The sequence below is a fragment of the Lawsonibacter hominis genome (assembly GCF_014287895.1).
GTDB classification, from domain to species: domain Bacteria; phylum Bacillota; class Clostridia; order Oscillospirales; family Oscillospiraceae; genus Lawsonibacter_A; species Lawsonibacter_A hominis.
Genome location: NZ_JACOPP010000009.1, coordinates 56108 through 112218 on the forward strand (window position 1 = coordinate 56108; position 56111 = coordinate 112218).

General features: G+C 61.8%; 53 protein-coding genes and 1 pseudogene (2 of these 54 running past the window's edge). 23 read left to right on the forward strand and 31 right to left on the reverse strand.

Annotation, left to right across the window (positions count from 1 at the left end):
- The 6 genes from H8S57_RS08360 to H8S57_RS08385 form a co-directional block, all read right to left on the reverse strand.
- Positions 1–505, reverse strand: partial view of an NADH-quinone oxidoreductase subunit NuoF gene (locus tag H8S57_RS08360; RefSeq protein ID WP_186907629.1) — the beginning only. The gene continues 1298 nt to the left of window position 1, outside the view; 505 of the gene's 1803 nt are visible here — the first part of the coding sequence; it begins with the start codon at positions 503–505; the stop codon falls past the left edge of the window.
- Between the two features lie 12 nt (positions 506–517).
- Positions 518–886 (reverse strand): (2Fe-2S) ferredoxin domain-containing protein, encoded by a 369-nt coding sequence (locus tag H8S57_RS08365; RefSeq protein WP_186907630.1) that lies wholly within the window; start codon positions 884–886, stop codon positions 518–520.
- Between the two features lie 27 nt (positions 887–913).
- Complete coding sequence (locus tag H8S57_RS08370) at positions 914–1486, reverse strand: ATP-binding protein (protein ID WP_186907631.1); 573 nt, start codon at positions 1484–1486, stop codon at positions 914–916.
- A complete protein-coding gene (nuoE, locus tag H8S57_RS08375; RefSeq protein WP_186907632.1) occupies positions 1483–1977 on the reverse strand; it encodes an NADH-quinone oxidoreductase subunit NuoE in 495 nt (164 codons plus the stop codon). The genes H8S57_RS08370 and nuoE overlap by 4 nt, the downstream gene beginning before the upstream one ends.
- 115 nt (positions 1978–2092) lie before the next feature.
- The gene (locus H8S57_RS08380) at positions 2093–2809 is read right to left on the reverse strand and encodes a PHP domain-containing protein (RefSeq protein ID WP_186907633.1); all 717 of its coding nucleotides are present in this window, start codon (positions 2807–2809) and stop codon (positions 2093–2095) included.
- Positions 2810–2847: 38 nt separating this feature from the next.
- Positions 2848–3180 (reverse strand): DRTGG domain-containing protein, encoded by a 333-nt coding sequence (locus H8S57_RS08385; protein WP_186907634.1) that lies wholly within the window; start codon positions 3178–3180, stop codon positions 2848–2850.
- A 107-nt stretch (positions 3181–3287) separates the two neighbouring features.
- Between H8S57_RS08385 and H8S57_RS18035 the strand changes: the two genes are divergently transcribed.
- A complete protein-coding gene (locus H8S57_RS18035; protein ID WP_186907635.1) occupies positions 3288–3755 on the forward strand; it encodes a helix-turn-helix domain-containing protein in 468 nt (155 codons plus the stop codon).
- Positions 3752–4825: an acyltransferase family protein gene (locus tag H8S57_RS08395; protein WP_186907636.1), complete on the forward strand. Its 1074-nt coding sequence runs from the start codon at positions 3752–3754 to the stop codon at positions 4823–4825. The genes H8S57_RS18035 and H8S57_RS08395 overlap by 4 nt, the downstream gene beginning before the upstream one ends.
- A 103-nt stretch (positions 4826–4928) precedes the next feature.
- Here H8S57_RS08395 and H8S57_RS08400 read toward each other — a convergent pair whose 3' ends face one another.
- Genes H8S57_RS08400 through H8S57_RS08410 form a run of 3 tightly spaced genes read right to left on the reverse strand, consistent with a single transcriptional unit; the run spans position 4929 to position 7057 of the window.
- Complete coding sequence (locus H8S57_RS08400; RefSeq protein ID WP_186907637.1) at positions 4929–6254, reverse strand: [Fe-Fe] hydrogenase large subunit C-terminal domain-containing protein; 1326 nt, start codon at positions 6252–6254, stop codon at positions 4929–4931.
- A 34-nt stretch (positions 6255–6288) separates the two neighbouring features.
- Positions 6289–6714 (reverse strand): ATP-binding protein, encoded by a 426-nt coding sequence (locus H8S57_RS08405; RefSeq protein WP_186907638.1) that lies wholly within the window; start codon positions 6712–6714, stop codon positions 6289–6291.
- Positions 6701–7057 carry a hypothetical protein gene (locus H8S57_RS08410; protein ID WP_186907639.1) on the reverse strand — a complete coding sequence of 119 codons (357 nt, stop codon included), beginning with the start codon at positions 7055–7057 and terminating at the stop codon, positions 6701–6703. The genes H8S57_RS08405 and H8S57_RS08410 overlap by 14 nt, the downstream gene beginning before the upstream one ends.
- A 247-nt stretch (positions 7058–7304) precedes the next feature.
- Between H8S57_RS08410 and serC the strand changes: the two genes are divergently transcribed.
- Together serC and H8S57_RS08420 are read left to right on the forward strand one after the other, a co-directional pair.
- Positions 7305–8390 carry a 3-phosphoserine/phosphohydroxythreonine transaminase gene (serC, locus tag H8S57_RS08415; RefSeq protein WP_186907640.1) on the forward strand — a complete coding sequence of 362 codons (1086 nt, stop codon included), beginning with the start codon at positions 7305–7307 and terminating at the stop codon, positions 8388–8390.
- A gap of 16 nt (positions 8391–8406) precedes the next feature.
- A complete protein-coding gene (locus H8S57_RS08420) occupies positions 8407–9576 on the forward strand; it encodes a phosphoglycerate dehydrogenase (protein WP_186907641.1) in 1170 nt (389 codons plus the stop codon).
- 145 nt (positions 9577–9721) lie between these two features.
- On the opposite strand, the gene H8S57_RS08425 is transcribed toward H8S57_RS08420, so the two are convergent.
- Positions 9722–10423, reverse strand: coding sequence for a hypothetical protein (locus H8S57_RS08425; RefSeq protein WP_186907642.1), 702 nt, complete (start codon positions 10421–10423; stop codon positions 9722–9724).
- Between the two features lie 318 nt (positions 10424–10741).
- Between H8S57_RS08425 and H8S57_RS08430 the strand changes: the two genes are divergently transcribed.
- From H8S57_RS08430 to H8S57_RS08450, 5 genes are all read left to right on the forward strand, one after another.
- Positions 10742–12088 carry a sigma-54 interaction domain-containing protein gene (locus H8S57_RS08430; protein ID WP_186907643.1) on the forward strand — a complete coding sequence of 449 codons (1347 nt, stop codon included), beginning with the start codon at positions 10742–10744 and terminating at the stop codon, positions 12086–12088.
- A gap of 360 nt (positions 12089–12448) precedes the next feature.
- A complete protein-coding gene (locus tag H8S57_RS08435; protein WP_186907644.1) occupies positions 12449–13834 on the forward strand; it encodes a sodium:solute symporter family protein in 1386 nt (461 codons plus the stop codon).
- A gap of 57 nt (positions 13835–13891) precedes the next feature.
- Positions 13892–15334 (forward strand): M20/M25/M40 family metallo-hydrolase, encoded by a 1443-nt coding sequence (locus tag H8S57_RS08440; protein ID WP_186907645.1) that lies wholly within the window; start codon positions 13892–13894, stop codon positions 15332–15334.
- An 87-nt stretch (positions 15335–15421) separates the two neighbouring features.
- Complete coding sequence (locus tag H8S57_RS08445) at positions 15422–16768, forward strand: acyclic terpene utilization AtuA family protein (RefSeq protein WP_186907646.1); 1347 nt, start codon at positions 15422–15424, stop codon at positions 16766–16768.
- A gap of 25 nt (positions 16769–16793) precedes the next feature.
- The gene (locus H8S57_RS08450) at positions 16794–17093 is read left to right on the forward strand and encodes an AtuA-related protein (RefSeq protein WP_186907647.1); all 300 of its coding nucleotides are present in this window, start codon (positions 16794–16796) and stop codon (positions 17091–17093) included.
- 135 nt (positions 17094–17228) lie between these two features.
- On the opposite strand, the gene clpB is transcribed toward H8S57_RS08450, so the two are convergent.
- Both clpB and H8S57_RS08460 read right to left on the reverse strand, forming a co-directional pair.
- Positions 17229–19859 (reverse strand): ATP-dependent chaperone ClpB, encoded by a 2631-nt coding sequence (gene clpB, locus H8S57_RS08455; protein WP_186907648.1) that lies wholly within the window; start codon positions 19857–19859, stop codon positions 17229–17231.
- 112 nt (positions 19860–19971) lie between these two features.
- Complete coding sequence (locus tag H8S57_RS08460) at positions 19972–20400, reverse strand: Hsp20/alpha crystallin family protein (RefSeq protein ID WP_186907649.1); 429 nt, start codon at positions 20398–20400, stop codon at positions 19972–19974.
- 303 nt (positions 20401–20703) lie between these two features.
- Here H8S57_RS08460 and H8S57_RS08465 point away from each other — a divergent pair, with 303 nt between their 5' ends.
- Positions 20704–22089 carry an MATE family efflux transporter gene (locus H8S57_RS08465; protein WP_186907650.1) on the forward strand — a complete coding sequence of 462 codons (1386 nt, stop codon included), beginning with the start codon at positions 20704–20706 and terminating at the stop codon, positions 22087–22089.
- A 60-nt stretch (positions 22090–22149) separates the two neighbouring features.
- Here the strand turns inward: H8S57_RS08465 and kal are convergent, their stop codons facing one another.
- The gene (gene kal / locus H8S57_RS08470) at positions 22150–22551 is read right to left on the reverse strand and encodes a 3-aminobutyryl-CoA ammonia lyase (protein ID WP_186907651.1); all 402 of its coding nucleotides are present in this window, start codon (positions 22549–22551) and stop codon (positions 22150–22152) included.
- A gap of 164 nt (positions 22552–22715) precedes the next feature.
- Between kal and H8S57_RS08475 the strand changes: the two genes are divergently transcribed.
- Positions 22716–23909, forward strand: coding sequence for a pyridoxal phosphate-dependent aminotransferase (locus H8S57_RS08475; protein WP_186907652.1), 1194 nt, complete (start codon positions 22716–22718; stop codon positions 23907–23909).
- Between the two features lie 52 nt (positions 23910–23961).
- On the opposite strand, the gene H8S57_RS08480 is transcribed toward H8S57_RS08475, so the two are convergent.
- Together H8S57_RS08480 and H8S57_RS08485 are read right to left on the reverse strand one after the other, a co-directional pair.
- Positions 23962–24531 carry an ECF transporter S component gene (locus H8S57_RS08480; protein ID WP_186907653.1) on the reverse strand — a complete coding sequence of 190 codons (570 nt, stop codon included), beginning with the start codon at positions 24529–24531 and terminating at the stop codon, positions 23962–23964.
- A 218-nt stretch (positions 24532–24749) separates the two neighbouring features.
- Positions 24750–26150 carry a uracil-xanthine permease family protein gene (locus H8S57_RS08485; RefSeq protein ID WP_186907654.1) on the reverse strand — a complete coding sequence of 467 codons (1401 nt, stop codon included), beginning with the start codon at positions 26148–26150 and terminating at the stop codon, positions 24750–24752.
- A 356-nt stretch (positions 26151–26506) separates the two neighbouring features.
- Here H8S57_RS08485 and H8S57_RS08490 point away from each other — a divergent pair, with 356 nt between their 5' ends.
- Positions 26507–27766, forward strand: coding sequence for a diaminopimelate decarboxylase (locus H8S57_RS08490; RefSeq protein WP_186907655.1), 1260 nt, complete (start codon positions 26507–26509; stop codon positions 27764–27766).
- A gap of 170 nt (positions 27767–27936) precedes the next feature.
- Here H8S57_RS08490 and ppk1 read toward each other — a convergent pair whose 3' ends face one another.
- From ppk1 to H8S57_RS08505, 3 genes are all read right to left on the reverse strand, one after another.
- Positions 27937–30078 (reverse strand): polyphosphate kinase 1, encoded by a 2142-nt coding sequence (gene ppk1 / locus H8S57_RS08495; protein ID WP_186907656.1) that lies wholly within the window; start codon positions 30076–30078, stop codon positions 27937–27939.
- Positions 30071–30979, reverse strand: coding sequence for a Ppx/GppA phosphatase family protein (locus H8S57_RS08500; protein WP_186907657.1), 909 nt, complete (start codon positions 30977–30979; stop codon positions 30071–30073). Before H8S57_RS08500 ends, ppk1 begins: the two co-directional genes overlap by 8 nt.
- Before the next feature lie 88 nt (positions 30980–31067).
- Positions 31068–31292, reverse strand: a complete 225-nt coding sequence (locus tag H8S57_RS08505; protein WP_186907658.1) for a DUF6774 domain-containing protein — start codon at positions 31290–31292, stop codon at positions 31068–31070.
- Positions 31293–31603: 311 nt separating this feature from the next.
- Here H8S57_RS08505 and H8S57_RS08510 point away from each other — a divergent pair, with 311 nt between their 5' ends.
- The gene (locus H8S57_RS08510) at positions 31604–32737 is read left to right on the forward strand and encodes an aldo/keto reductase (protein WP_186907659.1); all 1134 of its coding nucleotides are present in this window, start codon (positions 31604–31606) and stop codon (positions 32735–32737) included.
- Between the two features lie 183 nt (positions 32738–32920).
- On the opposite strand, the gene H8S57_RS08515 is transcribed toward H8S57_RS08510, so the two are convergent.
- The 3 genes from H8S57_RS08515 to H8S57_RS08525 all read right to left on the reverse strand — a co-directional run bounded on the left by H8S57_RS08515 (position 32921) and on the right by H8S57_RS08525 (position 36289).
- Positions 32921–33334, reverse strand: coding sequence for a VOC family protein (locus H8S57_RS08515; protein WP_186907660.1), 414 nt, complete (start codon positions 33332–33334; stop codon positions 32921–32923).
- Positions 33335–33629: 295 nt separating this feature from the next.
- Positions 33630–33836: a YdeI/OmpD-associated family protein gene (locus H8S57_RS08520; protein WP_186907692.1), complete on the reverse strand. Its 207-nt coding sequence runs from the start codon at positions 33834–33836 to the stop codon at positions 33630–33632.
- A gap of 74 nt (positions 33837–33910) precedes the next feature.
- Positions 33911–36289 (reverse strand): phosphoketolase family protein, encoded by a 2379-nt coding sequence (locus H8S57_RS08525; protein ID WP_186907690.1) that lies wholly within the window; start codon positions 36287–36289, stop codon positions 33911–33913.
- Positions 36290–36491: 202 nt separating this feature from the next.
- On the opposite strand from H8S57_RS08525, the gene H8S57_RS17090 reads away from it, so the two are divergent.
- Positions 36492–36716, forward strand: a complete 225-nt coding sequence (locus H8S57_RS17090) for a cupin domain-containing protein (RefSeq protein ID WP_207723739.1) — start codon at positions 36492–36494, stop codon at positions 36714–36716.
- Between the two features lie 271 nt (positions 36717–36987).
- Here H8S57_RS17090 and H8S57_RS08535 read toward each other — a convergent pair whose 3' ends face one another.
- From H8S57_RS08535 to H8S57_RS08565, 7 genes are all read right to left on the reverse strand, one after another.
- Positions 36988–37854: a hypothetical protein gene (locus H8S57_RS08535; RefSeq protein WP_186907661.1), complete on the reverse strand. Its 867-nt coding sequence runs from the start codon at positions 37852–37854 to the stop codon at positions 36988–36990.
- A 3-nt stretch (positions 37855–37857) separates the two neighbouring features.
- Positions 37858–39201 (reverse strand): MATE family efflux transporter, encoded by a 1344-nt coding sequence (locus H8S57_RS08540; protein WP_186907662.1) that lies wholly within the window; start codon positions 39199–39201, stop codon positions 37858–37860.
- A 107-nt stretch (positions 39202–39308) separates the two neighbouring features.
- Positions 39309–39869, reverse strand: a complete 561-nt coding sequence (locus H8S57_RS08545) for a GNAT family N-acetyltransferase (protein WP_186907663.1) — start codon at positions 39867–39869, stop codon at positions 39309–39311.
- A gap of 81 nt (positions 39870–39950) precedes the next feature.
- A complete protein-coding gene (locus H8S57_RS08550) occupies positions 39951–41255 on the reverse strand; it encodes a 2-hydroxyacyl-CoA dehydratase (protein WP_186907664.1) in 1305 nt (434 codons plus the stop codon).
- Between the two features lie 132 nt (positions 41256–41387).
- The gene (locus H8S57_RS08555) at positions 41388–41675 is read right to left on the reverse strand and encodes a hypothetical protein (RefSeq protein ID WP_186907665.1); all 288 of its coding nucleotides are present in this window, start codon (positions 41673–41675) and stop codon (positions 41388–41390) included.
- A gap of 112 nt (positions 41676–41787) precedes the next feature.
- On the reverse strand, positions 41788–44727 hold the full coding sequence (locus tag H8S57_RS08560; protein WP_186907666.1) for an acyl-CoA dehydratase activase: 2940 nt from the start codon (positions 44725–44727) through the stop codon (positions 41788–41790).
- 337 nt (positions 44728–45064) lie between these two features.
- Complete coding sequence (locus H8S57_RS08565) at positions 45065–45217, reverse strand: LacI family DNA-binding transcriptional regulator (protein WP_186907667.1); 153 nt, start codon at positions 45215–45217, stop codon at positions 45065–45067.
- Between the two features lie 496 nt (positions 45218–45713).
- Here H8S57_RS08565 and H8S57_RS08570 point away from each other — a divergent pair, with 496 nt between their 5' ends.
- Together H8S57_RS08570 and H8S57_RS08575 are read left to right on the forward strand one after the other, a co-directional pair.
- Positions 45714–46286: a DUF1700 domain-containing protein gene (locus H8S57_RS08570; protein WP_186907668.1), complete on the forward strand. Its 573-nt coding sequence runs from the start codon at positions 45714–45716 to the stop codon at positions 46284–46286.
- Entirely contained in the window at positions 46283–47164 is an 882-nt protein-coding gene (locus H8S57_RS08575) for a DUF4097 family beta strand repeat-containing protein (RefSeq protein WP_186907669.1), read from the forward strand. The genes H8S57_RS08570 and H8S57_RS08575 overlap by 4 nt, the downstream gene beginning before the upstream one ends.
- Positions 47165–47213: 49 nt before the next feature.
- Here the strand turns inward: H8S57_RS08575 and H8S57_RS08580 are convergent, their stop codons facing one another.
- Positions 47214–48242 carry a threonine aldolase family protein gene (locus tag H8S57_RS08580; protein ID WP_186907670.1) on the reverse strand — a complete coding sequence of 343 codons (1029 nt, stop codon included), beginning with the start codon at positions 48240–48242 and terminating at the stop codon, positions 47214–47216.
- A gap of 57 nt (positions 48243–48299) precedes the next feature.
- Positions 48300–49988: a glutamine--tRNA ligase/YqeY domain fusion protein gene (locus H8S57_RS08585; RefSeq protein WP_186907671.1), complete on the reverse strand. Its 1689-nt coding sequence runs from the start codon at positions 49986–49988 to the stop codon at positions 48300–48302.
- A gap of 438 nt (positions 49989–50426) precedes the next feature.
- Between H8S57_RS08585 and H8S57_RS08590 the strand changes: the two genes are divergently transcribed.
- The 7 genes and pseudogenes from H8S57_RS08590 to trxA all read left to right on the forward strand — a co-directional run bounded on the left by H8S57_RS08590 (position 50427) and on the right by trxA (position 55488).
- Positions 50427–51380: a LysR family transcriptional regulator gene (locus H8S57_RS08590; protein ID WP_186907672.1), complete on the forward strand. Its 954-nt coding sequence runs from the start codon at positions 50427–50429 to the stop codon at positions 51378–51380.
- A 38-nt stretch (positions 51381–51418) separates the two neighbouring features.
- A complete protein-coding gene (locus H8S57_RS08595; RefSeq protein WP_186907673.1) occupies positions 51419–52393 on the forward strand; it encodes a uroporphyrinogen decarboxylase family protein in 975 nt (324 codons plus the stop codon).
- Between the two features lie 300 nt (positions 52394–52693).
- Positions 52694–53167 (forward strand): annotated as a pseudogene (locus tag H8S57_RS08600) (YjdF family protein).
- Between the two features lie 36 nt (positions 53168–53203).
- The gene (locus H8S57_RS08605) at positions 53204–53710 is read left to right on the forward strand and encodes a GNAT family N-acetyltransferase (RefSeq protein ID WP_186907674.1); all 507 of its coding nucleotides are present in this window, start codon (positions 53204–53206) and stop codon (positions 53708–53710) included.
- 175 nt (positions 53711–53885) lie between these two features.
- Positions 53886–54179: an ArsR/SmtB family transcription factor gene (locus H8S57_RS08610; RefSeq protein WP_186907675.1), complete on the forward strand. Its 294-nt coding sequence runs from the start codon at positions 53886–53888 to the stop codon at positions 54177–54179.
- Positions 54176–55024 carry an NAD(P)/FAD-dependent oxidoreductase gene (locus tag H8S57_RS08615; RefSeq protein WP_256176605.1) on the forward strand — a complete coding sequence of 283 codons (849 nt, stop codon included), beginning with the start codon at positions 54176–54178 and terminating at the stop codon, positions 55022–55024. Before H8S57_RS08610 ends, H8S57_RS08615 begins: the two co-directional genes overlap by 4 nt.
- Positions 55025–55173: 149 nt before the next feature.
- Positions 55174–55488 (forward strand): thioredoxin, encoded by a 315-nt coding sequence (gene trxA, locus H8S57_RS08620; protein WP_186907676.1) that lies wholly within the window; start codon positions 55174–55176, stop codon positions 55486–55488.
- Positions 55489–55781: 293 nt separating this feature from the next.
- On the opposite strand, the gene H8S57_RS08625 is transcribed toward trxA, so the two are convergent.
- Positions 55782–56111, reverse strand: the 3' portion of a protein-coding gene (locus H8S57_RS08625) for an AlbA family DNA-binding domain-containing protein (RefSeq protein WP_186907677.1). 126 nt of this gene lie beyond the right edge of the window; 330 of the gene's 456 nt are visible here — the last part of the coding sequence; its start codon lies off the right edge, out of view; the stop codon is at positions 55782–55784.

Here is a 56111-nt window from a genome sequence, read left to right on the forward strand (position 1 = left end):
CCCGGCCCCGGAGGCCGGAGGCCTTCACCGTGTCGATGACCTGCTGGGGCGGGATGCGCTCGGTGAGGATCCTGCCCAAGGCGGAATAGCCGTCCGCGCCGATGTACTCGTCAATATTCTCCGGGTCGATGACGCCGCAGTTGCGCAGGGCGATACGCTGCTGGTGCTTGTAGAAGCGGGTCTCGGTCAGAGAGGTGGCGGGGCCCTCGCCCTCGCCGCCGCGGTTGAGCAGGCGCTTGACGATGCGGCCCTTGACGATGTGCTCGGAGACGATCTCCTCCACGTCCTCCACGCTTACGTGGGTGTAACAAGCACCCTCGGGATAGATGGTGACGATGGGGCCCAGCGCGCACAGGCCGAAACAGCCGGTGCGTACCACCTTGGCCTCCCGGTCCATGCCCTGGGCGGCCAGCTGTTTTTCAAATTCCGCAATGATCTTGGGGCTCTGGGAGGAGGAGCAGCCGGTGCCGGTGCACACCAGGATGTGGGAACGGATCAGACTCATATGACTGCCCCCCTATTCCGCCGCGCCGATGGTGTAGTCCGTCACCACGCGGCCGTTGACCAGGTGCTCGCTGACGACGGCGGGCACCTTGTCCGGGGACATCTTCACATAGGTGACCTTCTCCTGCCCCGGAACGTATACCTCCACGATGGGCTCCAGCCGGCACACGCCGATGCAGCCGGTCTGAGCCACGGTGATGTTTTTCAGGTCGCGTTTTTCGATCTCTTCCAAAAAGGCGGTCAAAACGGGCCGCGCGCCCGCCGCGATGCCGCAGGTGGCCATGCCTACCACCACGCGGATCTGGTCGCCGTCCGCGTCCCGCAGGTCCATCTGACGCTGCATCTTCTCGCGGATGGCCTGCAAATCTGCAAGGCTCTTCATACAGTTCTCTCCTTATTTCATTTCCTTCTACGGTCGATCGCCGCTTGCGGTTCGCGGCTCGGGGGAGTGCAGCGCGGCCTCCTGCTCCCGGATATAATCCCGAACCCAGAGGGCCACCTCCGGCTGTGCCAGGGAGACCTGGGGCCCCAGCTGCTCCCGCAGCTCGGCGGTGTCCAGGCGAAAGCGGCGGCCGTGCGCTGCGCGGGTGTAGACGATCTCCAGCACGGGCGCGCCCTGGATAAGCAGGGAGAGGGTATCTCCCATGTCGCCCGGTGGAGGGCAGTCGATATGCGCCGCGTTGAACACGGCCCGCAGCGTGGTGCCGGCCCCTTCCGTACTCGTGATTTCCACGCTGCCGCCGGTCTGCTCCGCCGCCATGCGCAGCAGGGGGATGCCCAGGCCCATCTTCCGGGTCGTACGGGTGGTGGTGAAGGGGTCGCTGACCTGCTCCAGCAGTGCGCGCGACATGCCGCAGCCGTCATCCGTCACCGTGAAGGCGATCTGTCCCGCCTCCTCCGTGAGCGTAAGGTCCAGATGTCTGGCCCCGGCGGTAATGGAGTTCTGGGCGATATCCAGGATGTGGAGGGAAAGGTCTTTCATTTGTACATATCGAGGATCGGCCCCACCTGGTCCGGGGTAAGGCGGCCGTAGACGTCGTTGTTGATCATCATGACGGGGGCCAGGCCGCAGGCGCCCACACAGCGGCAGGAATCCAGCGAAAACTTGCCGTCGGCGGTGATCGCGCCGGGGGCGATGCCCAGCTTCTGCTCCACGGCGCTGAGAATGGCGGCGGCGCCCTTGACATAGCAGGCGGTGCCCAGACAGATGGAGATCTGATACTTTCCCTTGGGGTTCAGCGTGAACTGCGCGTAAAACGAGGCCACGCCGTATACCTCCGACAGGGGAATATCCAGCCCCTCCGCCACCATGACCTGGACCTCCTCCGGCAGGTATCCGAAGATCTCCTGCGCGGCCTGGAGGACTGGCATGGTCGCTCCGGGCTGCCCCTTGTGCGACGCGATGACCTGCCGCAGCCGTTCCTCCTGCTCGGGCGTGCCCCGATAGGGGACCACGGTTTTGCAGTTTGGCATGAATGTGTCCCTTCCCTTCTGAAATGATGAGTTTAAAATGTGGTCTGCAATTCTGTTATTGTTAAACGATTAACGATTATTAGAAGCTTACCATAAAGTAAGTAGCTTGTAAAGACTAAAATGGCAGATCGCCCCGAAGATATTCCAAAACGGCGTGGGTCGTCGCCTCAGGCAGGTCCATGGCATGCTCCGCCGTCCATACCTGGTCCAGACTGTGCGCGTCGGAGGAAGTGATGAGGCGGACGCCGGTCAAGTCGCTCCGCTGCCGGAATTCCGGGGAGCAGCGGGGGGATACCTCCGCCAGAGAAAAACCGAGGGACGGCTCCCACAGACCCAGCACCGAAAGAAGCGAGAAGCTGGCGCGGTCAATGTGGGCGGGATAAGCCACGCCGCCGAAGCGGGCCGCCAGCGCCCCCGCCTCGCCCACGCCGATGTCGGCGGCGGCGAGGAGCATGGCGCGCTCCTCCCCCAATACCAGGTCCCATTCATCCATATAGTACTGATGGCCGAAGAGCTCCGGCCTGTTTTTCAGCGGGGGCAGGCGGCGGGCCACCTGCCGGGAGAATCCCTCGGCCGCTTGGACCGTGGGGAAGAGGCAGATCATATGGATCTCTTCCCGGGTACACAGCTCCATGCCCGCCAGTGCCAGCAGGCCGTTGCGCTGCGCCGCCCGGCAGAAGGCGGCGCAGTTACCGGCGGTGTTGTGGTCGGTGAGGGCGACCACGTCCAGGCCGGCCAGGGCGCACATGGCGGCCAGGTCGGCGGGGGTCATGTCGTCGCTCCCGCAGGGCGAAAGGCAGGAGTGCAGATGCAGGTCATAGTAGAGTTTCAAGGGCGGACACCTCCCGAATCACAGACGGGCGTGGCCCGCTAAAGTCCAAGCGACCGGCCCAGGGCGCAGGCGGCGGCATAGGTGGGCAGGGCGGTGCCCAGCAGGTTGACGCCCTTTTCCCGGGCGCGGCGGAGCAGGTCCGGATCGGGTTGGACGCCTTCGGTGAGCACCACACAGGCCGCGTCGGCCATCAGGGCTACGGCGGCCACGTTTTGATTGGACATGATGGTCAGCCAGGCCGAACCCGCCTCTGCCCGGCCCATGACCCAGGAGAGCAGGTCGCCGGCGTAGCCGCCGGACACCTCCCGCTCCGGCTCGGCCAGATGGAATTCCGTCAGGGAAAGCATTTCTTTCAATGTCTGTACCGTCATGGGGACGCCTCCTTGTTTGTCAACAGAATCGAACGGAAAACGTAAGCGGCGGTTGGTTGCACTCGCTGCGCCGCAAGGGTATACTGTGAAAAAGAGGTGTGAAAAGTATGAATGATAGGAATGAGACGCTTGCTTCCAATCTGCGGGATCTGAGAAGCTGGAACAAACTCACGCTGGAACAGGTGGCCGAGCGCATCGGCGTGACCCGTCAGGCGGTGGCCAAGTGGGAGAGCGGGGAACGCGCTCCCGATCTGAACAACTGCGCCGCCCTGGCGGAGCTGTACCATGTGACCCTGGACGACCTGGTGCGCCACGACCGCGCGAAGACCGGCGTTGGAGTGCCGCCCAAGGGAAAGCACATGTTTGGCCTGGTGACCGTGGGGGAGCGGGGACAGATCGTCATCCCCAAGCGCGCCCGGGAGATCTTTGGCATCCGGCCGGGGGATCAGCTGATGCTGCTTGGAGATGAGGGAAGGGAGAACCGGGGCCTGGCCCTGGTGGACCCCAAGGTGTTCCTGGCCAATGTGGAGGCGCTGGAGCGCGCCTTCCGGCGGAAGGGCGGCGAGGAAGCGTGAGGCGGATTTGGCTGGATAACCTGCGCTGGGTCATCATTCTGCTGGTGGTGCTCCATCACCTGGTTTGCTTTTTCAACAGCGCGGGGGTGCCGATGAATGTGAACGCCCCCGGCATTCCCGCTCTGGACGCCATCGCCTACTTCTGTTATCCGTGGTTTATGCCCTGTATGTTTCTGCTGGCCGGGATCAGCGCCCGGTATGCCCTGGAAGAGCAGAGCACGGGGCGGTTTCTGGCGGCGCGGGTGCGCAAACTGCTGATCCCCTTTGCGGCGGGGGTGGTCCTGCTGGGGATACCGCTGGTCAGCTTCGCCTTCGCCGTCAAGGGAGGCTCGGTGGGCGAGATGATCGCCTATTTCCCCTCGCCCGCCATTGCGCTGTTCTTTCTGGCCCTCATGGGCATGGGGCCGCAGTGGTTCCTGCTGGCGCTGTTTCTCGTCACCCTGCTGCTGCTGCCCTTGCGCAGGCTGGACCGGAGCGGCCGGTTCTACGATCTGTGCGGCCGGGCGGGCATGCCCGTACTGCTGGGCCTTTGGCTCCTGTTCTGGGCCGGTTCCCAGGTGCTGAACGCCACCAACCGCTATCTGCTCTACTTCGTACTGTTTTTGGCGGGGTACTTCCTCTTCGCACACGACGAGGTGACGCAGCGGCTCCAGCGATTTCATCTGCCCCTGCTGGGGGCGTCCGGGGCGCTGCTGGTCTGGGTGCTGGCGCGGTGGTTCGGCAAAAGCTTTGCCGACGCTGCCTTTGTGGAAGACCCGGTTACCACCCTGTTTGGCTGGTGCATGACACTGGCCGCCGTGGGCTGCGCGCGGGCCTGGGGGGATCGGGAGAACCGCCTGACCCGATACATAAGCGCCCGGGGGTTCGCCCTCTATCAGTTCCACTATCTGGTCCTGACGGTGTGTACCTGGGGGGTGACCAGCTGGCTGAATCTGCCCGCCGGTTGGAACTATCTGCTCTGCCTGGGGCTCACCCTGGCCATCTGCCTGGGGCTGTATGAGCTCGTTTCCCGCGTACCGGTGCTGGGAGACCTGTTTGCGCTGCGCCGGAAAGGAAAAGGAGGGCGGTAGCGGCCTGCCGGCGCCGCCCGCGCAGCATCATGGCCGGAAGCCCCCGTCCGGAAAAACGAAAACACGGCCGCCGCAAGACCCATGCTTCTTGCGGCGGCCGTGTTCAGTCGTGATGTAAGGGCTGCTGGCGGCGGAAGGGAGCGGGCAGGTACTCATCTGCCCCGCCTTCTCCGGCCATATCCCGCATCCGGGCCCGTACTTTGAAGATGCAGTCGTCCTCAGAGGCACGGCCCAGCACCACATCCTCCGCAAAGGCATGGCAGGAAGGGGCCCCGCAGGAGCCGCAGTGGAGGCCGGGCAGGTGGGATTCCAGCGCCTGGATGCGCAGCTGCTTGGCCATGGCCGCCTCCCGATCCTCGTCCAGCAGGAAGGCGGGCAGGTATTGCAGCTGCTTGTCCCGCCGCACGATCTCCTGCGCCGGCCCCTGGAGGGTGAAGCTGCTGCGCGTTTCCGGCAGGCCCTTCATCAGGCCGCGCAGGCGCATTTTTGCAGCGTAAGGATTTTCCACATTGAAGCAGCCGCCCACACAGCCTTGCGTGCAGGCGGAAAGCTCCAGAAAATCCGCCTCGGGCAGGCGGCCGTCTTCGATCTCCTCCAGCATGCGGATGACGTTTTCGATCCCGTCCACCGCCACGCAGCCCTCGCTGGCGCGGGCCGCGCTCTCTCCGCCGCAGGCCGCCCAGCTCAGGCCCAGGGCGCCCGCAGTGGAGTGGGGCTCCACCCGTTCCAGCTCCCGCATGGGGGTCAGCAGGCGCAGGTATACGTCCCGGACGGCGAAGGCTCCGTCCAGCACCGGTTCCCGCAGTCCCTGGGAGACCCGGGCGGCGGTAACCTTGGACGAACAGGGCACGATGGCGAATACGCCGATCTGCTCCGGCGCAAGGCCGGTCTCGGCCTCCGCCTCCCGCCGGGCCAGGATAGCGGCCAGTTCCATCGGCAGGATGGTGCAGGCCACATGGTCGATGAGCTTTGGGAAGCGCATGCGGATCAGCCGCATCACGGTGGGGCAGGAGGAGGAGATTTGGGGCGTTACCGCCGGACGCCCCCGGCGCAGGACGCATTCATGCTCAAAGGCCGAGATCAGCTCGGCCGCACGGGCCACCTCCCAAACCTTGTGAAAGCCGATCTTCAAAAGGCCGTTCAGAACGATGTCCACATCGTCCAGGTGCTGGAACTGTGTGTAAAGCGCGGGCTCGGGCAGCGCCACGCAGTAAGAAAACTCCTTCAGCCGCTCCAGAGCGTCGCCCACGGACTTGATGGCCTTGTGGGGACACACGCGGATACAATTGCCGCAGTCGATGCAGCGGTCGGGCAGAATGGTGGCCTTGCGCCCGCGCACACGGATCGCCTCCGTGGGGCAGCACTTGATGCAGGAGGTGCAGCCCCGGCAGCGCCTGTCATCCAGGACTACGGAATGCCTCATGCTCATGGGGCCCTCTCACCTCCTTTGGCTGGATGATTCCTCACTGGGGAATTTTGATCACGACGGTGACCACAGTGCCCTTGCCTACCTCGGTTTCAATGGTCATCTCATCGGAATAACGCTTCATGTTGGGCAGGCCCATGCCCGCGCCAAAGCCCAGCTCCCGGGCGGTGGGGCCTGCGGTGGAGTAGCCCTCCTGCATGGCCTGCTCCACATCGGGGATACCGGGACCGGTGTCGGTCATACGCAGGACGATGCGGTCCATGTCCACCTCGACCTCCGCCTCGCCGCCGTCGGCGTGGATGACCATGTTGATCTCGCCCTCGTACATGCAGATCGAGGCGCGGCGGATCACATCCTGGGGCAGGCCCAGCTTCTTCAGGGTGAGCTTCATCTTGCTGGAGGCCTCGCCGGCCTCGATCATGTCGCCGCCCTCCACAGGGTAGACCAGCTTAATTGTCTCCATCGCAGTTTCCTCGCAATCCTTTGGAATATAACAGGCCGCAGGCCTCGTACATACGCTTGGGACAGGTCATCACAACGATATCCCGCTCTTCCGCCAGGTGCAGGATGTCCATACCGGGCATCTTTCCGCGGACGAAGACCACGCACTTCATCTCCACCATATCCGCGGTGCGGATCACCTGCGGATTGACCAGGCCCGTGAGCAGCAGCGCCTGGTTTTTGACAAACGCAAGCACGTCGCTCATAAAATCGCTGCCGCAGGCGGAAAAGACCTCCCGGTCCAGCTTGTCCTCACCCCACAATACCGTGGCGTTCAGGATCCCTTTGATCTCGGCAAGCCGCATAGGCTTTGTCCCCCTCATGATAAATCAAGCTTCTATATACGCCGACATTGTACCACAGATTCAGGGGATATGCCAAGGCTTCGTTCAAATATTCACAAACTTTTCCTGGTGAACGGCACAGTTTTGGATATTCCCAGCATTGACATGACACACGGCAATCCGATATAATCAACTTTATCAAGGTAAAGCGGTGGAATCCCGCCCGCCGCGCCTGAAATTTGGAAGGAAATCGAGGAGGCCATCTATCATGGGAAACGAGCGCGTGTACAATTTCTCCGCAGGCCCGTCCATGCTGCCGCTGGAGGTGCTTGAGAGAGCCGGTTCTGAAATCACGAATTACCAGGGCTCCGGCATGTCCGTCATGGAGATGAGCCATCGATCTAAGGTGTTTCAGAAGATCTTTGACGATACCCAGGCCAAGTTCTGCAAGCTGCTGGGCGTGCCTGAGGGCTATAAGGTCCTCTTCCTGCAGGGCGGCGCTTCTGCCCAGTTCTCTATGGCGCCCCTGAACCTGATCGGCAGGACCGGCAAGGCCGATTACGCCGTCACGGGCAACTTCTCCAATATCGCCTACAAGGAGGCCAAGAAGTTCGGCCAGATCCATCTGGCCGCCTCCTCCGAGGACCGGAACCACACCTATATCCCCGCGCAGGAGCAGTTGGAGCTGGATCCTGAGGCGTCCTATTTCTACTACTGCGCCAACAACACCATCTACGGCACCGAGTGGCAGTACGTGCCCGAGACCGGCAACGTGCCCATCGTGTGCGATATGTCCTCGGACATCCTCTCCCGTCCGGTGGACGTGAGCAAGTACGGCATCCTCTTCGCCGGCGCACAGAAGAACATGGCCCCCGCGGGTCTGACCGTGGTGGTCATCCGGGAGGATCTGGCCGGGCAGGAACTGCCCTATACCCCGCTGATGATGAATTACAAGACCATGATTGACAAGGACTCCATGTACAATACACCGCCCTGCTGGTGCATCTACATCCTGGGCCTGGTGCTGGACTGGCTGGAGGAGAAGGGCGGCATTCCCGGCATGGAGGCCATCAAGCACTCCAAGGCCCAGATGCTCTACGACGTGATCGATTCGTCCCGCCGGTTCACCTGCGCGGTGGAGCCCGGCTCCCGGTCCGATATGAACGTGGTCTTCCGCACCGGCAGCGACGAGCTGGATGCCCAGTTCGTCAAGCAGAGCGTGGAGGCCGGCTTTACCAACCTGAAGGGCCACCGCAGCGTGGGCGGGATGCGCGCTTCCATTTACAACGCCATGCCCACCGAGGGCGTGGAGAAGCTGTGCGATTTTATCCGCGCGTTCGATCAAAACAATTGAAGGAGGAGGGACAACGATGTTCCGGATCAAGACGCTGAATAAGATTTCCCCGGCCGGGCTGTCCGTGCTGGATCAAACCCGCTTCTCCGTCAGCGGAGATGTGGAGAATGAGGACGGCATCCTCGTCCGTTCCGCCGACATGCACGAGTATCCCTTCCCCGACGCCCTGCGCTGCATCGCCCGGGCGGGGGCGGGCACCAATAATATCCCCATCGACCGCTGCTCCGAGGCGGGCGTCGTGGTCTTCAACACCCCCGGCGCCAACGCCAACGCCGTCAAGGAACTGGCCGTGTGCGCTCTGCTGCTGTCCTCCCGCAACGTGGTGGGCGGCTCCGCCTGGGTGCGGGAGCAGGCCGGCGCCGGAGCAGACGTGGAGAAAGTGGTGGAGAAGGGCAAGAGCCAGTTCGTGGGCCCGGAACTCTCCGGCAAGATGCTGGGCGTCATCGGCCTGGGCGCCATCGGCGTGCAGGTGGCCAATATCGCCACCAAGCTGGGCATGACCGTCTTCGGCTACGATCCCTTCCTGTCCGTAGACGCGGCGCTCTCTCTGTCCCGCCTGGTGCACCGGGCCATGGATCTGGAGACCATTTATAAAAACTGTGACTACATCACCATCCATGTTCCGCAGACCTCCGAGACCCGCGGGATGATCAACGAGGATTCCATCCATATGATGAAGGGCAACGTGCGCATCATCAACCTGGCCCGGGGCGGACTGGTCAACGACGACGACATGCTGGCCGCGCTGGAGTGCGGCAAGGTGGCGGCCTATGTCACCGACTTTCCCAACAACAAGATCCTCCAGGGCAAAAACGTCATCCCCATCCCCCATCTGGGCGCCTCCACCCCCGAGAGCGAGGAGAACTGCGCCGTCATGGCCGCCCAGCAGATGCGGGATTACCTGGAGAACGGCAACATCAAAAACTCCGTCAACCTGCCCACCCTGGTGCAGGAGTGGAGCGGCATCTCCCGCCTGTGCGTCATCCACCGCAACACCCCGGGCATCATCGCCCAGATCACCGGCGTGCTGTCCAAGGATGGGGTCAACGTGGAGAATATGACCAACAAGTCCAAGAAGGACTACGCCTACACTGTGGTGGATGTGGGCAGCCGGGTCAGCGACAGCGTCGCCAATGAGATCCGCGCCATTGACGGCGTGCTGCGGGTGCGCCTGCTCAACCACTGAAACGCAGCCGGACCGACCAGCCAAAACGCCCCGCGCGTCACTGACGCGCGGGGCGTTTTGGCTGGCCGGAAAAGGGCGCAAGACCTGTTCCGGCCGGGGAACGGGGCGTTGCGGCCACCGGTTTGGAGCGGGGCGGGCGCATGCGTTACAGGGCGCGGCCGCATAGGCGGTCGGTACATGCCGCACAGCCCAGGGCGGCGTTGGTCTGCTCCCAAAAGCGCTCCGGATGGAGATGAAACGCCGCTTCCCAGACCACAAACACCAGCAGGGCCAGAAAAAAGAGGCTCAGGGTGAAAAAGCCCGCCGCGAAGACGAAGGGACTGAACATCATCAGGTGGTCCCAATTGAAGATGCGGCAGGTAGCGCAGCAGCGGTTTTTCAGAAAGAAGATCCGGAAAGGGCAGAAGAAGAGCACACAGATCAGGTCGCATACATAAAAGCATACACAGAGCAGAAAAAGCTCTGCCTTTCCCAGCACCCGCGTACGGTAGAGCAGACCGACCGCCAGAGTGAGGAGCAGCCACAGCAGAAAGACCGCTCCGGCGGTCTGGTCGCTCTGGCGGACGAACGTGCGCAGGGCCGCCCGGTCCGGAGCGCGCCCGGTCGGGATACGGCAGCGGGAGAACTGCTTCTGGGAACCGAGCGCCATATGCCGGCGCAGGGGGAGCAGCTGGAGGACCATGTCGCCCGCCCAGACCAGCCAGAACAGGTGGAGCACGGAAAAACCGCGGAAAAAGGCCGCCCCGTCCAGAACGGCAAAGACCTCCGGCCGCAGCAGCCACAGCAGCAGTGCGGCCAGAGCCGCGGCGATGCGGAAGGTCAGGCGGAACAGGTATTTCCTGCGCATGGATACGCGCGTTTTTGTTGCAGGAGTGGTCACGGAATTGATACACCCATTTCCTGATGAACTTCGAAGGCGTCTCCAGGGCGTTTTCACGCAGTCTGTGGGATCGACGCCTGCGCGCGGGGCCTGGCCGCAGCGCGGCAGGAATTTGACCGAAGGGCCGGACGAATACGCCTGCACCTGCAGATTTTAAAAATAGGATAGCACTTTTAGCGGCAAAAGACAATGCCGCAGCGCCGGAAGACCGGACCCAAAGCGCGGATGGTATTGCGTTTTGGACCGCGCGAGGATACAATACCCCTACGGGAAGGAGATGGGACGATGCAACTCAATGCCGCGGCGCGGGCCGCGTTTGACGCCATGAGCGAAGGCGTTACCATCATCGACATCGAAGGAAAGATCGTCTTCGGCAACCGGGCCTACCGCTCGTTTCTGAACAAAGAGGCCGGGGGCGATATCGGGGAGATCGAGGGCTACCGCCTGCGGGACCTGCGGCCGGGCGCCCGTCTGCCGGAGGTGCTGGAGGCGGGAAAGCCCATTCTTCACATTACCCGCAAGGAGATCGAGGATTTCTATTTTGTCAACATGTACCCGATTTATCAGAATGGCCTGCTGGTAGGCGGGCTCTCGGTCGTGACCTTTTTGGAGGACGCCTATCAGGCCCGGGAGGAGCTGGAGGCGATGGAAGCCCGCAGCCGTCAGGTGCTGCGCAGCATCAACCGCGCCAACGGAGCCCGTTATACGTTTGACGATATCGTGGCCGTGAGTCCCGCCGCCGTGCAGGCCAAGGAGCTGGCGCAGAAGATCGCCGCCACCGACGCCACCGTGCTGCTGGCCTCGGAAAGCGGCACCGGCAAGGAACTCTATGCGCAGGCCATTCACAATGCCAGCCCCCGGCAGGAGGGGGTCTTCGTGGCGATCAACTGCTCCAACTTCAACGCGCAGCTGCTGGACTCCGAGCTGTTCGGCTATGCGGAGGGGGCCTTTACCGGGGCGCGGAAGGGCGGCAAGGTGGGCCTGTTCGAGGCCGCCGACGGCGGCACCCTGTTCCTGGACGAGGTGTCTGAAATGGACATCAGCCTCCAGGCCAAGCTGCTGCGGGCCCTCCAGGAGCATCGGGTGCGTCCGGTCGGGGCGGTAAAGGAGACGGAGGTGGACGTGCGGGTCATCGCAGCCTGCAATGCCGACCTGCCGGAATACGTCCGCAGCGGCAAATTCCGCAAAGACCTGTACTACCGTTTGAACACCTTTCCCATCCGGATCCCGCCCCTGCGGGAGCGCCCGGGCGATGTCCCCGTCCTGGCCCAGGCCATTCTGGACGAGCTGTCCCACAAACTGCGCAGGAATTTTCATCTGTCGGTGGACGCCGCGGAGCGCCTGCGGGAGCACGACTGGCCGGGCAACGTGCGGGAACTGCGCAATGTTCTGGAGTTTTCCGCTTATCTTACCCCCTCGGGGCTGATCAGCGCCGACACGCTGCCCGGCGACCTGGGGCGCCGGGAGGACGGTGTGCCGCGCACGCTGGCCCAGCGGACCCGCGACTTTGAGAAGCGAACCATTCTGGCCCTGCTGGAACACAACGGGTCCTCGCTGGAGGGTAAGAAAAAAACCGCCAAGGAACTCGGTATTTCTCTGGCTACCCTCTACAACAAACTATCTGTTTTCTAAAAATTTAATGCTTCATAAACGTTTGTTTCTAAAGAATTAGAATTTTGTTCTATTTTTTAAGAATCCTTACAGTGTCAGCTTTCTTGCCTTTTCTACTCCCCGATTTGCATATCTTGTTCTGAAAATTTAGAATTCGTTTTGAACCCGGATATTTCCTCCACCCGTGTATCCATTGGGATTTCTAGCTTTTACAGCTTTTGTTTATGCTGCCTATTTTGGCATGCCGCTTGCTTCTGTTTCGGGTGTGTACACAAATTCCCGCTGTACGCAAACACGGTTGTTATACAAAGCGAGAGGGTATGCAACGTGTGGCTAAACAGCGGGCCACCGCCACAACACATAATTTTGGGGAGGTAGACCATGAAAGCAGCGTTAATGTTCATCCTGATCGTAGTAATATGTCTCATCGGTATTTTGGCAGGCAGAAAGGTAAAAAGTGCCGCCCAATGGGCAAACGGCGGTAAGAATCTGAACTGGGTAACTGTAGGTATCCTGCTGGTTACATTTCAAATTGGCGGGACTTCTACTATTGGTGCGGCCCAGAATGGGTATACCCTGGGTATCGGCGGTGCATGGTATGGCATTGCCGGCACTGTAGCCATGATTCTGTCTATGTTCTTCATTACCCACCTGCGTAAATACATTACAGAAGACACCATTTCCAACTTCATGAAGAACCGCTATTCCTCCGGCATTAGCAACCTCTACTCCTATTCCTATCTGATTATGGGTTTTATCTACATTCCCATTCAGCTTTTCACCGTTACCACTGTATTCCGCACCATTATTCCTGCTCTGGACCTGACCTGGGCCTGCATCATCGGCCTGGTGTTGGCCATTTCTTATACTGTGGTCTCTGGTGTCAACGGTGCTAACTACGTCAGCAAGGTGGGTTGTATCCTGATGTATGTCGCCATGGCCATCGGCTTGGTGCTGGTAATGAACCAGACCGGCGGCTTTGCCACACTGACCAACACCCTGGACGCAAGCTACTTCAACCTCTTTACCATGCCCCCCAAGACCTGGTTTAGCTGGTTTCTGACCTGTTTTGTGGCCTTCCTCACCATGCAGGCCGCCATTCAGCCTTCCCTCATCGCTAAGGATGACGCTTCCGCCAGAAAGGGTATCTTTTTTGGTGCCGTACTCAACCTTCCATGCGGTTTCATCTGCGCTCTGCTGGGTATGGTGTGTATCGCCATGAACCTGGACGTGGGCGGCAGCAGTTCTCTAGCTTTCGCCACCGTTATTAACACTTACTGCCCAAACTGGCTCACCGCACTTATTTTTGCGTCCATTGCCCTGATTGTTATCTGTACCCTGGCCGGACAGCTGCTGGCCATCTGCACCATCATACGTCAGCTACTGTTGCCTGTTTATGAGAAGAGGCAGGTCTCCGAACGCACCCAGCTGACCTATACCCGGCTCATCGCTTTTGCATACGGATTTATCACCATTATCCCAACCTTTATGATCCAACAGTCTTTCCTCAATGAGCTGGTCACGGTACTCATAGCCTGCGTTACCGGTCCCATGTTCTTTGCCTTAGTAGCCGGAATGTTCTGGAAGAAAATGAATGCGAGGGCCGCAGGCTGGAGCATCGTTTCTGGCATTCTGGTGGGTATTGTCTGGGTTCTCACTGGTATGAGCGTCTCCTGGCACCCTGTCTATATCATTCTGCCGGTTTCTTCTCTGGTAGGTTTTGTGGTATGTAAGCTCACTGCAGGAAACACCATCCAGAAGACCTAACTCGTCTCTGTTATCCACCTAAAACTGCTTATCTGAGAAGAAAGGACCGAAACACCCATGAAATATGTGCTCGATCATACTGACAAGCCCTATGCCAAGCTGTTTGAAGATATTTCCGCTATTCCTCGGGGTAGCTTTAAGGAAGAAAAAATTGCCGATTTTGTGTGCAGCTTTGCCGAGAATTTGGGACTGGAATATACCCGGGATAGTGCCAACAATGTTGTAGTACGTAAGCCCGCTACACCCGGCTACGAGGCCCATGAGGTAGTTATGCTCCAAGGGCACATGGACATGATCTGGAACAAGCGCCCGGACAGCACATTTGACTTTGAGCACGAAGGCATTAAACTAAAGGTCACTGACGACGGTTATCTGATGGCAGAGGAGACCACCTGCGGCTCCGATGATGGCGTAGCCGTGGCTTATATGCTGGCCATTTTGCAGGACAAGAGCCTGAAGCACCCGGAATTAGAGTGTGTCTTTACCACGGCGGAGGAACCCGGTCTGTACGGCGTTCAGAAATTTGATTGCTCCCAGCTGAAGGCCCGGAAGTATGTTAGCATGGATGGCAACCTAGAGGGTACCAGCCTGCTCATTGCTGCCGGTGCCGCCAACGCCCGCTTCACTAAGCGCTTCCAGCGGGAAGTTCTGAAGGATGCAGCGGAGCTGGCCATCCAGGTTCACGGACTAACTGGAGCCCACGTCCAGTTTCAGGAGCGTCAACTGGCCAACGCCATTAAGACGGTGGTACGTATTGTCTATTACATCCGCAAAGAGGTGCCCTGCCGACTCATCAGTCTGAACGGCGGCAGCCAGACCACCATTCCCGTAGACTGCACCGCCCGCATAGCCTTGGCCCTTGAACACATGGACAAGGCCCGGGAGGTTGCACAGCGGGTGCTAGAAGAGGTTAAGTTTGAGCACAAGGAGAGCGACCCCAACATGACCCTCTCCCTCAGCGAGAAGGCCCATGCATCCCCCGCCATGCCGGAAGATGTCACAGACAAGGTGGTCACCCTGCTTCGTCTGCTCCCCGCAGGCCTGGTGGATACCAGCCTGGTCTTCCCCGGCCTGCCCATCTCTTCTTTCAGCCTAGAGACCATTGAGACCACAGATAGCTCTATCGGCTGGTTCTACCGCCCCACCAGCGCCATTACCTCCAAGATGCTAGATATGGATGAGCAAAGCCGACTGTTGGCCCAACTATTTGACGTGGAGTATCATGTAGAAAACTACTTCTACGGCCACAATGTAGAGGCTGGGACTCCCCTTTACAATGTGTTTGACCAAGTATGGTTCGAGCAGAATGGCGAGCATATCCGCCCCATTGGTGCCCACTATGGTAATGAGATTGGCTTTTTCCTGCGCAATATGCCTTGGCTGGATATGATTCTGCTAGTGGCCACTCATTATCAGGCCCACACTCCAGACGAAAAGCTGGATATAGCTTCCTTTGACCGTTGCTATCGCTGCTTGGTGGAGATTCTGAGGCGAGTCTAAGGCTCCGCCGAAGCACACAGTATTTCCTTTTAACCGTAGACCTCAGTCCATTGTTGCCGCGACTTTCAACAAGAAGGAGCAATTACCATGAAAACCATCCGCATCGGCAGCGGCGCCGGTTATGCCGGCGACCGTTTGGAGCCCTCTCTGGAGCTCATTGAGAAGGGCAATCTGGACTACATCAGCTACGAGTGCCTGGCCGAGCGCACCATCGCCATCGGCCAGCAGGCCAAGCTGAAAGACCCCGCCAAGGGCTATAACGGCCTTTTGGAGCACCGTATGGAGAAGGCGCTTCCCCTGGCCTGGGAGCACAAGGTGAAGGTCATTACCAACATGGGCTCCGCCAACCCCCAGGCGGCGGCCCGAAAGTGTGTGGAGATCGCCCGCCGGCACGGCCTGACCGGGATGAAGATCGCCTGCGTCACCGGAGACGACCTGCTGCCCGTCATCGACAAATACAGGGATGCCGAGGTGTGGGAGACCCATGAGCCCCTGTCCAAGCTGCCCGGCGAGATCGTCTCCGCCAACGCCTACATGGGCGTGGAGGGGATCCTGAAGGCGCTGAATATGGGCGCCGACGTGGTCATCACCGGCCGCGTGTCCGACCCGGCCATCTTCCTGGCGCCCATCATCCATGAATTCGGCTGGTCCCTGGAGGACTGGGACAAGCTGGGCAAGGGCACGATGATCGGCCACCTGCTGGAGTGCGGCGGGCAGGTCACCGGCGGCTACTACGCCGAGCCGGGCAAAAAGGACGTGCCCGGCGTGGGCCATCTGGGCTTCCCCATCATCGAGGTATCCGAGGACGCTTCCTTCTTCGTCACCAAGGTGCCCGGGGCGGGCGGCATGGTCACCCCCGACACCTGCGCCGAGCAGATCTGCTACGAGATCCACGACCCCGAGGTCTACCTGACCCCCGACGTGGTGGCCAACTTCAAGCAGGTCAAGTTCACCCAGACCGCTCCCGACGTGGTGAAGGCGGAAGGCGCCACCGGAAAACCCAAGACGGAGACCTTCAAATGCTCCATCGGGTATAAGGATTGTTTCATCGGCGACGGCGAGATCAGCTACGGCGGCCCCGGTTGTGTGGAGCGTGCCAAGCTGGCCCTGGAGATCGTCAAGGAGCGGCTGGAGCTGGTGGCCGCCGGTAAGTTCGACGAGCTGAAGTTCGACCTCATCGGCTGCAACAGCCTGTATTGGAACCCGGACTACAAGTATAACGAAGCGCCCTCCGAGGTGCGGGTCCGTGTGGCCGGCCGGGCCAAGACCAAAGCGGACGCCGATCTGATCGGCAACGAAGTGGAGGCGCTCTATACCAACGGCCCCGCAGGCGGCTGCGGCGCTGTGAAGCGGACCCGCGACATCGTCTCCGTGGCCTCCATCCTGGTCAGCCGCTACGATGTGAAGCCGCAGGCCGAGCTTTTTGAAGTCTGATCGGGACAGAAAGGAAGGATGCATCATGAAACTCTGGGATATCGCGCATTCCCGTACCGGTGACAAGGGCAACATCTCCAACGTGTCCCTGATCGCCTATGACGGCAAGGATTATGAGATGCTCAAGGAGAAGGTCACCGCCGAGCGGGTGAAGGAGCACTTCAAGGGCATCGTCAAGGGCGAAGTGGTCCGCTATGAGCTGCCCAACATCCACGCGCTCAACTTCGTCATGTACGCCGCCCTGGGCGGCGGCGTGACCCGCTCCCTGTCCGTGGATATGCACGGCAAGGGCCTGAGCTCGTACCTGCTGGATCTGGACATCTGAACGGGATCGGCTGCCCCTTCCCGCAGCCCTTCCCGATCCGCCCCAAACGATGGGCCGCAAGACCGCCGCGGGGCTCCGGAATCAATCCGGAGCCCCGCGGCGGTTTTGACCGATGGAGCAAACCTGAGCGGACGCTTATGCGTCCACCACTTCGCCCCGCAGCACGGTATGGGACGAAACGGTCAGCTGGCCGTCCACACAGTCTACGGTGAGGGTCTCGCCGGGAGCGGCCTCGTCGGCAATGATCCTGCGGCTGATGAGCGTCTCCACCGTATGCTGCACGAAGCGGCGCAGGGGCCGGGCGCCGAAGGCGGGGTCGTAGGCGCTGTCGATGATGAAGCGCCGGGCGCTGTCGGTAAGGGTCACGGTGAGCTGTTTCTCCGCCAGGCGGCCGTTGAGCTCGGCTGTCAGCAGGTCGATGATGCGGGTGATGTTCTCCTTGGTCAGGGGTTTATAGAAAACGATCTCGTCCAACCGGTTCAAAAACTCGGGACGGAAGGAGTGATGCAGCAATTCCGTGACGGCCTTCCGGGCCGCTTCGGTAATTTCCCCGCCGGCGTCGATGCCGTCCAGCAGATACTGGGAGCCCAGGTTGGACGTCAGGATGATGATGGTATTCTTGAAGTCCACCGTGCGGCCCTGGCTGTCTGTGATACGCCCGTCGTCCAGGACCTGGAGCAGTACGTTGAACACGTCGGGGTGGGCCTTCTCCACTTCGTCGAACAGCACCACGGAATAGGGATGGCGGCGCACCGCCTCGGTGAGCTGGCCGCCCTCCTCGTAGCCCACGTATCCCGGAGGGGCGCCGATGAGCCGGGAGACGCTGAACTTCTCCATATACTCGCTCATATCGATGCGCACCAGGTTCTTCTCACTGTCGAACAGAGCTTCGGCCAGAGCCTTGGCCAGTTCCGTCTTGCCTACGCCGGTAGGGCCCAGGAACAGGAAGGAGCCGATGGGGCGGTCCGGGTCGGCGATCCCCGCCCGGGAGCGGAGGATGGCCTCGCTGACCAGGCGCACGGCCTCGTCCTGACCCACGACCCGCCGGTGGAGGATGTCCTCCAGGTGGAGCAGCTTCTCCCGCTCGCCCTCCATCAGCTTGGCCACCGGGATGCCGGTCCAGCGCTCGATGATGCGGGCGATCTCTTCCTCCGTGACCTTATCCCGCAGCAGGGAGCGGGCTCTGCCCTCGTTGGCGATGGCCTCTTCGGCCTCCAGCTGCTTTTTCAGCTCGGGAATCCTGCCGTACTGCAGCTCCGCGGCCCGGTTCAGGTCGTACTCCCGCTGGGCCTTCTCCAGCGCGGCGTTGGCGGCCTCCAGCTCCTCGCGGAGCTTCTGGACCTTGCCGATGGCGTTTTTTTCGTTTTCCCACTGGGCCTTCTTGGCGTTGAACTCGTCCCGCAGTTCGGCCAGCTCCTTCCGGATCTCGGACAGATGCTCCTGGGACAGGGTATCATCCTCTTTTTTCAGGGCGGCCTCTTCGATTTCGTGCTGGATGATCTTCCGCTGGATCACGTCCAGCTCGGTGGGCATGGAGTCAATTTCGGTGCGGATCATGGCGCAGGCCTCGTCGATCAGGTCAATGGCCTTATCGGGCAGGAAGCGGTCGGTGATATAGCGGTTGGAGAGGGTGGCGGCGGCGATGATGGCGCCGTCCTGGATCTTCACGCCGTGATAGACCTCGTAGCGCTCCTTCAGGCCGCGGAGGATGGCGATGGTGTCCTCCACCGTGGGCTCGTTCACCAGGACGGGCTGGAAGCGCCGCTCCAGCGCCGCATCCTTCTCGATATACTGGCGGTATTCGTTGAGAGTGGTGGCGCCGATGCAGTGCAGCTCGCCCCGGGCCAGCATGGGCTTGAGCAGATTGCCCGCATCCATGGCGCCCTCGGTCTTGCCGGCCCCCACGATGGTGTGCAGCTCGTCGATGAACAGGACGATGCGGCCTTCCGATTTTTTGACCTCGTTCAAAACGGCCTTCAGGCGCTCTTCAAACTCGCCCCGGTACTTGGCGCCCGCGATCAGGGAGCCCATATCCAGGGCAAAGATGGTCTTGTCCTTCAAAGAGGCGGGCACGTCGCCCTTCACGATGCGCTGGGCCAGCCCTTCGGCGATGGCGGTCTTGCCGACGCCGGGCTCGCCGATGAGCACGGGGTTGTTCTTGCTCTTGCGGGAGAGGATGCGGATGACGTTGCGGATCTCGTCGTCCCGGCCGATGACCGGGTCCAGCTTGCTGCTCCGGGCCCGCTCCACCAGGTCGGAACCGTACTTTTTCAGCGCGTCATAGGTCTCCTCCGGATGGTCGGAAGTGACCCGCTGGTTGCCACGGACATTGGTCAGCGCCTGAAGGACGCCCTCCCGGGTGACGTTGTAGGTGCGGAAGAGCTCCTTGAGCGCCCGGTCGGCGGTATCGACCAGCGCCAGCAGCAAATGCTCCACCGAGACGTATTCATCCTTCATGCCGGCGGCGATGGACTCGGCCGTGCTCAAAGCTTTGTCGACCCCGGCGGAGACGTAGAGCTTGCCCTGCTCCCGGCCGGAACCGGAGACCCGGGGCAGTTTTTCCACCTCCGCTTTGACCGCGGCGGTGAGGGAGGGGACCGTGAGGCCCAGATTGCCCAGCAGCTGCGGGATCAGGCCGCCCTCATCGGCGAGCAGCGCGAGCAGAAGATGCGCCTGCTCGATCTGCTGGTTGCCGTATTCGGTGGTCAGAGCCTGGGCGTTCTGTACGGCCTCCAGGGATTTTTGGGTATAGTTCTGCGCGTTCATATCGCGTCACGTCCTTTCGGAAAACGAAATTGAAAAAACCGGAAACGGGGCGCCGGCCGGTGGCCGGCGCCCCGTTTCCGTAAGGTTCCGGTTGGGGATAGCGCGCAACAGGTTACTCGATGGCGATCCGGCGGCTTTCCGGCACGGCGGGAACCGTCTTGGGCAGGGTCAGCTCCAGAATGCCGCTTTTATAGGCGGCGGTGATGGCGGTCTCATCGATGCCGGTGATATCGAAGGAACGGGTGAAGCAGCCGTACCGGCGCTCCCGGCGGATGTAGCTGCCCTTGCCGTCCTTCTGGTCGCTGTGCTCCTGATGGGCGGCGGTGATGGTCAGGATACCGTCCTTCACGTCCAGGGAGATATCCTCCTTCTCAAAGCCGGGCAGCTCCGCCTCCAGGACGAATTTGTCGCCGTCGTCGCGGATGTCGGTGCGGAAGGCGGGCAGACTGGCATTGCTGCTGCGGAAGAAATTGCGGGTAAAGTTATCAAAGGTGTCAAACAGATTGTCGTCGCTGCGTTCGAAAGGAAGCATACCAAACATAAAAAACTCTCCTTTTCCAGTTGATTTGTTGGGAAAATAGATTAGCAAATAATTGAATCAAGTGCTAAACACGAAACAAAAGCATGGCGTTCAACCTCTTTCCGGGGCCATACGGCCCGCTGAATCTCTGTTTCTGATGTTTAGTATAGGGCCGTTTTGTGAACAAATATACACGTAATTATGGCCAAATTGTAAACTTTAGCACTCGTTGATTGAGAGTGCTAACAGAAAGACGCCCTTTACGCGGCGAAGGAAAAGGGGTATAATCGGCTGGACTGCGTACAAAAGGTGGCGAATCATGCGATGAAACGAACCAATGACCTGGGCCGTGATCCTGTGTTCCCTCTGGTGTGCCGGCTGGCCATCCCAACCATGCTGGCCCAGCTGGTCAGCGTGCTTTACAGCATCGTGGACCGGATCTACATCGGCAATCTCCCGGTCATCGGGGACCTGGCCCTGGCAGGCGTGGGGGTATGCGGCCCCATCGTGACCCTGCTCTCCTCCTTTGCCACCCTGGTGGGGCTGGGAGGCGCGCCCATTCTGGCCATGCGTATGGGGGAGGGCAATCCCAAAGAGGCGGGGCGGGTCCTGTCCAACTGCTTTTTGATGCTTCTGGCGCTCTCCGGCGCCCTCACGGCCCTGTTCCTGCTGAGCAAGGAGCAGCTGCTGCTGTGGTTCGGGGCCAGCGCGGATACCTTCGGCTATGCGGACACCTATCTGACGATCTACACCGCAGGCACCTTTTTTGCCCTGATGGCGGCGGGGATGAACAGCTTCCTCATCGCCCAGGGGTTCTCCGGTCTTGGGATGGCCACAGTGGTGCTGGGGGCGGTGCTCAATATCGTACTGGACCCGCTCTTTATGTTTGGACTGGATTTGGGCGTGGCCGGTGCGGCCCTGGCCACGGTGCTCTCCCAGATGGCCTCCTGCGGTTTCGTGCTGATTGCCCTGCTACGGCCGAAGATGCCCGTCCCCCTGCGCTGGGGGGGCTTTTCCCGGTCCATCATGCTGCGTGTGCTGGCGTTCGGATTGTCGCCCTTCCTCATCATCGCCACCGACAGCATCCTGCTCATCGTCCTGAATACGGTGCTCCAGCGCTACGGCGGGGCCGAGCTGGGGGACGCCCTTATTACCTGCGCCACCATCGTGCAGAGCTATCTGCTGCTCATCACCATGCCCATGGGCGGCCTGACCCTGGGCACCCAGCCGGTGATCAGCTTCAACTACGGCGCGGCCAGAGCCGACCGGATCCGGCAGGCAATGAAGTCGATCGTGGGGCTGTGCCTGGCATTCTGTGTGGGGATGACGCTTGTGACCCACACGCTGTCCCCGTATTTTGTCCGGCTGTTTACCCAAAGCCCGGAGCTGATCGAACGCTCGGTGCGGTATATCAAGATGTTCACCGCCATGATCATCCCGCTGGCCGTCCAGTATCCTCTGGTGGATGAGACCACCGCTCTGGGCCAGGTACGGCTGGCCCTGTTCTGCTCCCTGTTCCGCAAGTCGGTCTTCCTGGCGGGGCTGCTGCTGCTGCCCGCCCTGTTTTCGGCGGAAGCGACCTTCCTGTCCGAGCCCATTGCCGACGCTGTGGCCGCGAGCGTCACCACCTGCCTGTTCCTGCGCATCATCCCCAAGGTGCTGGAGCGGCGCGTCCGTGAAGCCGGGGCAGACCCGGCGCCCCGGCCCTGAAATGAGACAAGCGGCCCGGCGCATCAGCGCCGGGCCGCTTTCCAATGGATGTAACAGGGATCAGGGTTCTTTCCGCTGGCACTTCTTGGGCGTTACGCAGGTGCCCTCAGCAATGGCCACTACGATGGGCTCGTCCAGGAAATCGGCGGCGGAGTCGCTGATGTCGGGGCGGGGAACGGCCACCTTGCGGGCCTCGAACTTCATCTTGCGGGAGGTATTGCCGATGTGGGTGATCTCGCCGTAGGCCTCGATAAAATCACCGGCATACACGGGCGCCTTGAACTCGATGTTGTTATATGCGCAGAACAGGCCCTCGTCGCCGTCGCACTTGATCAGCAGCTCGGTGGCTACATCGCCGAACAGGTGCACCATGTGGGCACCGTCCACCAGATTGCCGCCGTAGTGGGCGTCCTTTGCAGACATGCGCAGACGAATCATAGAGGTGTATTTCTTCTCATCCATGTCGATCCACTCCTACTAAAATATTTTTTGCAGGAATTCTTGCCTTCCCTATTCTACGTCTTTCCGAAGGGGTTGTCAACCGGGGAAATTCGTGCTACAATGCGCTTATCCGCTTTAAAGCGCAAAAGCGCCTGAGGGGAAAGAGAAGCAAGGGAGCTTAAAGTATGGTTTCGGAACATATGGTAAAGCTGGGGATGAACCGCAACATCATGCGGGAGATCTTCGAGCATGGAAAGCGCCGGGCCAAGGTCGTGGGCGCGGGGAACGTATTGGACTTTTCCCTGGGCAACCCCAGCGTGCCGCCCCCGGCCAAGGTGAACGACACCATCCGGGCCGTGTTGGACGGGCCGTTGCACGACAGTGTCCACGCCTATACCAGCGCCCCTGGCGACCAGGGCTGCCGGGACGCGATCGCCGCCTCGCTGACCCACCGCTTCGGGGTGTTCTGCACGGGGGACGAGCTGTATCTGACCGTGGGCGCCGCCGCCGCCCTGTGCTGCTGCCTGTTCGGCCTGCATACGCCGGGGGATGAGTTTATCGTCATCGTGCCTTATTTCACCGAATACCGGGTATTCATCGAGAGCGCCGGGGCGAAAGCGGTGGAGGTTCCCGCCGCGCCCGGCACCTTTGATCTGGACCTGGCCGCCATCGAGGCCGCCATCGGGCCCAATACGAAAGGCATCCTGATCAATTCGCCCAATAACCCCGCGGGCGTGGTCTATCCCGCCGCCACCATCCGGGGGCTGGCTGATCTGCTGCGCCGCAAAAGCAGCGAGTTTGGAAATCCCATTTACCTGATCTCCGACGAACCCTACCGGGAGGTGGTCTACGACGGGGTGGAGGTACCCTGGCTGCCCGCCTATTATGAGAACACTCTGGTGTGCTACTCCTACAGCAAGTGCCTCTCCCTGCCCGGCGAACGCATCGGCTATGTGCTGGTGCCCCAGAGCGCGGAGGACTGGGCCCGCGTGTACGCCGCCGTGGCCGGCGCCGGGCGGGGCATTGGGTACATCAACGCGCCCAGCCTGTTCCAGCATGTGGCGGCCGCCTGTGACGGCCTGACCGCCGATCTGAGCGTCTATGAGACCAACCGCAACCGGCTCTACCGCGGGCTGACGGAGATGGGGTATACCTGCGTCAAGCCGGACGGCACCTTCTATTTGATCTTCCAGGCCCCGGACCTGGATTCCATGGCCTTTTCCAAGCGGGCCATGAAGTATGACCTGCTGGTGGCGCCGACCGACACCTTCGGCTGCCCCGGTTATCTTCGGGTGGCCTTCTGCGTGGATACCGGACGGGTGGAAAAGGCCCTGCCGGTCTTCCGCAGGCTGGCCCAGGAGTACGGATTGTGCAAATGAGCAGAGAACTCCCCGCGGGCGGCACCAGCCGTCCGCGGGGAGCTCTCTGCCTTCAGGCGATTTTCAGGTGCGCACGCTTGAGGGCGGCGCGGATGACCAGGCACAGGGGCGGGGCGATGAGGATGGCCACGGCGGCGTTGAACAGGGAGGCGGGGACCTTCAGCGGCAGGATGCCCACGGCAACGGCAGGCGGAAGCCCCTCCACCAGCAGGCCGTCGTATGCGAAGCACTTGAAAAAGTAGAGCACGTAATAGGCGATGCAGCCGCATACCGCGCCGGCCAGACAACGGGGATAGCGGGGAGCCTCCCGATGGGCGGCGCTGCGCAGGACCCAACCGGCCGCCAGGCCCATGATCCCCTTGGTGAGAAAGGTGATCCAGCACTCGGCGGCAAAAAGAGGGTTGGTCAGGTCGTACAGGGCGGAGCCCAGACCGGAGGCCAGCCCGCCTGCAGGGCCCAGCAGCAGGCCGGACAGACAGCACATGATATTGGCCAGGGTAAAAGAGGTTTTGCCGCCGATGGCAATGGGCAGGATGATGCGCAGATAATTGCTGACAAAGACCAGAGCGGTCATCATTCCCAGGACAGCCAGAGAAACGGCGCTCATGCGGCGATTTTTCATGACGAAGCACTTCCCATCTCAATTCTTCGGACCCCATTATATCCGGGAACTGACTATACTTCAAATGCCAGATTTTAAAAATATAATAAGGTCAGAAAAGGTTGGAATGCGGAAGAAGCGACCGGCGTGCGGAGGAACACAGCGAGTGCCCTGCCTGTACAGGCAGGGCACTCGCTGAAAACCGGAAGCGCGCGGCCGCCGCTTTGGGCCGGGCCGGATCAATACCGTCCAAAGTCGCCGGAGCGGCCCTCGGTCACGTCGGCGCCGAACTCGTAATCCTTGCCGGGCAGGATGGCGTTGAGCGCGATGCCGGCAATGGCGGCGATGGCCAGGTTGGTCAGGGTCACATGGGCCTCGCCGATGGAGAAGGTGATACCGCTGGAAAAGCCCAGACCACAGACCAGGATGACGGCGGCGATGATCAGGTTGCGGGAGTTGGTGAAGTCCACCCGGTTTTCCACCACGTTGCGTACGCCGATGGCGGAGATCATGCCGTAGAGGATGAAGGATACGCCGCCGATGATGGCGGTGGGGATGGAGTTGACCAGGGCGGCAAAGGCGGGGGAGAAGGACAGGATCACCGCGTAAAGGGCGGCCAGACGGACCACCTTGGGATCATACACGCGGGAGAGGACCAGAACGCCGGTGTTTTCCCCGTAAGTGGTGTTGGCGGGGCCGCCGAACAGGCCGGCCAGGGAGGTGGCGATACCGTCCCCGATGAGGGTGCGGTGCAGGCCGGGGTCCTGAATGAAGTTTTGGCCCACGGTGGCGGAGATGGCGGACATATCGCCGATGTGCTCCATCATGGCGGCGATGGCGATGGGAGCCATGACCAGGATGGAGGTCACGTCAAACTTGGCGATCGAGCCGCCGAAGTCGGTGATGAAGGGCTGGAAGCCAAGGATCCGGGAGGCCGCCACGGAGGAGAAGTCCATCAGAGGCACCACCTCGCCGGCGGCATTGAGGGCGGTGGCGCCCATGGCGCTGGCGATCACGGCCACGAGATAGGGGACCACCACACCCAGGAGGATGGGGATGATCTTGATCATGCCGCGGCCCCAGATGTTGCAGACCACGATGACCGCGATGGACAGGATGGCCAGCCACCAGCAGGAGGAGGCGTTGGTCACGGCGGAGGGGGCCAGGTTCAGGCCGATGAGGATGATGATGGGGCCGGTGACCACGGGGGGGAGAAAGCGCATGACCCGCTTGACGCCCACCAGCTTGATAATGGCGGCCAGGATGACGTACAGCAATCCGGCGACCACGATGCCGCCGCAGGCATATTGAAGCTTGACGGCCGGGTCCATTCCGGCGTATTTGCCGGTGTCCAGGGCCGCCACGGCGGCAAAGCCGCCCAGATAGGCGAAGGAGGAGCCCAAGAAGGCGGGCACCTTCATTTTCGTGCAGACGTGGAAGAACAGAGTGCCGATTCCGGCGAAGAACAGAGTGGTCTGGATGGACAGGGGCAGGCCGTAGCCCTGGACCAGAATGGGGACCAGGACGGTGGCGCCGAACATGGCGAACATGTGCTGAAGACCCAGAATGAGCATCCTGGGCAGGCCCAGCCGGCGGGCGTCATAGATCGGTTCGCTTCCGGTGATGTGTTTCTTTCCCATAGTTTTCTCCTCTCTCATATCCCGTGGACGGCGCTTGTGCAGAAAAAAAGCAATCACCCTTCCCAAAGGAAAAGCAATTGCCCATCAAACGGAACAAAACGCGGGGAAAACGGGAAACAGTTTCATACACACTGCAGTCCTGTTCACGTCTGCCCGCCTCCGTCCACTCTAAAGTCTGCTCTATACTAGCAGAAATCGCGCGATATGGCAAGGGGAAATTTGCGGGATTTGTTACTTTACCAAAAGAAAGCGCGAAAGCGGGGACGGGGTTGGAGCTTCTGCGGATTGACAGGGTCCGTGCCGGTCCGGTAAAATTGAATTTACCATTTGTTTTACTAAGGTAAGGTGAACGCCCTATGAAAAAGCCCTTCGTTACGCTGGAGCAGCTCCAAGGCATCACGCAGGCCTATCCCACGCCCTTTCACCTCTATGATGAGAAGGGAATCCGGGAGAACGCCCGGCGGCTGAAGGAAGCGTTTGCGTGGAATCCGGGGTACCGGGAGTATTTTGCCGTCAAGGCCACGCCCACCCCCGCGATCCTGAAGCTGCTGCGGGAGGAGGGGTGCGGCGTGGACTGCTCCTCGCTCACCGAACTGATGCTGGCGGAGAAATGCGGATTTTCCGGCCGTGAGATCATGTTCTCCTCCAATGAGACCCCGGCGGAGGAGTTTGCGCTGGCGGCCCGGCTGGGCGCCACCATCAATCTGGACGATTTCACCCACATCGACTTTTTGAAGCAGACCATCGGCTTTATCCCGGAGACCATCTCCTGCCGCTTTAATCCGGGCGGCGTGTTCCGCCTGGGGGAGAGCAAGGAGGGCTTCCAGGTCATGGATACGCCGGGGGATTCCAAGTACGGCTTTACCCGGGAACAGCTCTTTGAGGGATTTCGAACGCTCAGGAGCATGGGGGCCAAGCGCTTCGGGCTCCATGCGTTCCTGGCCTCCAATACCTTGTCCAACGAGTATTACCCGGCCCTGGCCGCCATCCTGTTCCGGCTGGCGGTGGAGCTGCGGGATCAGACGGGGGCCGACGTAAGGTTCATCAACCTCTCCGGCGGCGTGGGCATTCCGTACCGCCCCGACCAGAGCGAGAACGACATTGCGGTCATTGGCGCAGGCGTGCGGAAGGCCTATGAAGAGATCCTGGTGCCTGCGGGGATGGGGGACGTGGCCCTCTGCACCGAACTGGGCCGCTTCCTGCTGGGGCCCTACGGGTGCCTGGTCACCCGCGCGATCCACGCCAAGCACACCTATAAGGAGTATATCGGCGTGGACGCCTGCGCCGCCAACCTGATGCGCCCCGCTATTTACGGGGCGTACCACCACATCACCGTCATGGGCAAGGAGGACGCGCCCTGCGACCATAAGTACGACGTGGTGGGCTCCCTGTGTGAAAACTGCGACAAATTCGCCGTGGACCGTATGCTCCCCCGGATCGACAGGGGGGATCTGCTGGTCATCCATGATACCGGCGCGCACGGATTTTCCATGGGCTATAACTACAACGGCAAGCTCCGCTCGGCGGAGCTTCTGCTCCAGGCCGGCGGCGGGGTACGGCTGATCCGCCGGGCCGAGACTCCGGAGGACTATTTTGCCACGATGGTGTTTGAATGAGTGACGGGCAGCAGCGCCGGGAAGGGCGATGCCGCCCGGCGGGAACAGGGGCGCCGGCAGGCGTGCTGCCCCTGTTCTTACCGATCCCTGTGGACGCAAGGGCGAGCGAGGAGACCTGCCTGAAAGGGAAAACGGCATTTTGCCGAATGTGGGCTATGGGCGCATGACTCTTATTTCAGCCGTGCCAGCAGCCGTTCCAGCAGGCCGCGGCGGCGCTCTTGGGAAACAGGCGGGTGGGCGGCGGCCTCTTGAGCCTGCGTCACGGCCTCGGCCATCATGGCCGCCTGAGCGTCCAGGACGGGCGCTGCTTCGGGTCTCGGGATGGGGGAATAGCTCCCGTCGGGACCCAGCAGCCGGGCTTTTGCATTGTCGGTACAGAGCAGGGTGATATAATGGGCGATCTGCCGCCGGATGGCCGGGTCGAGGACGGGGCAGGCGATCTCCACCCGCCGTTCGGTATTGCGGGTCATAAAATCGGCCGAGCCGATATACATACTGGCGTCCTCGCCCGCACCGAAGGCAAACACGCGGGGATGCTCCAGAAAGCGCCCCACGACGGAAAAGATCCGGATATGGTCGGTCAGGCCGCTCACGCCGGGGCGCAGACAGCAGATGCCCCGTACGTTCATCACCACCTCTACGCCCGCCTGACTGGCTTCGGCCAGCTTGTCGATGAGCTGGCGGTCGGTCACGGAGTTGACCTTGATGAAAATGTGGGCGGGGATCCCCTGACGGGCCTTGGCGATCTCCTCCTCCATCTTTTCCAGCAGCCTGGGCTTGAGGCTGTAGGGAGCCACCAACAGGTGGTGATACGTGCCCTCCAGGTTGGAGGTGGCCATGTTCTGGAAGAAGGACGCCGCGTCGGCGCCGACGGCGCTCTGGGCGGTCATCAGACAGAAGTCGGTGTAGAGCTTGGCCGTCTTCTCATTGTAGTTGCCCGTACCGATCTGAGTGATGTATTGGATGTGGGAGCGCTCCCGCCGGGTGATCAGACAGATCTTGGAGTGGACCTTGTATCCCTCAAAGCCGTAGAGCACCGTGCACCCGGCCTCCTCCAGCCGCTCTGCCCAGGCGATGTTGTTCTGCTCATCGAACCGTGCCCGCAGCTCCATGAGGACCGTCACATCCTTCCCGTTCTCTGCGGCGGCGGCCAGGTACTCCACCAGCTTGGCGGTAGAAGAGAGCCGGTAGATGGTGATCTTGATGGAGAGCACCGCGGGGTCGGCGGCGGCTTCCCTTACCAGCTTTAAAAAGGGCTCCATCGCATGGAAGGGGTAGTAGAGCAGCACGTCCCGCCGGAGGATCTGCGGGATCAGCGGCTCGCCCTTCACCAGCTCCCGGGGCCACTGGGGCGTGTACTTGGGATAGCACAGCGCGGCGACGGTCTCCGGCGGCAGAAGCGTCTCCAGCGCGTACACGTAGCCCAGCGCCAAAGGGGCGCGGGAGGAGAAGACCTGGGCGGGGGACAGCTCTAGCCGGCGGCAGAGGAAGCCGGTCAGGGCCTGGCCCGCTTCGCCCTGGATCTCCAGACGGACGGGGGAGAGGCGTGCGCGCTTTTTCAGCACCTTCTGCATGTGTACCCGAAAGTCCTCGCCCACGTCGTAATCCTCGTCCTCCGGGCTGATATCGGCGTTGCGGGTAACGGCCACGACGCATTTGGACTCCACCTCGTAGGTATCAAAGAGCGTTTCGGCATAAAACAGGACCACCTGCTCCGTAAGCACATAGCGCACGCCCCGCTCCTCCAGACGCAGGAAGGGAGGAAGCGCCCTCGGTATGGGCACCAGCCCGAAGCAGGACTGACCCTCCCGCCGGAGGGAGAGCGCCACCGTCAGGGCCTTGGAAGGCAGGTGGGGGAAGGGATGATGGGCGTCCACCACCATGGGAGAGAGCACCGGAGCCACATAATCCCGAAACCAGCGCTCCACCTGCTTGCGGCCCTTCACGTCTAGTTCCTCCACGCCCAGGCTGCAGATATTGCAGGAGCGCAGGCGCGTCTCCAGCTGTGCGAAGGTCTTGTCCCGGCGCTTGTAAAGGGGCGGTACCGCCCGGCACACAGCCTGGAGCTGTTCGGTGGGGGTCAGGCCGCTCTTGCTGTCCACATGCGCCTGCCTGGAAAGGGTCATGTCGTAAATGGAGCCGACCCGGATCATGAAAAATTCGTCCAGATTGCTGGTAAAGATGGCGGCGAACTTCAGCCGTTCAAACAGCGGCACGGATTCGTCGGTGGCCTCTTCCAGCACGCGTTCGTTGAATTTCAGCCAGGAGAGCTCCCGCTCCTGGGTATAGCGCGTATCCACGGCTTTAGTCATGCTGCGTTACCCCCATCACACGGTTCATAAGATAACCCTCCCGCACGCCGCAGGCGCTCACCGAGACGGTCTCGACCCCATAGGACTTCATCACGGCGTTGAGAATGATGAGGCCCGGCAGAATGGTATGCACCCGGTCGGGCGCGGAGCGCAGGATCTGCCGAAGCGTGTCCCGGTCCCCTTTTTTCAGCCCCTTGTAAAGGGTCTGCAGCTCTCCGGCGGGGATGATCCGGTTGTCCGGGTCCGTTCCGGCCAGGTCGTTGCACAGCTTGGCGGCGGCCCGTATGGTGCCGCCCACGCCGGTCAGGTGCCTGCACCGGACCTTGGCGGTCCTGGCGCGCTCCAGCTCGGCCTCCACCTGCTCCCGAATGGCGCGGCGCTCCTCCCGGGTGGGGAAGAGGCCCGCCACATACCTGGTGTACAGGGACAAGGAACCCATGGGAAGCGAGCAGCCGGAAGAGATGCGTCCGCCGTCATAGGCCACAAGCTCCGTCGAGCCGCCGCCGATGTCGGTCAGCAGGCCGGAAGAAGCGCCGCCTCCCGCGGCGGCGCCCTGGAAGGAAAGCGCGGCCTCGTCCGCGCCGGAGAGGACCTCCACGGTCAGGCCGGTCACCTCCCGTATGGTCTGCACAGCGTCCTCGGTGTTGACAATGTTGCGCAGAGAGGCGGTGCCGAAGACGTACAGGTCATGGAGGCCGAAGTTATCCAGCAGGGCGCGGAACCCGGCCAGCGTCCGGCAGGCCACCAGGATGCCGCTGTCGGAGAGCGCGCCGTCCTTGATATAGCCTGCCAGCCCGGCCATCACTTTTTTGTTCAGCAGCAGCTTGAACTGCGTCCCCTCCCAGCGGTAGATGGACAGCCGGATGGTGTTGGAGCCTACGTCCGCAATGCCGCATTTCATGGAAAGCACCTCGCTTTGTTCGGATTGGTTTGCATTCGCCTTAGTTTACGCGCTTTCCGGGCGGATATCAATGGGATTTACGAAAGCTTTACATGGGATCCGTGTCCGTATCCGCCGCGGCGCCGGCCTCCAGGCAGCAGGCTTCCTGTGCCGCGCGCCGGGCGGCGATCAGCGCCAGATTGTCCCCCAGCACGGTGAAAAAGGCCGCCAGTACGCCCAGCTCATCGTTGGACCGGTCCTGGGCCAGCTGGAAGGATACCAGCGCGGCGATGACCAGAAGCGCTTCTCCGGAAGGGCCCGATGTACATGCCATTTCGCCACCTCCTCTGCCCATTTTACGGCGAAAGCCGCCAAAGGTGCCGGTGGACGGGCGGGAAGCGCTGTGGTATAATAGCCGCGATACGGCTGCTATACCGCTTTGACCGGCACGGTTCGCGCCCGCCCTGCGGCCTTCCGCCGCGAAGGGGGCCGGATACCGAGAAGCGCCCCGCATTTCGCGGTATCCCGGCGGCGTTAGCGCCTGTTTCAAAACCGAAACGGCGTCGGATGAGCGGCCGTTTTGCCGTTGTGCGCCCCAATGGCCGCCGGTTTGGCGGACGACGAAGACGAGCGGGAGGAGTTTTTATGGAATACCGTACTTGGCCGGCGCTGGATGCCAGGGTCTCCCTGTTGGGCTTCGGCTGCATGCGCTTTCCCACGGACGATGCGGGATGCGTACAGGAGGACGCTGCCGCCGCCATGCTCCGCCGGGCGCTGGAGGCGGGGGTCAATTACATCGACACCGCCTATTTTTATCATGAGGAGCAGAGCGAGCGCGTCCTGGGCCGCGTCCTGGCGGACGTGCCCCGGGAGCGCTATTACTTGGCCACCAAGCTGCCTACCTGGAAGGTGGAGTCCCTGGAGGACGCACAGCGCTTCTTCACCACTCAGCTGGAGCGGCTGAATACGGATCACTTTGACTTCTATTTGCTGCATACCCTCAACCGGGACCGCTGGCGAGCGATGGTGGAGCTGGGCGTGGTGGACTGGTGTGTCCAAAAGCAGCGGGAAGGGGCGATCTGCCGCTTCGGGTTTTCGTTCCACGACGGGTATGACGTCTTCGAGGAGATCCTGAGTTTCCGGAAATGGGATTTCTGCCAGATCCAGTTCAACTATCTGGATACGGATATCCAGGCGGGCGAGCGGGGATATGCGCTGGCGGAGCAGCTGGGGGTGCCGCTGGTGATCATGGAGCCGGTGAAAGGGGGCGCGCTGGCCGATCTGCCGGAGGATCTGGCCGCCCGGCTGCGGCGGGCGCGTCCGGGCGCGTCGATGGCCTCCTGGGCCCTGCGCTGGGCGGCCGGCCGCGCCAATGTGCTCACCGTTCTCAGCGGGATGAGCACCCTGGAACAGGTGGAGGACAATGCGGCCACCTTTACCCGGTTCCAGCCCCTGACGCAGGCGGAACTGGCCTTGGTGGAGGAGACGGCCGCGGCCCTGCGCGCGCGGGTGAAAAACGGCTGCACCGGCTGCCGCTACTGCATGCCCTGCCCTGCCGGAGTGAATATCCCGGAAAATTTCCAACTGTGGAATCAGACGGCCAAGACCCAAAACGGCGCCTCCGCCTGGCGGCCCTGGCATGTGAATTTCGGGGAGGAGGACAAGGCAAAAAACTGCGTGCGCTGCGGCAGGTGCGTTCCGCTCTGCCCCCAGGGCATCCCCATCCCGGACGATCTGGCCCGCGCCCAGGCGGAGCTGGACGCCATCCCCAAACCGTAGAAGCGCTCGGGGCCGCGTTGACGCCCTGCCGCGGCCGGAACGCCTGAAAAGCGCCCCGCCCCCTTTCCTCCGCTTCGGTTCGGAGGATGGGGGCGGGGCGCTTTTACGATCTTTTGGCAGGGGAAAACGGGCGCCTTGGCAGATCGGAACAGGGCCGGGCGCCGTTTCCGGCCCACGTGCATATTACCGCGGGCCTTCCTCAAAGACCTCGATCAGGTTGCCGGCGTTGTCGGTGATGAATACGCCGTACGTGCCGTCGATCTCGGCGACCTTGACGATGGATACGCCCAGCGCCTCCAGCTCGGCCTTGGCTTTGGGGCCGTCCACAACGCCCAGGGCCATGTGCTTGTTTCCGTGGGTCATCAGATCCGCATTGGGAACGCTGCGCCCGGCGGGCAGAGGATGGGCGCCGGGGACCTGGAAAAGCTCCAGCTGAAAGCCGGGGCCCTGCATATGGCTGACCTTCGCGTCGATGCCGGGGATCACGGAGCGTTGGATGACGGTAAAGCCAAAGATCCGCTCATACCAGGCGATGCTCGCCTCCAGATCGGGCACGCTGATGGCAAAATGGTTGATGCCGTTGACGGCGATGGGCATAGTACCCCTCCTGTCCAGCTTACTATGGAGGTATGCTGATGCATACGGAACAAAGCCAATTGGCTTTGTTCCGGTGCAAGGTTTTTGGCAGATGAGCCGGAAAACCTTGCACCTTCCGCTGGAGCAATACGGCGCTCCAGTGGAAACACGAATAAATCGCTTGGCGGTTTATTCAGCAGACATTATTATAGCGGATCTGGGGGAAAATGTACAGAAAAAAGCGCGGCGCAGCGAGGGCGTCCCCCAAGGCCCCGGCCTTTTCCAGACGTCCCGCTGCGCCGCCCCCGCTGGGGCGTCAGAAATCATACTGCCCGCCCGTCAGGCTGCGGACAAAGGCCTTCATCTCGTCCTTGGAGTTGATAGTGTGGGTATGCTCGATCAAATCCCGCTGCCGGTCGGGGGAGAGCTCGGAAAAGTAGGCCATGGCCTGGGGATACTGGGCCAGCGCCATTCCGAAGCCCATGGGCAGTTCCGCAATGGGGTTGAAGCCTTCCTGATACATAAGCAGTCTCCTTTCCTTCAGCGCTTAGTATGCGCAGAAAGGCGCGGGAGTAACCGCTATGGCGGAGGAATTGATCAAATACCCGCCCCGCCGTTCCATTTCCAGTCCCGGATCTCGGGCATGTCCTCGCCGTGGGCGGTGATATACTGCTTGTGCTCCACCAGCTTGTCCCGCATGAGCTGGATCAGGAACGCGCCCCGGTTGCCCAGCTGGGGCAGACGCTTGACGGTGTCGATGACCAGATCGAAGCGGTCGATGTTGTTCTGCACCCGCATGTCGAAGGGGGTGGTGATGGCCCCCTCCTCCTTGTAGCCCCGCACGTGCAGGTTTTTATTGCGGCGGCGGTAGGTCAGCTCATGGACCAGGGTGGGGTAGCCGTGAAACGCGAAGATGATCGGCTTATCGGCGGTGAAGATGGCGTCGTAATCCTCGTCCCGCAGGCCGTGGGGATGCTCGGTATGGGGCTGGAGCTTCATCAGGTCCACCACGTTGACGACCCGCAGCTTGATCTCGGGCAGATACTTGCGCAGGATCGTCACGGCCGCCAGGGTCTCCAGCGTGGGCGTCTCCCCGCAGCAGGCCAGCACGGCGTCGGGCTCGGCGCCCTGGTCGTTGGAGGCCCACTGCCAGATACCGATGCCGTGGGTGCAGTGCTTGACCGCCTGGTCCATCGTCAGCCACTGGGGGCGCGGGTGCTTGGAGGTGATCATGACATTGACGTAATTCCGGCTTTTGATGCAGTGGTCGAAGATCCACAGCAGGCAGTTGGCGTCGGGGGGCAGATAGAGACGCACCACGTCGGCCTTTTTGTTGGCCACATGGTCCAGAAAGCCCGGGTCCTGGTGCGTGAAACCGTTGTGGTCCTGCTGCCAGACGTTGGAGGAGAGCACATAGTTCAGCGATGCCACATCCTGCCGCCAGGGCAGCTGGGAGGCCACCTTCAGCCATTTGGCGTGCTGGGAGACCATAGAGTCCACAATGCGGATAAAGGCCTCATAGCTGTTGAAAAACCCGTGCCGCCCGGTGAGCAGATAGCCTTCCAGCCAGCCCTGACACAGGTGTTCGGAGAGCATGGCGTCCATAATGCGCCCGTCGGGGGAAAGCAGCTCGTCCCCCTCCAGCTGCTGGGCGTCCCAACGGCGGGGGCTGGCCTGGAAGGCGGCCTCCAGCCGGTTGCTCAGGGCTTCGTCCGGGGCAAAGACCCGGAAGTTCCGGGCCTTGGCGTTGAGTTTGAGCACGTCCCGCACATAGGGGCCCAACTGGGCCATATCCTCCGTCTCCACCGCGCCGGGGGCGGGCACGTCCAGAGCGTATTTGGTGAAATCCGGGGTGCGCAGGTCCCGCAGCAGCAGTCCGCCGTTGGCGTGGGGGTTGGCCCCCATGCGGCGTTCCCCATCAGGCATCAGTGCGCGGAGGATAGGGGCGGGCGCGCCGTTTGCATCGAAGAGCTCCTCCGGATGGTAGCTGTGCAGCCAGTCCTCCAGCATCTGCAGATGCTCCGGGTGGTCCTGGTCGATGGGCAGGGGGATCTGGTGGGAACGGAAGGTACCCTCTACCGGTATGCCGTCCACCCGGGCGGGGCAGGTCCAGCCCTTGGGCGAGCAAAAAACGATCATGGGCCAGCGGGGGCGCTCGGTCTCCCCGTTTTCCCGGGCGCTGACCTGGATGCGCTGGATCTCACGGATCGACCAGTCCACAGCCGCGGCCATCCTCTGGTGCATCTGCTCCGGGCTGCCGCCCTCCACAAAGCGGGGCGTCCAGCCGCAGCCTTTGAAGAAGTCCTCTGCCTCGTCCCGCGTGATGCGGGCAAAGACGGAAGGACTTGCCATCTTATAGCCGTTCAGATGCAGGATGGGCAGCACGGCGCCGTCGGTGACGGGATTCAAAAACTTGTTGGAGTGCCACGCAGCGGCCAGAGGAGCGGTCTCCGCCTCTCCGTCGCCCACCACGCAGGCGGCGATCAGGTCGGGGTTGTCCATCACCGCGCCGAACGCATGGGAAAGGGAATACCCCAGCTCGCCCCCCTCGTTAATGGAACCGGGGGTCTCGGGAGCACACTGGCAGCCCACGCCGCCGGGGAAGGAGAACTGCTTGAACAGACGGCGCATTCCCTCCTCGTCCTGGCTCACATTGGGATAGAGCTCGCTGTAGGTCCCCTCCAGGTAGGTCTGGGCCACCGCGGCGTTTCCGCCATGGCCGGGACCGCAGACGTAGATCATGTCCAGGTCATAGCGGAGGATGGCCCGGTTCAGGTGGGTGTAGATGAAATTCTGCCCCGGCACGGTGCCCCAATGCCCCACGATGTGCTTTTTCAAATGCGCGGGCTTGAGTGGTTCCCGAAGCAGGGGGTTATCCAGCAGGTAGAGCTGGCCTGCGGAGAGATAGTTGGCCGCACGCCAGTATGCGTCGATCTTTTTGAGCATGTCCTGGGTCAAGGGCCCCTTCTTAGACATGCGGGTAGAAGTTTTAGTGGTGAGCTTGGCCTTGTTGATGGCAGGTTTGGCCAAAGTAACGACCCCCTTAACCGAGATTATCATGCTGCTTATTATACATCGGGAGGATGGAAAAAGAAAGAGCCGGCTTTTGAAAAAAGGCTTGACGTGGAGCGCGCTCTAAGTAATAAGGTATTTGTATCCGGAAACTGGAGGCGGCGCCATGGAAGAGGGCGGCGGCGGCGCGATGTTTCCCCAGGGAGAGCCAAACCCCTTCGGGGGGGTTACAGGCCGGGACGATCTGAATATGCTGGCGGAGCAGGGCGTGGCCATCGGCAGCGTGACCTTTGAGCCTGGCTGCCGTAACCACTGGCACATCTGTCATGCGCAGCGGGACGGAGGACAGATCCTGCTGTGCACCGGCGGACAGGGCTGGTATCAGGCGTGAAACGGCCGCAAAACGGGACGGATAAAACAGAGAAGGAGCAATCATAATGTCGGAAAGCGTATTACTGCTGTCGGCCAGCCCCCGCAGGGGCGGAGCAGCGGAACCAACTGGCGGCACATATGGCCGATCTGCAGGCGTCCCTGGACCGGCTCAATGATAAGATCGAGCGCTGCGAGCAGGGGCGGATGACCGGGGAGAAGCAGCTTCTGCGGCAGAATCGAACGGACTGAGGCTGAGAAAAGGCGCGGCATTGCCGCGCCTTTTCTGCCGCTTATACGCCGCCTAAGGCGGTGAGATGTAAGTGCTCCAGAGAAACAGAGGCCCCGTCGTAGCGCACGTCGGCCGTAACGGAGGCAAAATAGCACGGAGTACCCAGCCCCTGAAGGAGCACCCCCGTCCCATACACGCCGGTAAAGCTTCCGTCCCGGTAGCGATAGAAGGTCCGGTCGAGAAAACAGAGCGGAGCATCCCCGGCGGGCTCCGGGTCCTGGTCTCCCAGACGGTAGGAGACGCGCTCATCCGGTAAGGCGGCGGTGATGGTACGGCTGCCGGGATCATAGGCGTACGCCACTTGTTGGGCCAGCAGCGCGTCCGCATCCGAGTCGGTGAGTCCGCAGTCGGTCCAGCCGCCGCCCTCCTCCGGCGCATAGAAGTGCAGCTCGAACACATGGCTGCGGGTGTGGTTGCGGATCATGTACTTGACGGCCAGCTCCGATGCGCCGTCTCCGTCAAAATCCGCCCACCAGAGCTCCGGAAGAACGGGTTCCACCGCGGGGAGGTACGCCTGGTCGAAGGGGGTCAGGGTATCGCCCCGGCGCAGAAGTACGCCGGAGAAGTCGGCGTCCTCCAGGACGCTCCCGCCATAGCCATACAGGGCGATGTCCTGTTCCGGCAGTTCCGAGAGCAGATAAAACGCCTGAGCGCCTGCAAGGATCTCCTCCGGCGCGGCGGGTACGGCGGGAAGGTCGTCCACGGTGACGCCCTCCCACCAAAGCGGCTCGGGCGCGGCGGTGGGAAGCGGCGGCTCCACAGGCGCGGGGCCTGGCGTGTCCGGCGCGGGGACCGGCTGAACCGGAGACCGCGCGCAGCCGAAGAGAAGCAGGGACAGCAAAAGCAGTGGAAGCAGCAGCTTTTTCATGGCTTATTCCTCCAATCGGGCAAGCTTGGTGCGGTAGAGGCGGCGGTAAAGGACCAGGGCCAGCAGACTGGAAAAACCTTCGGCCAGGAGGAAGGACAGCCAGATCAGGCGGGGGGCGAGCAGACCCAGCACCAGCGCTGCGGGCAGGAGAAGGACCACCTGCCGCAGCAGGGAGAGGATCAGACTGAGCATGGGACAGCCCAGGGCCTGGAAGGAGGAGCTGAAGATGATGCCTACCGCCGCAAACACGAAGGAAAGGGATACCAGCCGCAGGGCGGGCACGCCGTCGGCCAGGACGGCGGCGTCGGCGTTGAACAGGCCCAGCAGCGGGCCGGGAACGAGCAGGAGCAGCAGCGTGCCCGCCGCCAGGAGACCTGCGGCGATGATCAGGGCAAAGTGGATCAGGCCTGTAATCCGTTCGCGCTTTTTGGCGCCGTAATTGAAGCTGACCACCGGGATCAGGCCGTTGTTGAGGCCGTAGACCGGCATGAAAAGGAAGGACTGGAGCTTAAAATAGGCGCCCAGGATAAACACGCCGGTGGCGGAGAAAAAGGACAGGAGCTTATTCATCCCCAGGGTCATGACGGTGGCCAGAGACTGCATGACCATGGCGGGAAAGCCGATTTTCAGGATCTCCAGAATGACGGAACGCGAGGGGCGGAAACCGCGCGTCTGGAGGACGAGCACCCGGCTGCGGCGCACCAGAAGCAGACCTACGGTCATACCGACCAGCTGTCCGATCACGGTGGCCAGGGCGGCCCCGGCCACCTCCAGGCGGGGGAACGGCCCCAGACCGAAAATGAGCAGGGGGTCCAGGAGCAGATTGACCACCGCGCCGATGCCCTGGATGCACATGGGCCCCACCGCGTCTCCGCTGGCCTGGAGCACCCGCTCCCCCGAAAACTGCATACACACGCCGAGCGAGCCCGCGGTGACGATGGCAAGGTACTGACTGCCGTAGTCGACGACCTGCGGTACGTCGGAGAACAGCGCCAGAAAGGGGCGGCTGAACAGCACGCCCGGGATCAGAAAGATCAGCCAGCAGCACAGGTAGAGGAAGTAGCCGTTCATTGCCACGGCGCTGGCCTCGGCGGGGCGGCGTTCCCCCAAGCGGCGGGAGAGTATGGTGTTTACGCCGACGCCGGTCCCCACGCAGATGGAAATCATCAGGGTCTGTACCGGATAGGCCAGGGACAGCGCCACAAATCCGTCGGTGCTGAGCTGGGCCACGAACATGCTGTCCACCAGATTATACAGGGCCTGGATCAGCATGGAGAGCATCATGGGCCATGACATATGCAGCAGCAGCCTGCGTACCGGCATGACCGCCATTTTGTTTTCTTCCAAAGGAATCCCTCCGTAAAACCGGTCCGCCCCAAAGAAACATCGGGGCGCATCCATGCGCCCCGATTCCAGCCCCCGGGCGGCGTGGCGGCCCGCCCGGGGCGAACGCGTTACAGCGCTCTGGTATAGCGAAGGTCCACACAGACGGTGTCGTGGGGGAAAACGATATCCTCCCGGGTGCCGTCCCAGGAGAAGCCGTGGCGCGCATAGAAACGGCGCGCACCCTCGTTTTCCCGCAGCACCATCAGATAGACGCCGGGAAAGCCGTGTTCCCTCAGCCGCCGCAGGACCTCATCCATCAGCAGGGAACCATAGCCCCTGCGTTTCTCATCCGGGTGGGTGTAAAAAGAGATGATCTCGCCCCAGCCCTCATATCCCTCCGAACGGAAGGATACCAGGCTGTTCTGCGCAGGCCCCGGACCCATGCGGGCCGGGCCGTAGGTGGCGCAGGCCACTGGGGTATCGTCCCGGCAGAGAAGAAGGCCGCGGCAGCGGCCGGTCTCGTAATCCGCATGAAAAAAGGGGATCCAGCGCTCATCGGTGATCTCGGCGGCCATGTAGTCCGCGGGGATCGCGTCCGAATATGTGCTCCGCCAGCCCAAGGCGTGGAGCAGGCTCATGGCCGCGAAGTGCTCCCCGGTGCAGGCGTCCGTAAAATGCAGATGGTCCATAGGGATCTCCTCCTCCGCCCGGCCCAGGGCGGGCGCGCGGCTGCGCCGGGACCCTCCGCGCAGACGCCGGTGAAGCGAAACTCAGACCGGGGCGCGCTCCGCCCCGGCCTGCCGCTGAGGCTCCTGTTTGGCCAGCCCCCGGGCATTGGCCAGCATCAGCTTGATGCGGTTTTCCTGGTTGATCTTGGTGGCGCCGGGGTCGTAATCGATGGCAACGATATTGGAATTGGGGTAATCGTCCTTGAGCTTGCGGATCATGCCCTTGCCTACGATGTGATTGGGCAGGCAGCCGAAGGGCTGGGTGCAGACGATGTTGGGCGTTCCGGAGTGGATGAGCTCCAGCATCTCGGCGGTGAGCAGCCAGCCCTCGCCCATCTTGTTGCCCTCGCCCAGGTAGCCCTGGATCAGGCGGCGCAGGTCCTCAAAGGTACCGGGCGCCCGGAAGCCGCCCTTCTCCATGGCGGCGATCATGGCCCGCTGGCACTTTTCGACATAGCCCTTAAAAATCTGGCAGACCTTCTTTTTCAGCCAAAGGCCGCCGTAAATGCCCACGTCCACCTCGCGGTTATAGATCTTGAAGATGATAAAGTCGGTCAGACCGGGCACCACCGGCTCAGCTCCCTCGGAAAGGAGAAACTGCTCCAGGTTATTGTTGCCCAAAGGGGAATATTTGATGTAGATCTCGCCCACCACGCCGACCCGGGGCTTGGCCTCGCCCGCCACAGGGATCGCCTGGAAGGCGGCCACCAGCTTGTCGAAGTTTTCCACCATGCTCTGGAAGGAAAGACCCTCGCCCCGGTTCATCGCCTCCAGAAGGGCTTTTTCGCAGGCGTCGATGGTCTGGTCGGTCTGCCCGGAGGCGACCTCGTAGGGCCGCACCTGGTTGGCGCACTGGACGATGAGATCCCCGTACATCATGGCGAAGATGGCCTTGCGCAGAGTGCCAAGGCCCAGCTTGAAGCCGGGGTTGGGCTCCAGGCCGGAGAGATTGATGGAAATGACGGGGATGAAGCTCAGATCGGCTTTTTCCAAAGCCTTGCGCAGCAGATGGATGTAGTTGGACGCGCGGCAGCCGCCGCCGGTCTGGGTGATCAGCAGAGCCACCTTATGCAGGTCGTACTTGCCGCTTTTCACCGCGTCGATGAGCTGGCCGATGACCAGCAGGGCGGGATAACAGGTGTCGTTATGGACGTATTTGAGGCCCTCGTCCACGATGCCCCGATGATTGGTGGTGAGCATCTCCACCCGGAAGCCTTCGGTCTCCAGGATGCGGGCCATCAGGCCAAAGTGTACGGGCAGCATGGTGGGGAAGAGCAGGGTATATTCCCGCTTCATCTCCTTCGTGAACAGGAGGCGCCCGTTCTTGTCGTATACTAACTCAGCCATGTTTCAGGTTCCTTTCGGTATTGCGTATAAATATCCAAAGGCGGGGCGAAAACCCGCTCCGATGGCTACGTTTTGAGAAAGAATATGGCTCTGGCCGTGCGGTAAAAGGGTACGATCTCCCGGCGGAGCAATTCATCCTTCAAAAGCGCGGTGAGGTTGACCGCCAGCCCCCAGCGGCACGGTCTCCGGGCAGGGGAGAGACGGAAGGCAGAAGTGACGGGCGTCTCCGATCTCGTAGCCGAAGGGGGCCAGGCCCGCCTCGATCCGCCGGCAGTTCTGGGGGAGAAAGAGCCATTCGGCCTGTCGGGGCAGCAGGGTTTCCCCGGCCCGGGGGAGCAGACGCTCCCGGCAGGCTGCCGCCAGCTTGCCGTTTAGAACGGCGATCTCCCCAAAAGGCGTGCCGCCGCTGTACGCCCGCATTCCGGACCGATCCTGCCCGGGGAGCGCCACATTTCCCGGGCAATCAAGAAGTTCTGCGCTGCACCCGAGATCCAACGCCAGCTGTTCCCTTGCGGCGGCCCAAACGGTATCCCTATCCGTCCCTGTGTTTCCTGGCGTCCATGGCGGCCATCAGGGAGCGTACCCGGATCTTGACCGCGCCCAGGTTGCTGATGTCGTCGATCTTGAGCTGGGTGTACAGCTTGCCGCCGTTCTCCAGGATGGAGCGCATCTCGTCGGTGGTGATGGCGTCGGTACCGCAGCCGAAGCTCACCAGCTGCACCACCTGCATATCCGGCTGGGTGCAGACATACCGGGCGGCGTTGTACATGCGGGACTGGAAGGTCCACTGGTTGAGCACCTTCCGGGGGGCGTAGCCCTCCAGATAGCTCAGCGCATCCTCTGTGACCAGCACGAAACCGAACGATGTGATGAGGTCGTTGATGCCGTGGTTGATCTCCGGGTCGATGTGATAGGGCCGTCCGCAGGCCACGATGATGGGCATATCATGGGCCCGGGCGTATGCGATGTACTGCTTGCCGGTCTCCCGCACGTCATGGACATAGGCGTCGTATGCCTCATAGGCCGCCCTGGCCGCGGCGGCGGTCTCCCGCTTGGGGATGTCGAACGTATCATACATCATCTGGGCCACGCGTTTTTCAAAGTCTTTATGCCGCCACAGTCCTACATAGGGGTCCAGGAACCGGGTCTGCTTCAGGGCGGGCACATTGGCCGCCAGCAGCTCGGGATAGTAAGCCACCACAGGACAGTTGTAGTGGTTGTCTCCGATGCCCTCGTCGTTGTTGTAGGACATGCAGGGGTACCACACGGCGTCCACGCCCGCGTCCACCAGAGCCTCCACGTGGCCGTGGAGCAGCTTGGCCGGATAGCACACGGTATCCGAGGGGATGGTGTGCTGGCCCTTCAGATAGAGCTTGCGGGAAGATTCGGGAGAGAGGACCACCTCAAAGTTCAGCCGGGTGAAGAAGGCGAACCAGAAGGGCAGGTTCTCGTACATGTTCAGACCGAAGGGAATGCCGATCCGGCCGCGGACGCCGCTGCCGTTCCCCTTGCCCTGCATGGCGCGGAGCTTTTTGTACTTGTAATTCATCAGGTCGGGGTTTTCCGCCTTTTCCTTGCCCAGGGGGCGGGAGCAGCGGTTGCCCGAAAGGAAGCGCCGCCCGCCGTCGAAGGTGTTGACCGTGAGGGAGCAGTGGTTGGTGCACAGGTTGCAGGTGACGGGCCTGGCCGTGTGGGAAAAGGTCTCCAGCGCCTGCGCGTCCAGCAGGGCGCTCTTGTCCAGGCGCAGGTCCCGGGCGGCCAGGGCGGCCCCGAAGGCCCCCATGATGCCTGCGATGGTGGGGCGGGTCACGTCCCGGCCCAGCTCCTGTTCAAAGGCCCGGAGCACCGCGTCGTTGTGGAAGGTGCCGCCCTGGACCACGATGTGCCGGCCCAGATCATCCGCGCTGGCGGCCCGGATGACCTTGTACACCGCGTTTTTGACGATGGAGATGGACAGTCCTGCCGAGATGTCCTCCACGCTGGCGCCGTCCTTTTGGGCCTGCTTGACGCTGGAGTTCATAAATACGGTGCAGCGGGAACCCAGGTTCACCGGGTGCTGAGCCAGCAGGCCCAGCTTGGCGAACTCCGCGATGTTGTAGCCCAGGGCTTTGGCAAAGGTCTCGATAAAGGAGCCGCAGCCGGAGGAGCAGGCCTCGTTGAGCAGGATGGAGTCCACCGCTCCGTTGCGGACCTTAAAGCACTTCATATCCTGGCCGCCGATGTCGATGATGAAATCCACGTCCGGGTTGAAGTGCCGGGCGGCGTTGTAGTGGGCCACCGTCTCCACCAGGCCCGCGTCGCAGGAGAAGGCGTTTTTGATCAGGTCCTCCCCATAGCCGGTGACCGCCGCACCCCGGATGGCGATCCGATTCCCGCAGAGCCGGTAGATCTCCTTGAGCTGCTCCAATACGATGGCCACGGGGTTGCCCAGATTGGAGTGGTAATAGGTATACAGCAGCCCGCCGTCGTTGGTGATGAGGGCCATCTTGGTGGTGGTGGAGCCGGCGTCGATGCCCAGCCAGGCGTCGCCCGTATAGGCGCTCACGTCCACCTCGGGGGGGTGCATGGCGTTATGGCGCGCCAAAAAGGCGTCGTATTCCGCGGGGTCGGTGAAGAGGGGAGGCATCGTGTCCACCAGGCCCACGTGGTCCACGCTCTCCTCCAGCTTTTTCAGCAGCGCGTCAAAGGGATGCTCGGCGTAATCGGAGGCGCACAGGGCCGCGCCGATGCCTGCGAAGCAGTCGCCGTCCTCCGGAAAAATCGCGTGCTCGCCGTCCAGCTGCAGGGTCTCCACAAAGCGTTCCCGCAGACCCATGAGAAAGTGCAGCGGCCCGCCCAGAAAGACGATCTTGCCCTTGAGCTGGCGGCCCTGGGTCAGGCCGGCCACCGTCTGGTCCACCACGGCCTGGAAAATGGAGGCCGCCACGTCCTCCTTCCGTCCGCCCTGGTTGAGGATGGGCTGGATGTCGCTCTTGGCGAACACGCCGCAGCGGGAGGCGATGGGGTAGATCTTCTCGTGCTTCAGGCTCAGCGCGTCCAGCTCGTTCACGCTTACGTTCATCAGGGTGGCCATCTGGTCGATGAACGCCCCGGTGCCGCCGGCGCAGGAGCCGTTCATCCGCTCCTCCAGCGCGCCGCCGAAAAAGATGATCTTGGCATCCTCGCCGCCCAGCTCGATGACGGCGTCGGTGCCCGGTATGTACTGGTTGACAGCAGCGGCGGTGGCGTACACCTCCTGCACAAAGTCGATGCCCGCCGCCTTGGCCACGCCCAGACCGGCGGAACCGGTAATGACCATGCGCACCTGCTGCCCGGCCAGCTTGTCCCGGATGGAGCGCAGGGTCTCGACGGAGCGCTCCCGGGCCTTGGAGTAATGCCGCTCATAGGAGCGGAACAGCAGCTTGTTCTGCTCGTCCAGCACCACCACCTTCACGGTGGTGGAGCCGATATCAATTCCAATGCGAAGGCTCATAGGTTCACCTTATATCCTTACAGAATTTCGTACCCCACATAATATATCAAAATCTGATTTTTTACAACCCCAAAGCCGAGAAATGCAGGAAGTTCCGCAGTCGGAAGCAATATCCGGAAAAGAGAAGGCAGACGGCTGACCAAGCGGCGGGCCATCCGGCCCACTGGGCGTGCAAAGCGCGCAAGCGTTGCCTATGAAGTCCAAAGCGAGGCCGCGTAAGCGGCCTCCCGCGGCGAAGCGCGCCGCGGACTTCAAAGGAATTGATTTCTTCCTTTTGAAGTGCTTTGACTATAAACGGGCCCGCGCCGATTTGACGCGGGCCCAGCCAAAGCGGAGATTATTTCATTTCAACAAATTCGATTTTTACGCTGACCTGTTTTGCCCCGTTGATCACATGGAAGACGGTGGATTTGGAAACGTAGGCTACCCGCGAAACATCGCAGATCGTACTCCCGCCCGCCCGCTCCGCTGCGCCGGCTTTTTTCTCCAAGGAAAGCCCTCCTTCTCTTTGGAGAAACGTTTCTCCTTTTGCCGCAAGGCCTCTGCGGCGTGCTGCTGCATCAAACCGTAAGGAAGCGGGAGACACGGGGAAGAGCCCCGTGTGCCTCCCTTACCGTTCTGCCCAAATCAAGGTTGAGGCGGTAATTTTGAAAACGGGTAAAACAGCGGGGATGGACGCGGACGAAACGCGGAGAGCATGTGCAAGCGTCTGGATGGCCCCGGATATCCGGGAGATCCGTTCGCAGCGCAGCATGCGGGCAAGAAACGACCGGGAGGAGCGGTCTGCGGTCCTGCGGAATGCAAAAGCCCGGTCTGACATAAGGCCCAACGGAGCCCCAGACGTATGGCGTTCTGTGCCGCCGCTTTTCCATGACGGATACAGGGGATGTACAGGGGCGTTTTTACCCAATTTTAATGATTCTTGTATTTTCACCTTAAGAAAGGTGTGGTAATATCAGGATATCGTAAGAGAGCGGGAGGAAGCCATGACCGGAGAGGATTATCTGAAGCAGCTGCGCGCGCGTTTGACGGGGCGGACGGACCCGGCGGAACTGGAGCGGCTGATGTGCTACTATACGGACTATTTCGAGGAAGCGGGACCGGAAGGCGCGGATGCGGTCATCCGGGAGCTGGGGACCCCGGCGGAGCTGACCGGGCGCATCCTGGGGGAGCGGCACGGCCGGTACGAGGGGAATACCGGAGCGGCCGCCCAGCCTGCGGCGGGGCACCGGCGGGGACCGCTGGCGTGGGCGCTGGGCCTGTTGGGCGCAGTGCTGATCGGCATCCCCCTGATCGCACTGCTGGCGGGGCTGACCATCGGCCTGGCGGCGGGCGGCTTTGTGTGCGTGGCAATGGGCGTTTTTGTCCTTTTTTCCGGCTTTTCCGCCCTGTTCACCGGGGGGCTGGCCACCACCATGTACGCTGCCGGCGTAGGCCTGGCGACCTGCGGAGGCGGCGTTATGCTCCTGGCGGCGGTGGTCGCGCTGGCGTTGGGCGGCTTCCGGGGCGCGGGCCGTCTGATGCGCAATTTCTTCTGCGGAAGGAGGACGGCGGTATGAACCGGCTGACCAAGGGACTTTTGGGCGTGGGCGCGCTGCTGCTCCTGTCCGGCGGCCTGCTGGCCCTGTCCGGCTGGACCATGGGGGGACAGACGGAGCTGGACCTGAGCTGGAACGGCCATGGGGTCCGCATCGGGCCGCTGGGCATTGTCAGCCGGGACAGCGCCGCGCAGACGGAAACGGCTGCCCGCGACGGGCGGGAGGAGCTGCACCTGCAAGCCTTCCGCCGGGTGGATGTAGACGTGGATCTGGGCGATGTGACGGTAACGCAGGGGGGCGATTATGGCGTGTCCCTGAATTGGAAGGGGAAACACTACGCCCTGGAATATGAGCTGGACGGCGATACTTTGCGTGTGCGCAGCAGCGCCCAGGGGGGCCGCTTCGGCCTGGACGGCTATGGCGGGACGGTGACGGTCTATGTGCCGCAGCATCTCCGGCTGGAACAGCTGGAGGTCCGCTCTGATCTGGGCGATATATGCCTGGAGGGGATCGCCGCCGATACGGCGACGGTCACCGGAGACCTGGGCGATCTCACGTTGAGGCAGGTGCGGGCGGGAGCGCTGGAGCTGCACGAGCGTATGGGAACGATCGACGGCGCGGGCCTGACGGTGGAACGCTCCCTGAGTGTGGAAAACGATATGGGGGATGTCCGGCTGGAGGGAGATCTCCAAGGAGAACTGGAGGTCGCCGACAGCATGGGAGAGATCGAGCTGACGCTCAGCGGTCCCGTGGAGGATTACCGCTACGAGCTGAACGTGGACATGGGCGAGATCTGCGTTAACGGCGAGACGTACCGCAGTGAGGCCAGCCGGTCGGGCGGACGCCACAGCCTGAACGTGGAAAACAGCATGGGCGATATCAGCGTGACCTTCGGATAAATCAGACGGACCTCTTTCCCGCTGAGCGGGAAAGAGGTCCGTCTGATTCTTACAGCAGCTTTTTCAGTTCGGAGAGCAGCGCGTCCACGTCCTCCTGGGTGGTGTGGAAGCAGGTGACAAAGCGGATCACGGTATGCTCCGCGTCAAAGGGGCACCAGTCCTCAAAGGCGCAGACCTGCTCCAGCCTGGGCCGCAGCTCATTTTTCACGATGGGAAAGATCTGGTTGGTGCACGATTCGGTCATCAGCGGCAGGCCCAGGGCCTTGACGCCCTCCTGCAGCCGTCCGGCCAGCACGTTGGCGTGGCGGGCCATGTCAAAATAGAGGTTGTCCTTCAAAATGGCCTCAAACTGCACACCCTGGAGCCAGCCCTTTTCCATCACGGCCCCCATGCGCTTTTTCATGCGGAAAAAGTCGTGTGTCAGCTCCGGACGGGTGATGACCAGCGCCTCTCCGAACAGCGTGCCGTTTTTGGTGCCGCCCAGATAGAAGGCGTCCACCAGGCGGGCAAATTCGGGCAGGGTCAGGTCGTTGGCGTCGGAGGTCAGGGCGGCGGCCAGCCGGGCGCCGTCCACAAAAAGCAGCAGGTCGTTGGCGCGGCAGAAGTCCGACAGGGCGGTCAGCTCCGCTTTGGTATAGACGGTGCCGTTTTCCGTGGCGTTGGAGATGTAGACCAGGGCGGGACGGGTCAGGTGGGGGTCTTTGTGCCACTCCAGCACGGCCGGCAGCATCTCAGGGGTCAGCTTGCCGTCGGGCCCCACCTCCACAGGGATGATCTTGTGGCCGGTGGCCTCGAAGGCGCCCACCTCGTGGCCGTTCAGGTGGCCGGTGGCGGGGGAGATGACCGCTTCCCAGGGCTTGGTCAGAAAGGCGCAGGCCGTCACGTTGGTCTGGGTGCCGCCGATGAGAAATTCCACCATGGCGTCGGGGCACTGGCACAGCTGGCGGATCCGGTCCTTGGCCCGGTCGGAATACACATCCCCGCCGTAGCCGATGTTGCCCTCCAGGTTGGTGGCGCACAGGGCCTCCAGGACCTTGGGATGGGCGCCGAAGGAGTAATCGTTGCGGAACAGCAGCATAAGAATTCCCTCCTTATTCAATGGAAGGGGCCGCCGGAGCGGCGGCCCCTTCGTGTATCACTTGGTGACCTTGAAGCTGTCCTTGAGTCCCACGGAGCGGTTGAAGACCAGGTGCCCCGGCGCGGAATCCCGGTTGTCCACGCAGAAGTAGCCCTGGCGCAGGAACTGGAAGGAAGCGGGGGCCCGGACGTCGGTCAGACCGGCCTCCACCTTGGAACCGGTGAGGACCTCCAGGGAGTCGGGGTTCAGGCAGTCCAGAAAGCTGTTCGCGCCTGCGTCCGGGTCGGCGTCCAGGAACAGGTTGTCGTAGAGCCGTACCTCGGCGTCCACGGCGGTGGCGGCATCCACCCAGTGGATGGTGGCGCCCTTCACCTTGCGCCCGTCGGCGGGATCGCCGCCCCGGCTGTCGGGATCGTACTCACAGAGGATCTCGGTGACGGCTCCGGAGGCGTCCTTGACGCAGCCGGTGCAGCGGATCAGATACGCGCCCTTCAGGCGGCATTCCGGGCCGTCCGGGTAGAGGCGCTTGTATTTGGGGACCGGGGTTTCCAGAAAATCTTCCGCTTCGATATACAGGTTTCGGGAGAAGGTCACGGCGCGGACGCCGTCCTCAGGGCGGTTGGGGTTGTTTTCCACCGTGACGGTCTCGCTCTGTCCCTCAGGGTAATTGGTGATGGTCAGCTTTATGGGGCGCAGCACCGCCATAACGCGCCGGGCGGTCTCGTTCAGGTCTTCCCGCAGGCAATACTCCAAAAAACCATACTCCACCGTGGAAGCCGCCTTGCTCACGCCGTTGCGCTCGGAGAAATTGCGGATGGAGCGGGGGGTGTAGCCCCGGCGGCGCAGACCGCAGAGGGTGGGCATACGGGGATCGTCCCAGCCGGATACCCGGCCCTCCTCCACCAGCGCGCGCAGCTTGCGCTTGCTCATGACGGTGTAGTTGATGCCCAGACGGGCAAACTCGATCTGCCGGGGCTTGGCGGGCACGGAGCAGTTCTGGATGACCCAGTCGTACAGAGGACGGTGATCCTCAAACTCCAGGGAGCAGAGGGAGTGGGTGATCCCCTCCAGAGCGTCCTCCAGGGGGTGGGCGAAGTCGTACATGGGGTAGATGCACCATTTATCCCCCTGCCGGTGGTGGTGCATGTGGTTGATCCGATAGAGCACAGGGTCGCGCATATTGAAATTACCGCTGGCCAGGTCGATCTTGGCCCGCAGGGTGTACGTGCCGTTGGGGAATTCGCCCGCGCGCATCCGCTCGAACAGAGCGAGGGATTCCTCCGCGGGCCGGTCCCGCCAGGGGGAACGGGCGGGGGTGTTCACGTCCCCCCGGTAATCCCGGAACTGCTCGGGCGTCAGTTCGCACACGTAGGCCAGGCCCTTTTGGATGAGCTCCACGGCATAGGCGTACATCTGTTCAAAATAATCGGAGGCAAAATAGAAGCGGTCCCCCCAGTCATAGCCCAGCCAGCGGATGTCCTCCTGGATGGCCTGGACGTACTCCACGTCCTCCTTGGTGGGGTTTGTATCGTCCATACGCAGATTACACACCCCGCCATACTTTTCGGCGGTGCCGAAGTCCACGAAAATGGCCTTGGCGTGGCCGATGTGGAGGTAGCCGTTGGGCTCGGGCGGAAAGCGGGTGTGGACGGTCATGCCCTGGAACTGACCACCCTGGGCGATATCCTCATCGATGAAATCATGGATAAAGTTCTGGGTCATGACTGGATTCAGTTCGTCCGGCATGTGGTTTCACTCCTTCATATTGATACAGATAGCTATTTTAACCCGAACGCCCGGAAAAAGCAAGAGCGAGAACACCGGGTTTGACAGGGGAATGGGAGATATTTATAATTAGGGCATCACCGCACAATTCCCCACGCACGTCTTGACGGCCAATTTGCCCCACAAATGCGTTGCAAAACCTTGCAATACGCAAAGTATTCCTGCGGTTTTGCGCCTTTTTGCGGCACAAATTTTCGCGCCAATCCGCACGCGTTGAATGATGCGGTAATGCCTAAGGTCTGTAAAACAGAGCGCTCTGCGGTTCCTCCCGGCGCGCATTCGAAGCACGCGGCTTCGCATGATTTCCGCGCAGCGGGCGGCGTTTTCAGGGGCCTGAGCCCGGCGTTTTGGCCTGCGGGAATCGCAGGGAGGACAGAAACAGAAGAGGAGGCGGCGTACATGACCACGGCCCAGATGCGCTACTTCATTACGGTGGCGGAATGCCTGAGCGTTACGGAGGCCGCCGACCGGCTGTATCTCTCTCAGCCCGCCCTGAGCCGCCATATCGCGCAGATGGAGGCGGAGCTCAACGTTCCGCTTTTTCTGCGCACCCGCAATACCATCCGGCTCACGCCTGCGGGGCAGGTGCTGCTGGAGGGGCTGCGGCAGATCTATGGGGACTACCGGGGCCTTCTGGAGCGGGTGGAGGCCGTCAACGCAGGGGTGCGGGGGGAGCTGCGGCTGGGCCTTTTGGAGGAGCAGCTTCTGCCCGCGCCGGTGCGCCGGGCGCTGCGGCACATCGAGACGGAGTACCCCAACATGAAGGTGCGCCTGTCCCGGCACAGCTTCCGGGCGCTGCGGGAGGGGCTGCTGGACGGCAGCCTGGATTGTATCCTTTCCCTCGCCACGGATCTGAGGAGCCTCCCGGAGCTTACTGCCCTGGTGGTGGAACGCGCGCCGCTCTACCTGGTGGTGGGGGCGGACAGCGCGCTGGCGGCGCGGACGGAGCTGGCTCCGGCGGAGTTTCCGAGCGCACTGGGGGACCAGACCTTCATTTTTATGGCGCCGGAAGATTCGCAGGCGGCGGCGGAAGCGGCCGTGAACGCCTTTGCACGCCATGGCTTCCGGCCCCGGTATATCTGCGCGCCCAACGCCGAACTGCTTGCCCTTTGGGTGGCGGCCGGACAGGGCGTGGGGCTGCTCAACGGAAACCACGTCCTGATCCACGATCCGGAGGTGCGCTTTGTTCCCCTGCGGGGGATGGCGGTGACGGAAATGGTCCTGGCCTGGTCTGAGGGAGAAGGAAATCCGGTTGGGGGAACCTTTCTGGAGCAGGTGAGAGAGCAGCTGCAGCGGGATGGGGTTATGGCCCCATGCGAAAATACGTTTGTCTCCCCGGGACAAGGCGGTTAAACTGAAGGTAAAACAGGGACCGACAGGAGGAGACGGACATGACCGAAAAGGAGAACGCCCTGCGGGTATTTCGGAGGGAGAAGCCGGAGTGGCTTCCCCGCTTTGAAAAGTGTATGAAAGGATACTTTCCCAAGAGCATCAACGAGCGCCCTCTCAACTGGGAGGGGGACGACTGGTTCGGCATCCACTGGGTGCCCGACGCGAGCACCAACGGTCTGACCGCGCCCGCGCCGGGCCAGGCGGTGATCCGGGACCCGGAGCGTTGGCGGGAGCAGCTGGCGCTTCCGGACCTGGAGGCCATCGACTGGGCGGCGGAGGCCGAGGGGTTCCGGGCGGCCCAGAGCCCGGAGCGGCTGTCCATGATTATGATGGAGATGGGGATTTTCGAGCGCTACCAACTCCTGCTGGGCTTTGAGGACGCCCTGTGCTCCTTTTACGAATACCCCGACGAGGCCGGGGAGATTTTGGAGGCGCTGACCCAGTTCAAACTGCAGCTGGTGGATCGGATCATGGAGCACCTGAAGCCGGACGTAGTGATGTATATGGATGATCTGGGGACCCAGAACGCTCCGCTGGTGGCCCCTGCTCTGTGGGCGGAATTCATCCGGGCGCGGGATATGCGTATATTCCGTGCGATCCACGATGCGGGCGCGCTGGTGGTCTACCACTGCTGCGGCAAGATCGACACCTTTTTTGATCAGATCGTTACCATGGGGGCGGACGCCTACCACTCGGTACAGCCCGCCAACGACACTGCGATGCTCAAGCGGGTCTATGGGGATCAGATCGTCCTGATCGGCGGCATCGACAACCAGGGGATCACCAATCAGCCCGGCGCCTCCGAGGCGGATATACGGGCGGAGGTGCGCCGGGCGATTGACGCATTTGCTCCCGGCGGCGGATATATCTGCGGCGATACCGACGGTATTTGTGTGGTGAAGCGGGCTCTGGACATCATACAGGATGAGTACGAGGTCTATGGGCGGCACTATTACGAGCGCCACCCCCTATAAGCAGGGATGCCCTCCGGCAGCGCCGGAGGGCATCCCTGCTGTCCGACCCGCCCGCGCCTCACCGCGCGGGCGGGTCGCGTGTGTATTTTAGGGCTGTTTTGAAAAGTCAACCGGGGCAGTCTCAGCGGCGCTGCAGCCCCTTGACAGGGGCGATAAAATAGAGACGGCGGAACGAAAAACACGGCCCGGTTGGTAGTCCGGGCGCGGCCTGCAGCGTCTGTCCCGCGCGGCAGGCCGTCAGTAACCTGCCTCCTTGGTTGTCCGCGTTCCGTATGCAGTTATTTTAAGAAGGAGCGGACAATGGAACACGGATGCGCAAGGCTGACCGTCTATTTTGAGGGGCCCTTTTGGGTGGGCGTTCTGGAGCGGGAGGAGGCCGGATGGCTGGAGGCCTGTAAGGTCACGTTTGGAGCTGAACCGAAGGACCGGCAGGTATATGAATGGCTGCTGCGGGAGTAGCGCGGCCTGACCTTCAGTCCCGGAATTCCGGCTCAGGACCGGCAGCGCGCCCGCAGCAGCCCGAAACGGCGGCAGAGAGCGGCGGCAGACGAGCTGAGCCGTACCGGCGTGGGGACCAAGGCCCAGCAGGCGCTGCAGCTGCAGCGGGAACAGAGCAAGCTCCAGCGGCAGGAGCGATGCAGAGAAAGGGACGCGGCGGAACAGGAGCGGAAGTTCCGGCTTCGCCGGGAAAAACGCAGGGAGAAACGCCGGGGGCAGTTTTTTAGGTCTTTGTCCCGGCTGAATGATTTTGGCATGGACACTAATTTTGTGTAATGCTATAATTGAGTAAATTTGAATTGAGGTGTACTTATGCTTTATTATAAAATTCTGGAATTAAACCAAATAGAAGATTTTTGGAAATTATTAAACACTTTGGACGCTGAAACAGATTATATGATGTATGAACCAAATGAGAGAATCCAGACCACAAATGTTCAAGAATTAAAAAATGATATTGTAAATAATGTGATTTGCGGAAGTGATTTTTTACAAGTGGCAATGGAAAATCAAAAAATGGTTGGCTATATTCGGGCAGAACGGGGAAAGTTTAATCGGATTCTTCATACAGCATATATTGTAGTAGGCATTTTAAAAGATTATAGAGGTAAAGGAATCGGTACATCTTTTTTTGAAATGCTGAATTGTTGGGCAAAGAAAAATGGAATTAAGAGACTGGAACTTACTGTTGAATGTTGCAATGAAACAGCAAGATACTTGTATGAAAAAAGTGGTTTTAAGATTGAGGGAACAAGGGAGAAATCCATGTTCGTCAATGGCTCCTTTGTTGATGAATTTTATATGGCAAAAATTTTGTGAAAAAGAAACGCCGGACGCAGAGGTGAACCGCCCCAGATTGTGCTGTCCGCACAATCTGGGGCGGTTTATTGAGCCCCCGGCGTTTCCCGCCTGCAAAAAAAATAAAAAATTGGGGTTGACAAATTAGAATATTAGAATATAATAATATTAGAAAAAACAAATGTAGGTGATCAGGATGGACGATAGGACCGACCGGTACGCTGGGAACGCGGAGCTGCTCAAGGCGCTGGCTCACCCGCTGCGTCTGCGGCTGGTCCGGGGGCTGCTGGAGTGCGGGTGCCGCAACGTAGGCTGTATGGAGGCCAATACCGGCCAGTCTCAGTCCTGCATTTCCCAGCACCTGGCGCGGCTGAAGGCTGCCGGCGTGGTAAAGGCCGCCCGGGCGGGCAACGAGGTCTATTATGAGCTGGCAGACCCGCGGGCGGCGGCCGTGATCGCCGCCCTGTTTGAGGAGGATGAGGCATTGTGATCTATGACCTCGCAGTGGTAGGCGGCGGCCCTGCGGGCCTGTCCGCCGCCGTGCAGGCCCGGGTGCGGGGCAAGTCGGTGCTGATCGTCAGCGGCGACGTGCGGGACAACGCCCTGTACAAGGCCCAGCGGGTGGACAATTATCTGGGCCTGCCGGAGACCGGCGGAGGAGCGCTGCTGGAGCGCTTCCGGCGGCATGCGCAGGCGCTGGGCGCGCAGTGGAAAAGCGGGCGGGTGCTGAATATCCTGCCTTCCGGCGGTACATTCTACTTAGGAATCGGCAGCGACATGACCCAGGCGCGGGCGCTGGTGCTGGCCACCGGCGTGGTGCGCACCCGGAAGTACCCGGGTGAGGAGGCCCATCTGGGCCGGGGCGTCAGCTACTGCGCTACCTGTGACGGCATGCTCTACCGGGGCAGGGCGGTGGCGGTAGTCGGGAAGTCTGCCGACGCGCCGGAGGAGGCCAACTATCTCCAGAGCATCGGCTGCCGGGTCACCTATGTCTCGGACCGGGTGCCGGAGGGCCTGGAAGCGGCGATCCCCTTTGTCAAGGCTGCAAAGTTGGAGATTACGGGGGAGGCGGGGGTGGAAGCCCTGCGGGCCGACGGCAGGATGCTGCCCTGTGCGGGCGTGTTCATTCTGCGGCCCGCCATGGCGCTGGCCGACCTGCTGCCCGATCTGGCGCTGAAGGACGGCTATATCGCGGTGGACCGAAACATGGCGACCAATCTGCCCGGCGTATTTGCGGCCGGCGACTGCACCGGGCTGCCGCTTCAGGTGTCCAAAGCCGTGGGGGAGGGTCAGGTGGCCGGTCACCGGGCGGCGGAATATCTGGATCAGCTGTGATCCGCGTTTCAAAGCAGGGCGTGTGCGCTGCAGCCGGCGTATCTCTCGCCGGCTCCCGGCGGAATATCGGCCGGGAGCTGTTTTCACAAAAACGGGCGCACTGCGTGCGATCCGGAATTGATTTTATGAATAGAAAGGAAGATTTCAGTATGGCGACGATTCATCTGACGAAAGACGGTTTTGACAAAGCGATTTCCAGCGGAACGGCAATGGTGGATTTCTGGGCCTCCTGGTGCGGCCCCTGCAAGATGCTCTCCCCGGTCATCGAGGACCTGGCGGGCAGATACGAGGGGCGGGCCCTGGTGGGCAAGGTCAACGTAGACGACGAACCGGAGCTGGCCGCCCGCTTCGGCGTTATGAGCATCCCCACCGTCCTCTTTTTCAAGGACGGCAAGGAGATCGACCGCAAGGTGGGCGTAATGCCCGCCGACAGCTATACCGCGGTGCTGGACGCTAATCTGTAAGAAAGCAAAACTGGGCCCCCGGCGGGAAGATTCCCGCCGGGGGCCCAGTTTGTCCCAAAAGTCCTTTTGCCAGGCTGGGGCAAATTTTGAACTTTCCCAAACGTTCAAAATTTGGTTTGATTCAACACGAAAGACACCCCTCCAGGGTTTCTTTCACACGATCTTCCTTCCCGTTGTCCAACTCTGCTCCGGTTTTATGACAGTCTGAGCCGCCCGCAGGGCGGCGCTTGGGGAAGAGATGAGGCCGGAATTCCGGAAAGCCGGCAAAAGCGGCGGCGTTTCGGCGGCCGTGCTCAATGGAACCGCTCTGAGAGCATGGCGTTGCGCTCGGCGGGGGTGCAGTGATAGTCGCCGTCTCCGCTGCGGCGGTAACAGCCGCGGACCGGATCTCCTCCGATATAGACGGGCAGCTGGTCCCGGGGTGCGGGGGGCACCTGGATGACCACGATCGCCCTGCCGTCCAAGGAGAGGATACGGATATCCTCTTCCCGGAGCAAATTGGCGCTGACCACCCGGCGGTCGTCCAGCATGGTTTTGAATTCGTCTACCAGTTCCCGGGGGTCCAGCAGTCCCTGCACCCGCAAGCTGCGGTCGCATAACTCTTCGACCCCCAGCAGGATCAC

Bases quoted from the DNA above. Each gene is read 5' to 3' on its own strand.
- H8S57_RS08365 (WP_186907630.1), bottom strand. From the start codon at position 886: ATGAAGAGCCTTGCAGATTTGCAGGCCATCCGCGAGAAGATGCAGCGT.
- H8S57_RS08370 (WP_186907631.1), bottom strand. From the start codon at position 1,486: ATGAAAGACCTTTCCCTCCACATCCTGGATATCGCCCAGAACTCCATT.
- nuoE (WP_186907632.1), bottom strand. From the start codon at position 1,977: ATGCCAAACTGCAAAACCGTGGTCCCCTATCGGGGCACGCCCGAGCAG.
- H8S57_RS08385 (WP_186907634.1), bottom strand. From the start codon at position 3,180: ATGACGGTACAGACATTGAAAGAAATGCTTTCCCTGACGGAATTCCAT.
- H8S57_RS18035 (WP_186907635.1), top strand. From the start codon at position 3,288: ATGAATGATAGGAATGAGACGCTTGCTTCCAATCTGCGGGATCTGAGA.
- H8S57_RS08400 (WP_186907637.1), bottom strand. From the start codon at position 6,254: ATGAGCATGAGGCATTCCGTAGTCCTGGATGACAGGCGCTGCCGGGGC.
- H8S57_RS08405 (WP_186907638.1), bottom strand. From the start codon at position 6,714: ATGGAGACAATTAAGCTGGTCTACCCTGTGGAGGGCGGCGACATGATC.
- H8S57_RS08410 (WP_186907639.1), bottom strand. From the start codon at position 7,057: ATGCGGCTTGCCGAGATCAAAGGGATCCTGAACGCCACGGTATTGTGG.
- serC (WP_186907640.1), top strand. From the start codon at position 7,305: ATGGGAAACGAGCGCGTGTACAATTTCTCCGCAGGCCCGTCCATGCTG.
- H8S57_RS08420 (WP_186907641.1), top strand. From the start codon at position 8,407: ATGTTCCGGATCAAGACGCTGAATAAGATTTCCCCGGCCGGGCTGTCC.
- H8S57_RS08425 (WP_186907642.1), bottom strand. From the start codon at position 10,423: ATGCGCAGGAAATACCTGTTCCGCCTGACCTTCCGCATCGCCGCGGCT.
- H8S57_RS08430 (WP_186907643.1), top strand. From the start codon at position 10,742: ATGCAACTCAATGCCGCGGCGCGGGCCGCGTTTGACGCCATGAGCGAA.
- H8S57_RS08435 (WP_186907644.1), top strand. From the start codon at position 12,449: ATGAAAGCAGCGTTAATGTTCATCCTGATCGTAGTAATATGTCTCATC.
- H8S57_RS08440 (WP_186907645.1), top strand. From the start codon at position 13,892: ATGAAATATGTGCTCGATCATACTGACAAGCCCTATGCCAAGCTGTTT.
- H8S57_RS08445 (WP_186907646.1), top strand. From the start codon at position 15,422: ATGAAAACCATCCGCATCGGCAGCGGCGCCGGTTATGCCGGCGACCGT.
- H8S57_RS08450 (WP_186907647.1), top strand. From the start codon at position 16,794: ATGAAACTCTGGGATATCGCGCATTCCCGTACCGGTGACAAGGGCAAC.
- clpB (WP_186907648.1), bottom strand. From the start codon at position 19,859: ATGAACGCGCAGAACTATACCCAAAAATCCCTGGAGGCCGTACAGAAC.
- H8S57_RS08460 (WP_186907649.1), bottom strand. From the start codon at position 20,400: ATGTTTGGTATGCTTCCTTTCGAACGCAGCGACGACAATCTGTTTGAC.
- H8S57_RS08465 (WP_186907650.1), top strand. From the start codon at position 20,704: ATGAAACGAACCAATGACCTGGGCCGTGATCCTGTGTTCCCTCTGGTG.
- kal (WP_186907651.1), bottom strand. From the start codon at position 22,551: ATGGATGAGAAGAAATACACCTCTATGATTCGTCTGCGCATGTCTGCA.
- H8S57_RS08475 (WP_186907652.1), top strand. From the start codon at position 22,716: ATGGTTTCGGAACATATGGTAAAGCTGGGGATGAACCGCAACATCATG.
- H8S57_RS08480 (WP_186907653.1), bottom strand. From the start codon at position 24,531: ATGAAAAATCGCCGCATGAGCGCCGTTTCTCTGGCTGTCCTGGGAATG.
- H8S57_RS08485 (WP_186907654.1), bottom strand. From the start codon at position 26,150: ATGGGAAAGAAACACATCACCGGAAGCGAACCGATCTATGACGCCCGC.
- H8S57_RS08490 (WP_186907655.1), top strand. From the start codon at position 26,507: ATGAAAAAGCCCTTCGTTACGCTGGAGCAGCTCCAAGGCATCACGCAG.
- ppk1 (WP_186907656.1), bottom strand. From the start codon at position 30,078: ATGACTAAAGCCGTGGATACGCGCTATACCCAGGAGCGGGAGCTCTCC.
- H8S57_RS08500 (WP_186907657.1), bottom strand. From the start codon at position 30,979: ATGAAATGCGGCATTGCGGACGTAGGCTCCAACACCATCCGGCTGTCC.
- H8S57_RS08505 (WP_186907658.1), bottom strand. From the start codon at position 31,292: ATGGCATGTACATCGGGCCCTTCCGGAGAAGCGCTTCTGGTCATCGCC.
- H8S57_RS08510 (WP_186907659.1), top strand. From the start codon at position 31,604: ATGGAATACCGTACTTGGCCGGCGCTGGATGCCAGGGTCTCCCTGTTG.
- H8S57_RS08515 (WP_186907660.1), bottom strand. From the start codon at position 33,334: ATGCCCATCGCCGTCAACGGCATCAACCATTTTGCCATCAGCGTGCCC.
- H8S57_RS08520 (WP_186907692.1), bottom strand. From the start codon at position 33,836: ATGTATCAGGAAGGCTTCAACCCCATTGCGGAACTGCCCATGGGCTTC.
- H8S57_RS08525 (WP_186907690.1), bottom strand. From the start codon at position 36,289: ATGTCTAAGAAGGGGCCCTTGACCCAGGACATGCTCAAAAAGATCGAC.
- H8S57_RS17090 (WP_207723739.1), top strand. From the start codon at position 36,492: ATGGAAGAGGGCGGCGGCGGCGCGATGTTTCCCCAGGGAGAGCCAAAC.
- H8S57_RS08535 (WP_186907661.1), bottom strand. From the start codon at position 37,854: ATGAAAAAGCTGCTGCTTCCACTGCTTTTGCTGTCCCTGCTTCTCTTC.
- H8S57_RS08545 (WP_186907663.1), bottom strand. From the start codon at position 39,869: ATGGACCATCTGCATTTTACGGACGCCTGCACCGGGGAGCACTTCGCG.
- H8S57_RS08550 (WP_186907664.1), bottom strand. From the start codon at position 41,255: ATGGCTGAGTTAGTATACGACAAGAACGGGCGCCTCCTGTTCACGAAG.
- H8S57_RS08555 (WP_186907665.1), bottom strand. From the start codon at position 41,675: ATGCGGGCGTACAGCGGCGGCACGCCTTTTGGGGAGATCGCCGTTCTA.
- H8S57_RS08560 (WP_186907666.1), bottom strand. From the start codon at position 44,727: ATGAGCCTTCGCATTGGAATTGATATCGGCTCCACCACCGTGAAGGTG.
- H8S57_RS08570 (WP_186907668.1), top strand. From the start codon at position 45,714: ATGACCGGAGAGGATTATCTGAAGCAGCTGCGCGCGCGTTTGACGGGG.
- H8S57_RS08575 (WP_186907669.1), top strand. From the start codon at position 46,283: ATGAACCGGCTGACCAAGGGACTTTTGGGCGTGGGCGCGCTGCTGCTC.
- H8S57_RS08580 (WP_186907670.1), bottom strand. From the start codon at position 48,242: ATGCTGCTGTTCCGCAACGATTACTCCTTCGGCGCCCATCCCAAGGTC.
- H8S57_RS08585 (WP_186907671.1), bottom strand. From the start codon at position 49,988: ATGCCGGACGAACTGAATCCAGTCATGACCCAGAACTTTATCCATGAT.
- H8S57_RS08590 (WP_186907672.1), top strand. From the start codon at position 50,427: ATGACCACGGCCCAGATGCGCTACTTCATTACGGTGGCGGAATGCCTG.
- H8S57_RS08595 (WP_186907673.1), top strand. From the start codon at position 51,419: ATGACCGAAAAGGAGAACGCCCTGCGGGTATTTCGGAGGGAGAAGCCG.
- H8S57_RS08605 (WP_186907674.1), top strand. From the start codon at position 53,204: ATGCTTTATTATAAAATTCTGGAATTAAACCAAATAGAAGATTTTTGG.
- H8S57_RS08610 (WP_186907675.1), top strand. From the start codon at position 53,886: ATGGACGATAGGACCGACCGGTACGCTGGGAACGCGGAGCTGCTCAAG.
- trxA (WP_186907676.1), top strand. From the start codon at position 55,174: ATGGCGACGATTCATCTGACGAAAGACGGTTTTGACAAAGCGATTTCC.